At 41.5% G+C, this 46,479-nt stretch carries 37 protein-coding genes and 2 pseudogenes; 19 read left to right on the top strand and 20 right to left on the bottom strand.

Annotated features, from left to right (window positions below):
- Positions 1-197 precede the first annotated feature (197 nt).
- Positions 198-680 (bottom strand): transposase, encoded by a 483-nt coding sequence (locus tag WN50_RS25950; protein ID WP_235441133.1) that lies wholly within the window; start codon positions 678-680, stop codon positions 198-200.
- A 141-nt stretch (positions 681-821) separates the two neighbouring features.
- Here WN50_RS25950 and WN50_RS32805 point away from each other — a divergent pair.
- Positions 822-923 (top strand): annotated as a pseudogene (locus tag WN50_RS32805) (transposase); the annotation flags it as partial.
- Between the two features lie 556 nt (positions 924-1,479).
- Here the strand turns inward: WN50_RS32805 and WN50_RS25945 are convergent.
- A complete protein-coding gene (locus tag WN50_RS25945; RefSeq protein WP_046281755.1) occupies positions 1,480-2,064 on the bottom strand; it encodes a hypothetical protein in 585 nt (194 codons plus the stop codon).
- Between the two features lie 182 nt (positions 2,065-2,246).
- Positions 2,247-5,342: an adenylate/guanylate cyclase domain-containing protein gene (locus WN50_RS25940; protein ID WP_046281754.1), complete on the bottom strand. Its 3,096-nt coding sequence runs from the start codon at positions 5,340-5,342 to the stop codon at positions 2,247-2,249.
- A 731-nt stretch (positions 5,343-6,073) separates the two neighbouring features.
- Here WN50_RS25940 and WN50_RS25935 point away from each other — a divergent pair.
- From WN50_RS25935 to WN50_RS25925, 3 genes are all read left to right on the top strand, one after another.
- Positions 6,074-6,754 (top strand): Crp/Fnr family transcriptional regulator, encoded by a 681-nt coding sequence (locus WN50_RS25935; protein ID WP_046281753.1) that lies wholly within the window; start codon positions 6,074-6,076, stop codon positions 6,752-6,754.
- A 110-nt stretch (positions 6,755-6,864) separates the two neighbouring features.
- A complete protein-coding gene (locus WN50_RS25930; protein WP_046281752.1) occupies positions 6,865-8,667 on the top strand; it encodes a M61 family metallopeptidase in 1,803 nt (600 codons plus the stop codon).
- Positions 8,668-8,760: 93 nt separating this feature from the next.
- The gene (locus WN50_RS25925) at positions 8,761-9,249 is read left to right on the top strand and encodes a tellurite resistance TerB family protein (RefSeq protein WP_046281751.1); all 489 of its coding nucleotides are present in this window, start codon (positions 8,761-8,763) and stop codon (positions 9,247-9,249) included.
- Positions 9,250-9,345: 96 nt separating this feature from the next.
- Here WN50_RS25925 and WN50_RS25920 read toward each other — a convergent pair whose 3' ends face one another.
- From WN50_RS25920 to rppA, 6 genes are all read right to left on the bottom strand, one after another.
- Entirely contained in the window at positions 9,346-10,278 is a 933-nt protein-coding gene (locus WN50_RS25920) for a hypothetical protein (RefSeq protein WP_046281750.1), read from the bottom strand.
- A 247-nt stretch (positions 10,279-10,525) separates the two neighbouring features.
- On the bottom strand, positions 10,526-11,002 hold the full coding sequence (locus WN50_RS25915) for a hypothetical protein (RefSeq protein ID WP_046281749.1): 477 nt from the start codon (positions 11,000-11,002) through the stop codon (positions 10,526-10,528).
- Positions 11,003-11,102: 100 nt separating this feature from the next.
- On the bottom strand, positions 11,103-14,249 hold the full coding sequence (locus WN50_RS25910; protein WP_046281748.1) for a CusA/CzcA family heavy metal efflux RND transporter: 3,147 nt from the start codon (positions 14,247-14,249) through the stop codon (positions 11,103-11,105).
- A 29-nt stretch (positions 14,250-14,278) separates the two neighbouring features.
- Positions 14,279-16,132 (bottom strand): efflux RND transporter periplasmic adaptor subunit, encoded by a 1,854-nt coding sequence (locus WN50_RS25905; RefSeq protein WP_046281747.1) that lies wholly within the window; start codon positions 16,130-16,132, stop codon positions 14,279-14,281.
- Positions 16,133-16,590: 458 nt separating this feature from the next.
- Positions 16,591-17,964, bottom strand: coding sequence for a two-component system sensor histidine kinase RppB (gene rppB, locus WN50_RS25900; RefSeq protein ID WP_046279342.1), 1,374 nt, complete (start codon positions 17,962-17,964; stop codon positions 16,591-16,593).
- Positions 17,961-18,659 carry a two-component system response regulator RppA gene (rppA, locus tag WN50_RS25895; RefSeq protein WP_046279341.1) on the bottom strand — a complete coding sequence of 233 codons (699 nt, stop codon included), beginning with the start codon at positions 18,657-18,659 and terminating at the stop codon, positions 17,961-17,963. The genes rppB and rppA overlap by 4 nt, the downstream gene beginning before the upstream one ends.
- A gap of 131 nt (positions 18,660-18,790) precedes the next feature.
- Here rppA and WN50_RS25890 point away from each other — a divergent pair, with 131 nt between their 5' ends.
- On the top strand, positions 18,791-19,645 hold the full coding sequence (locus WN50_RS25890) for a hypothetical protein (RefSeq protein WP_046279340.1): 855 nt from the start codon (positions 18,791-18,793) through the stop codon (positions 19,643-19,645).
- Positions 19,646-19,653: 8 nt separating this feature from the next.
- Here the strand turns inward: WN50_RS25890 and pstS are convergent, their stop codons facing one another.
- Positions 19,654-20,694, bottom strand: coding sequence for a phosphate ABC transporter substrate-binding protein PstS (gene pstS / locus WN50_RS25885; protein WP_046279339.1), 1,041 nt, complete (start codon positions 20,692-20,694; stop codon positions 19,654-19,656).
- A gap of 226 nt (positions 20,695-20,920) precedes the next feature.
- On the opposite strand from pstS, the gene WN50_RS25880 reads away from it, so the two are divergent.
- From WN50_RS25880 to WN50_RS25870, 3 genes are all read left to right on the top strand, one after another.
- Positions 20,921-21,379, top strand: a complete 459-nt coding sequence (locus WN50_RS25880; protein ID WP_152964931.1) for a hypothetical protein — start codon at positions 20,921-20,923, stop codon at positions 21,377-21,379.
- Positions 21,380-21,694: 315 nt separating this feature from the next.
- Positions 21,695-24,154, top strand: a complete 2,460-nt coding sequence (locus tag WN50_RS33555) for a PQQ-dependent sugar dehydrogenase (protein ID WP_082172563.1) — start codon at positions 21,695-21,697, stop codon at positions 24,152-24,154.
- A gap of 296 nt (positions 24,155-24,450) precedes the next feature.
- Positions 24,451-24,894 (top strand): hypothetical protein, encoded by a 444-nt coding sequence (locus WN50_RS25870; protein ID WP_046282254.1) that lies wholly within the window; start codon positions 24,451-24,453, stop codon positions 24,892-24,894.
- A 156-nt stretch (positions 24,895-25,050) separates the two neighbouring features.
- Here WN50_RS25870 and WN50_RS25865 read toward each other — a convergent pair whose 3' ends face one another.
- From WN50_RS25865 to aroB, 3 genes are all read right to left on the bottom strand, one after another.
- Positions 25,051-25,872: a hypothetical protein gene (locus WN50_RS25865; RefSeq protein ID WP_046282255.1), complete on the bottom strand. Its 822-nt coding sequence runs from the start codon at positions 25,870-25,872 to the stop codon at positions 25,051-25,053.
- 6 nt (positions 25,873-25,878) lie between these two features.
- A complete protein-coding gene (locus tag WN50_RS25860; RefSeq protein WP_046282256.1) occupies positions 25,879-27,228 on the bottom strand; it encodes a DNA methyltransferase in 1,350 nt (449 codons plus the stop codon).
- A gap of 89 nt (positions 27,229-27,317) precedes the next feature.
- The gene (gene aroB, locus WN50_RS25855; protein WP_046282267.1) at positions 27,318-28,412 is read right to left on the bottom strand and encodes a 3-dehydroquinate synthase; all 1,095 of its coding nucleotides are present in this window, start codon (positions 28,410-28,412) and stop codon (positions 27,318-27,320) included.
- A gap of 92 nt (positions 28,413-28,504) precedes the next feature.
- On the opposite strand from aroB, the gene petL reads away from it, so the two are divergent.
- Positions 28,505-28,606 (top strand): cytochrome b6-f complex subunit PetL, encoded by a 102-nt coding sequence (gene petL, locus WN50_RS38045; RefSeq protein ID WP_456085754.1) that lies wholly within the window; start codon positions 28,505-28,507, stop codon positions 28,604-28,606.
- A gap of 60 nt (positions 28,607-28,666) precedes the next feature.
- Here the strand turns inward: petL and WN50_RS25850 are convergent, their stop codons facing one another.
- On the bottom strand, positions 28,667-30,949 hold the full coding sequence (locus WN50_RS25850) for a pentapeptide repeat-containing protein (protein ID WP_049561217.1): 2,283 nt from the start codon (positions 30,947-30,949) through the stop codon (positions 28,667-28,669).
- A 502-nt stretch (positions 30,950-31,451) separates the two neighbouring features.
- On the opposite strand from WN50_RS25850, the gene WN50_RS25845 reads away from it, so the two are divergent.
- Positions 31,452-31,988 (top strand): LptA/OstA family protein, encoded by a 537-nt coding sequence (locus WN50_RS25845; protein ID WP_046282268.1) that lies wholly within the window; start codon positions 31,452-31,454, stop codon positions 31,986-31,988.
- Between the two features lie 227 nt (positions 31,989-32,215).
- Positions 32,216-32,944 carry an LPS export ABC transporter ATP-binding protein gene (gene lptB, locus WN50_RS25840; protein WP_046282258.1) on the top strand — a complete coding sequence of 243 codons (729 nt, stop codon included), beginning with the start codon at positions 32,216-32,218 and terminating at the stop codon, positions 32,942-32,944.
- A 26-nt stretch (positions 32,945-32,970) separates the two neighbouring features.
- On the opposite strand, the gene WN50_RS25835 is transcribed toward lptB, so the two are convergent.
- Entirely contained in the window at positions 32,971-34,113 is a 1,143-nt protein-coding gene (locus WN50_RS25835) for an RNA-guided endonuclease InsQ/TnpB family protein (RefSeq protein ID WP_046282259.1), read from the bottom strand.
- Positions 34,114-34,218: 105 nt separating this feature from the next.
- Between WN50_RS25835 and WN50_RS25830 the strand changes: the two genes are divergently transcribed.
- Both WN50_RS25830 and WN50_RS25825 read left to right on the top strand, forming a co-directional pair.
- Complete coding sequence (locus tag WN50_RS25830) at positions 34,219-35,397, top strand: LptF/LptG family permease (RefSeq protein WP_046282260.1); 1,179 nt, start codon at positions 34,219-34,221, stop codon at positions 35,395-35,397.
- A 49-nt stretch (positions 35,398-35,446) separates the two neighbouring features.
- On the top strand, positions 35,447-37,243 hold the full coding sequence (locus WN50_RS25825) for a hypothetical protein (protein ID WP_046282261.1): 1,797 nt from the start codon (positions 35,447-35,449) through the stop codon (positions 37,241-37,243).
- On the opposite strand, the gene WN50_RS25820 is transcribed toward WN50_RS25825, so the two are convergent.
- Positions 37,240-38,487: a hypothetical protein gene (locus tag WN50_RS25820; protein WP_046282262.1), complete on the bottom strand. Its 1,248-nt coding sequence runs from the start codon at positions 38,485-38,487 to the stop codon at positions 37,240-37,242. The two genes, WN50_RS25825 and WN50_RS25820, sit on opposite strands and share 4 nt — an antisense overlap.
- A gap of 272 nt (positions 38,488-38,759) precedes the next feature.
- On the opposite strand from WN50_RS25820, the gene pgl reads away from it, so the two are divergent.
- The 5 genes from pgl (at position 38,760) to WN50_RS31550 (ending at position 42,510) form a co-directional block, all read left to right on the top strand.
- Entirely contained in the window at positions 38,760-39,479 is a 720-nt protein-coding gene (gene pgl / locus WN50_RS25815) for a 6-phosphogluconolactonase (RefSeq protein WP_046282263.1), read from the top strand.
- A gap of 158 nt (positions 39,480-39,637) precedes the next feature.
- Positions 39,638-40,393, top strand: coding sequence for a double zinc ribbon and FHA domain-containing protein (locus WN50_RS25810; protein WP_046282264.1), 756 nt, complete (start codon positions 39,638-39,640; stop codon positions 40,391-40,393).
- A 158-nt stretch (positions 40,394-40,551) separates the two neighbouring features.
- Positions 40,552-41,013 carry an FHA domain-containing protein gene (locus tag WN50_RS25805; RefSeq protein ID WP_046282269.1) on the top strand — a complete coding sequence of 154 codons (462 nt, stop codon included), beginning with the start codon at positions 40,552-40,554 and terminating at the stop codon, positions 41,011-41,013.
- 111 nt (positions 41,014-41,124) lie between these two features.
- Positions 41,125-41,895: a PRC-barrel domain-containing protein gene (locus tag WN50_RS25800; protein WP_046282265.1), complete on the top strand. Its 771-nt coding sequence runs from the start codon at positions 41,125-41,127 to the stop codon at positions 41,893-41,895.
- A gap of 123 nt (positions 41,896-42,018) precedes the next feature.
- Positions 42,019-42,510 carry an FHA domain-containing protein gene (locus WN50_RS31550; protein WP_063847420.1) on the top strand — a complete coding sequence of 164 codons (492 nt, stop codon included), beginning with the start codon at positions 42,019-42,021 and terminating at the stop codon, positions 42,508-42,510.
- Between the two features lie 16 nt (positions 42,511-42,526).
- Here WN50_RS31550 and WN50_RS25790 read toward each other — a convergent pair whose 3' ends face one another.
- The 4 genes and pseudogenes from WN50_RS25790 to WN50_RS32800 all read right to left on the bottom strand — a co-directional run.
- A complete protein-coding gene (locus WN50_RS25790) occupies positions 42,527-43,669 on the bottom strand; it encodes an ABC transporter ATP-binding protein (protein ID WP_046282266.1) in 1,143 nt (380 codons plus the stop codon).
- Between the two features lie 44 nt (positions 43,670-43,713).
- The gene (locus WN50_RS25785) at positions 43,714-43,959 is read right to left on the bottom strand and encodes a hypothetical protein (protein ID WP_053221601.1); all 246 of its coding nucleotides are present in this window, start codon (positions 43,957-43,959) and stop codon (positions 43,714-43,716) included.
- A 76-nt stretch (positions 43,960-44,035) separates the two neighbouring features.
- A complete protein-coding gene (locus tag WN50_RS25780; RefSeq protein WP_049561229.1) occupies positions 44,036-45,256 on the bottom strand; it encodes an RNA-guided endonuclease InsQ/TnpB family protein in 1,221 nt (406 codons plus the stop codon).
- An 85-nt stretch (positions 45,257-45,341) separates the two neighbouring features.
- Positions 45,342-45,509 (bottom strand): annotated as a pseudogene (locus tag WN50_RS32800) (HD domain-containing protein); the annotation flags it as partial.
- A 131-nt stretch (positions 45,510-45,640) separates the two neighbouring features.
- On the opposite strand from WN50_RS32800, the gene thyX reads away from it, so the two are divergent.
- Positions 45,641-46,363: an FAD-dependent thymidylate synthase gene (gene thyX, locus WN50_RS25775; RefSeq protein WP_046282070.1), complete on the top strand. Its 723-nt coding sequence runs from the start codon at positions 45,641-45,643 to the stop codon at positions 46,361-46,363.
- Positions 46,364-46,479 lie beyond the last annotated feature (116 nt).

Raw genomic sequence — 46,479 nt, 5'->3', positions numbered from 1 at the left:
CCCCATACCTTAAGTTTTCAAGGTTAATTGCATCGATTAGATGCTGGGTTTTTCAACTGGTTGAATACCCTGCCAGTAGAGTTATTATAGCATTAGAAAGAGCCTTATATCCCCATACCTGAAGGTAGGGGCGTGTGCGGCAATTTTTGGTAAAGAGGTTTATCTTTTTTAGAAATTAAATGAACTACACACATCCGCTATGGCTGAGATGTGTGTTTCTGACGCTTCAACTGAGAAACTTTCTTGAAGCTTCCGCACCAAGTAGAGGTTGTCTCATCCGCGTTTTTAGAGGCACGTTCCATACCCCTGTCTTGGAAAATTGCTCCACTTGGGGACACCCCAAGACCGCATTTTCCGCTTGCGTAATTAAGCATCACCATTGCTGCCGCAACATCTCTATCGCAACGAAGCCCGCATTTAACACAATGATGAACTCTATCTGCTAATGTTTTCTTTTGTTGATGACCGCAGTTAGGGCAGGTTTGTGAAGGCTTTACTTTTTGGGTTGGAATCTCAACATAAAACCCACCTGCTTCGGTGACTTTATATTTAATTAAATCCTTAAGATTCCCAATCCCAACGTCAAGCAATGAACGATTCAGTCCCGACTTTTGACGTTTGTTTTTACCTTTGGATTTGCGAGTCATCCCTTTAAGGTTTAACTTTTCAGTGGCTACCAAGCTATTACAGCTAACGATTTGTGTAGACACTTGATATTGAATTTTAGCGATAGCTTTATTCGCTTTTCTCCAACGTCGTGAAGCTTTAACCCCTCGTTTTGGAGGTCTTTTTCTTCGGGCGGTTTTGGTAATTTTGTTGATGTTGAAAAATATTACTGGGGCAAAGTTTCGTTTTGGTCTAACTCATACTATGTTGCGTCTGCTGAAGGCGAACCGATTGAGGTTCTTAAGAAATATATCCGCGCACCAAGCAAGTTCCTAGAAATCGCTATCCTTCCCCACCCCGCTTTGCGCTCGGGTGGGGACTGCCGCTCAAATCGTTCAAACTTGATCAAATTGAAACGTTTTGATGGCATCGTCATCGGGTGCCTGTGTGTTTTTTACCAAAAATTGCCGCACACGCCCCTACCTTCAGGTATGGGGATATAAGGCTCTTTCTAATGCTATAATAACTCTACTGGCAGGGTATTCAACCAGTTGAAAAACCCAGCATCTAATCGATGCAATTAACCTTGAAAACTTAAGGTATGGGGTTCTTGCAAGAAATGCTTTGGCCATATAAAACCTTAAAGCACCAAGTACAGAGAACAAAGCATTTTTTTCTCAAGTACGGTAGGGCATACCGAAACTATCTCTGAAATGGGATGAACGACTGGGGAGACTCACCCCTCTGGAGTAGGTTAGGAAACTAGCTTGCTGTAAGGGTTGTCAATGAATCAGTAATCCAAAGCCGTGAGGCTTGGAGAATCCCCTTTCTTTAGAAATGGGGAGTATGTCAATGCTATCTGTAATTCCCCTGTTAACGAGAAGTGTGATCAATTTTGCTGTAGATTTCTTGGACAATATCCAGCAGGGTTAAGACTTGTTGCCATTGGGGTAATTGGGGGTTGCTGCTGCTGGCTTGTTCGGCTTTGAGAAGGCTTTGTAATTGGTTGAGTAATTGTTCTGGAGAAGTCGGTGTTTCGTCTAGGTTCAAAGGCGGGTTGGTTGGGGGTTGGGAATCTGAGTCTTCTTCTTCCTCGTCAATGTTTTCGGGCAACTTTTCTTGAAGGTCTTGAGCGGTTTCTGCGAGCATCAATGCTCTTTGAGCGATGTTTTCCGGGGGTTTGGGATATTCGGATAAAGCGATGCGAGACAATTCAAGCAACAGTTGACGAACCTCTTCTAGCCATTGCTTTTGTTCCTGCCAGTTGAGGTGATGATTGAACTTAGCAGTATTTTGTTGAAGGATCTGTGCATTTTGTGCTAGGGGTAGTGCTTCTGTTGATACTCGCTCAGGAAGTCGAGGTAAATCAGAGAGTGAAGCTCGAGCGATTTCGATCAACAGATTGCGAACCTTCTCCAGCCATTCAACATCGGAAAAATGGGAACTCAGTTTAGTCATATCTCAAGCAGGCAGTCTCTCAAATTTTGAAGTTCATCGCCGGGATTTCATAGCGCGAAAATCTTCTAGAATTTTCTAATTCTATACCAATTTTATTCAGTTACACGCTCAAGGCGATCAAAATTGAATCGAAAATTAACATTGTTCTGGATGTCTGCACAGTCGCCATCTCCATAGTCTTTCTACTTTTCTGTCAATTTCCAGACTCCATCCCAGCTTTCATCGGGAGGTGTTGTTGTTTCGTAGAGAATACAACGGTCTACATGAAGTTTAGCGGCTTTATTTTTCGGATCGATTTTCAAAACCTCTAGGAATTCTCGTTTAGCATTTCTAAAGGCTTCTTTGGCATGAGCTGTAAATTCCTTTTTCGCCAGATCAATCAGTTTTCTTAACTGAGGCAGTGACATTTCTTGAGCTTCATCTTCTAGCATCTGTTGAGTTTTCCAATCGACGCTAAATTGTTTAAGTTTAGCCGTTAATAATTTTCTCGCATCGCGAGGGGTAATGGCCTTGACTTTTTCTGTGACTTTTAGGCTGGCTTCTTCTATGGGCATTTGCTTGAACAGGGTGAGTTCTAGGCGGTTGACTGTATTTTCGCCGAGAATGCTGGTGAGTGCTTGCAGTGATAAGTCAAAAATCATATCGGCGAGCAGTTTTTTCTCATCGTAGGAGAGCTTTTTAATTTGAGCTTCGGGTAATTCTTCTAACTGCCCTAACAACTCGACAATCTTTTGTTCAGTGAGTTTTTCTCGAGCGGGTTTGAGATAATATTCTCGGCCTTTGTGGTAGTGATCGATGATTTGTTGTTGTGCTTCGGAGAGGGGACGAGCGAGTTTTCCTTCCCGAATTCCGACTAACTCATAAATTTTGACGGGTTGACTTTTTCCTTTAACGGTGATGTAGTCAAGTTCGCGAACAATTAAGCGTTCGGCGTAGGGATGATAAGCATTGTCACTAATAATAATATCAGTGCCATATTGTTTACTGGTTCCTTCTAGACGAGAAGCCAAATTAACGCCATCTCCGATAGAGGTTAATTCCATGCGTTTGCTGGAACCAATGTTACCACTGATCACTTCATCGGAGTGTAGACCCATGCCTATACTAATCGGCATTAACCCATTAGCAACCCGCAGTTCATTAAATTTGGCTAAACGGTAGCGCATTTCAACGGCTGCTTGCATGGCCATCCAGGGATGATCTTCTAGAGGAGCGGGGGAACCGAATACAGCCATTAACGCATCGCCGATGTATTTATCGAGGGTGCCTTTGTAGCTGAGTACGGTGTCTACCATCTCTTCAAAATATTCGTTGAGCATCGTCACCACTTCTTCGGCTTGTAGCTTTTCGGTGAGGGTGGTGTAGCTTCTAATATCACTAAAGAGAACCGTGACTTGTTTGCGTTTACCGCCTAAGCCGATATCTCCACTGGCGAGTAATTGTTCGGCGACTTCTGGGGTCATGTAGCGGTAAATGAGATTTTTGACTTCTTTTTCGCCGCTAATATCTTCCATGACAACGAGAACCCCACTCACTTTGTCGGGATCATTAATATCAGACATGGAGTTGATCGAGAGGTTGATGCTTTGAGGAGCTTCAGCCGCACCGGATAATAGGGTTTGATCGGGGTAGTATTGTTGTCTATCTTTGGCGTCTTTGGGGTGAAGAGCGTTTTCAAACCATTTGGTAAAATCCCCTTCTTTGAGGTGAATCAGATCAGGGACATAACGACCTTGGGTAACATCAACTGCACTTAAGCCGAGTAAGACTTGAGCGCATTCGTTGGTCGCAATAATTTTGCCATTTTTGTCGGTGGAAATGACTCCGTTGCTCAAACTGCGAAGAATATCGCGCTGCATTTGTTCTTGCTGACGGACGGTTTCAAACAGTTTGGCATTTTGTAGGGCAATTCCAGCTTGGATGTTAAAAGCCCGCATAAAATCCAAATCATTGCGGTTGAAGCTACTTTTCCACTGTTCGGGAGCTTCCGGCCAATTGTCAGGGTCATAGGGGGGATATTCGCCTTGTTTTTTCTTGTTGATCAGTTGTGTAACGCCGATTAATTGATCATCGGAATTGAATACAGGGGTACACATGAGGCTACAAGTGCGATATCCGGTTTTTTGGTCTGTTTCTTTGGATTTGACGGAACGGGGATCATCGTAGACATCAAAGGGGATCAGCAGGGGTTCTCCGCTTTGGGCGACCATTCCAGCAAATCCGGCGGTGGCGGGAATGCGAATTTCGCTGAGTGTGCCTTCGATGGGAATTTTGGTCCAGAGTTCGCCCTTTTCAGCATCGAGGAGCCAGAGGGTACTGCGGTCGGCGTTCATCAGTTCTTTCGCCTGATCCATGACGTTTTTGAGGGTTTCTTCGAGATCCAGACTACATTTACTGAGGGAGTTGACCGCATTCATTAAGGCGCTGGCGGCGCGTTGTTTTTGAGTGGCGGCGTAGAAGGATTTGGAAGATTGAAGAATCAGGCGAATGGAGGGGGCAAATTCGTTGAACAGTTGCTCGTCTTCGTGGGTAAAGCCGATGGTATCGATTTTGTCCTCGAGGGGAACTTCCGGATCGCTTTCGAGTTTGAGTTTGTTGAGGAGTTGAACAACGGCGACTAATTCTTCTTCGTGGAGGAGGGGCATCGCCACCATGCTATAGGTACGATAGCCATTTTTGCGGTCAAATTCCTTGGCGGCATTGGAGCGGGGATCGTCGTAGAAATCGTAAGGAATATTAACGACTTCTTTGAGGGTGGCCGCTTCTCCAGCAATTCCGGCACTGCGAGGAATCCGTAGTTCTAAGGGTTTGCCATCTTCTCCTTTGGCAACAATAGACCAAAGTTCTTGTTTGTCATCATCGAGTAACCAGATGGTTGTCCGATCGGCGCTGAGGAGTTCTCCGGTTTTCAGGGTGATCGAACAGAGCATTTGATTGAGGATAGCCTCAAAGCCTTGGGAGTCCAGTAAGTTATCGAGGATGGAGAGGGTTTCATTGACGGTTTTGAGCTTTTCTTCAACGTCTTTGACAACTTCAACAAAGGTATCTTTGGTTAAAGGGGCCAACAAGGAGGAAAAGTTGCCGTTATTGTTTGACGGAACAATGGCGCTTCCACTTCCATTCGTTGTAGATTGACTGGAAGGTTTGGGGTCTGGAGTTGTAGATGATGTGACTTCCCGATGAGAATGATAACTTTTTGGGCTATCCGATTCACCAATGACATCAATGGTAGTCGAGACTGTTTGCTCTTTGGGATTGCCTGGAGATGCAGATTTCATAGACCTTTACCAAAAAGACCTTAAGTTTAAAATTATCTTTAAAATGCAGTGAACAGCAGGACTTGGAGAATCAGTCGATCTTTGTGAGTTCTGCTGACTGGCGATATTCCTCAGTTTACGTTGTCGGTAGGTCTGTTGTTAAATTGAAGAAGCTTTAAGCAATTTTTGCATTTAGAGCCAGCTCAAAGATGTGTTTATTTCTACCAACTGTTGATTTGAGTTCCAAGAGAATGATTGGATCAGCCTTGAGCGGTGGGAATCGAATTTAGACAACAGACTGAAAAAACTGAGTGATCAGAGTGTGAAGCCCAGAATACAAGTTAGTTAATAGTATAAAGGGAAAGGTTGACATCGGGAAGGAAATCTTGACCCTCTTTTGAATAGTGACCCGTCACTGGTGACTGAAAAACTGTCCCCTGTTCCCTGTCCCTTATTCCCTGTATAGTCTTTTGAGTATGGAAATCGGGAAACTGATATAATTGAGTAGCTTATTCCTGAGTGCTTCTGACGATCCCATAGGGCCATCGTGAACAACACTCTGGCTTTTGGTGATCACTGCCACCTGGCAGGATCAGCAAGTCTAGGCAATCAAAGCCTTTAGGTTCAAGGGGCTAGCTTGTCTAGCGCAGCAGGATGTCTTTGAAATGCAATTGACAATATACCCTCAGACCCCTTGCGGTTAACGCCGAACGTGTGTCAAGTTAGATTAATCTCCAACTGTAGCGAGTTCCATGCAGACTGAAGCTTTCAGTGAGCTTTTTCCCTTATTTAAAGGGGCAAATCCAGAGACATTAGAATGGCTCCTGTCCGTTGCGGTCAAACACGATTATCCGGACAATCGTGCGGTCGTAATGGAGGATGCCTGGGGAAACGCGGTTTATTTTATCGTCTCCGGATGGGTGAAAGTCCGACGATTGTCGGGGGATAATGTGGTGACATTAGCAATTTTAGGCCGGGGTGACTTTTTTGGAGAAATGGCAATTTTAGATGAATCGCCTCGCTCTAACGATGTGATCGCCCTCTCTCCAGTTCGGTTGATCAGCGTTTCTGCTCAACGATTTATTCAAACCTTGTTCAAAGATCCACAGTTGCACCATCGGATGTTGCAGTTGATGGTACGCCGTCTCCGTCAAACCAATCAACGTTATCAGATCCGTCATCGTCCTCCGGCTGTGAAGTTAGCAAATACTTTAGTGGAACTGGCTGAAAATTATGGTCAACTGACTGAAAAACGGGCGGATATCTTTAATATTCCTTACCAAGATTTAGCAGATGTGACGGATATTAGCTTGCAAGAAACTTGCAAAATTATGGAAAAATTGAACAGTAAAGGTTGGATAGAAATTGATGAAGAAAATCAGACGATGCACTTGATTAACCTCAAACACTTAAATCATCTCGCCAGTCAGTAGTTAGTTTAAACGTGAGACTATTGGAATTTCAAACTGAACTGAAGTCGAGAAATCCATAGGATTTTTAAGCCGTTTTTGAACTGAATTGTCCATCCAGAACTCAAAGTTAAATGACAGAAGCAACTCAATCTCGTCCCCGCCTCCAATCTGAACAAATGCCTACCCTGCAATATTGGGTGGCTATGTCTCAACCCCAATCTCATCTGTTTGAAGTCAGATTGAGTATCCGGGTAGATCAGGAGTTGAGGAACTTAGCGAAATCTGGGGTTCTTGATTTAAAAATGCCTGTATGGACACCCGGTTCTTATTTGGTTCGAGAATATAGCCGACACCTGCAAGATTTTCAAGTCTATGATCAGCTTGGAGAACGTCGAACTTGGCAAAAAGTTAGTAAAAATCATTGGCAAGTTGATGTTAATAACGTTCGTGAACTGTTGATTGAATATCGCATTTTTGCGAACGAATTATCAGTTCGCACGAATCACTTAGATAAAACGCATGGCTATTTTAATGGTGCGGCTCTTTTTCTGTATATTCCCGGTTGGGAAAACCATTCGATTTGGGTGACAATTGTGCCGCCAGAAAATTGGGAAGTCACAACTATTTTACCCCCAGTTTTAGATCAAGTCAATACCTTTCAAGCGGCTGATTTTGACACACTGGTTGATAGTCCGTTTGAAATTGGCAATCATCAAATTTATGAGTTTAAAGCTTGTGAAAAATCCCATAAACTCGCTATTTGGGGCGAGGGAAATGGAAAAATTGATCGCTTAATTGCTGATTTTCAAAAAATTATCGCAGAAGAGGCTGAACTGTTTGGCGGTTTACCCTATGATCACTATTTGTTTTTATTGCATTTATCGAGTCAAGGTTTTGGCGGCTTAGAACACAAAGATTGTTGTTCGTTGAATTACCCTCGGTTTGGCTTACGCGACACGGAGAAATATAATCGCTTTATTCAGTTAGTGGCTCACGAATTTTTCCACTTGTGGAACGTGAAGCGAATTCGTCCGAAAGCCTTGGAAGTGTTTGATTATGAGCAAGAAAATTATACGGAGTCTCTATGGTTTTGTGAAGGAACAACCAGTTATTATGATATTGTGATTCCTTGGCGAGCGGGAATTTTTGATGTACAAACCTTTTTTAAGGAACTCTCAAAAGATATTTCGCGCTTACAAATAATACCCGGACGTCAAGTTCAACCCTTGAGTGAATCGAGTTGGGATGCTTGGATTAAACTCTATCGCCGAGATTCTAATAGCGATAATTGTCAGATTTCTTATTATTTAAAAGGGCAAGTCGTATCATTTTTACTGGATTTATTGATTCGTGAACGTCATCGCAACCGTCGTTCTTTAGATGATGTGATGCGGCGGATGTGGGAGGAGTTTGGACGCTTAGAAATTGGCTATACTCCCGAACAACTTAAACAGGTGATTGAATCTGTCGCTGAAACGGATTTAACGGACTTTTTTGAGCGATATATTTACGGAACCGAAGAATTACCGTTTAATGAATTTTTAGAACCCTTTGGCTTGCGACTCAAAGTAGAAAAACCGGATAGCACTCCTTTTCTGGGTTTACAGGTGGCTTCCGATAGTGGACGAGAAGTGATCAAATTTGTGGAAGTGGGAAGTCCTGCACAGTTGGCTGGAATTGACGCCGAAGATGAATTATTAGCCTTAAATGGGTTCCGGGTGAATGCTCAACAATTAAGCGATCGCCTGAAAGACTATAATCCAGGGGATAGGGTGGAATTAACGATTTTTCATCAAGATCAATTGCAAACTTGTTCTGTGATATTAGCAGAGCCTCGTCCAACGAGTTACAAAATTGCTTCGGTTAAAGATCCCTCTCCGCAAAATCAAAGAAACTTTTCAGGATGGTTGGGATGTCCTTACCATAAGTTGTGAGATGATGTGATATATCGAAGCAAAGCATGAAATTAAATTTGCTTTTGTGGAGATGATTTGTTCTTTCAAAATCATACAATTATCGCTATGTCAATGCAAGCACCCCCTCCACCCCCCATTACCCCTCGTCAGATGAATTTGCTGCGAGTTGTGACTGCTATGGCTTGGGCTGATGGACATCTGGCTCAAGAAGAAGTGGCTTTGATGCTTGATGAATTCAGTCGTTTGTTTGCGGTAGGAACTGAACAAGAGAAACTTCAACAAGAATTAACAGAATATTTGATGCAAAATATTCCGTTAGAGGAATTAATTCCGAAGTTGAAAACTCAAGAAGAACGGGAATTAGTGTTGCGGTTAGGTTATGAAGTAATTGGAGCGAGCGCTCGGACTCCTGATGAACCGAATATTAATGAGGATGAAGCTGCTGCTTATCAAAAGCTGGTAAAATTGCTCGATTTACCGGAAGATGTCGTCAAGACTATCGAAGCGGAAGTCGAAGCTAAACCGACAAATGATCCGAATGTAGTTGCGAGGATAACGAAGGAGTTGGGAGCGTTTGTTAAGGGTGAGGAACAAGGTTAGGTTAATCTCACTTTGTGAAAGTTCGCCAGGAATGAAAGAAAAAATATCACTCTTTTTCAGGAATTGACATGAAAACTGGCGAACTTTGCTTTAATTTCAGGAAACTTTTAACCAAAAACTGGATGTAACAATTTTACCATCACGGTTGAATTGTCCCCAAACTTTATAAGTTCCGGGTTGGGGAAATTTTGTCATAAAATGAACTTCATTCGATGGCGTATTTTGCAGTGCGTGAGCATGAATATAATCTGCTTTTGTTAAGGGAGCAGATTGTTTAAAGATGACTAAATGACCTCGTTCACCTAAGTAGGGCTTTAAATCATTAATGGGTTGATTGGTTTTAGTATCTTTTAGGTTAAACTTCAAGGTAACATCTTCACCTGATTTTATCACAGCTTGGGAAGGCGTTAGGCTAACTTCTGTATTTTCTAACGTTTGAATCATATTTTGATCAATTTTAATGGATGAAGAAAGCTGAATTCCAGGAACTTGAGCATTTAAAACGGAAACTTGTTCATTTTCTCCAAGGGGTTTGTAGTCACTGACTAAGCTATAATTTCCGGCTTTAGGAAAGGTGATTTTAGCTTCAAATACACCTTCACCTTGATATTCAGGATGAAGATGATCAAAGACTTCTAAATCATCACTGACAACAATCAGGTGCATTAGTTTTTCTTGAAAAGTCTCAAATTCTGTGATGGGTTTTCCAGTTTTATCTTGAATTGCTATCAAGAAAGTTTGAGGCTGATTAACAATAATTTCAGCAGGTTTTGTCAATTGAGCTTTCGTGACACTCAATGAATCTGAATGCGGTGTCGAATGTTGCTGGTGATGTTGATGATTTGTAGAATCGGAATGTTGAGTAGAATGAGCAGGTTGAGTGTTGTTATTGTCAGAATAATTTTGATGACTTTGATGAGTTTGTTCAGCTTGAGCAGAAGCATTTTTTGAAGGGAAGTTGAGTGAACAACTTTGGAGCAAGCTAAACAGTGATGGAATCGCAAGAGCAGTAATCAAAAAACGATTCATAATGTTAAACACTCTGACTAAACTTTACTGTACTGATAATATTTAAAGTAACATGGCTTTATGAAATCAGAATGAAATTGAGATCATCAGATTACCAGACTTTAGGAAATCCTCAGAGCGTTTTTCCCGAGTCGGAGATTTTTATAACCTCTCCCCCAACCCCTCTCCTACAAAGTGAGGGGAGGAAAATTCTGAATATTATATCAGGATAATATTTGAGGAAAGGGTAGGGTGAGGTTATTAGAGTTCATCGTGTGAAGTTAAACCTTCCATTCACTTTTTCACCGTTTATATCACTTAAGATAGCAACTTTATATTCTCCTTGTTGTTCTCCAGGAAAAAACACTGCATAATGTTTTCCAGCTTCATCATATTCTAAATCTAAGACTTCCTGTTCACCATTCGGGAACTGAACTTGAGCCATGACTTTTGCACCGGGAACCGCTTCATGAGTATCACCACTTTGTAAGTAGAAATCAAGGTGAGTTCCACCGGATTCAGGTAGAGCAACAAACTCTAAATGATAAGCGCCTGCTTCTACAACTTGACCCCCTTTTTGGGGTGCTGAATGGTCTTTTGCTACAGTTTCAGTTGGGGCTGTTTCTACGGAAGTAGGTGCTAAAGTTTCAGTCGTGTTTTGAGTGGTTTGACTGGGGGTACAAGCAGCTAAAAAAATTAATCCAATGCTACTGCTAATAACAAGCTTTGAGAGAAAACGTTTCATTTTTTAAACTCCTAGAATGGTTTTGCAAGCTAGAAATAATTCAAGATTTACCAACTTATTTTAGCTTTTTTTTGAGAATAAAACATTAAAAAATAATATTTTATTTGATGAATACGGAAGTTTCCTCCGTGTTTGAGAAGTCTTGAATCAGGACTGTATTTGTTTTTGATTTGGGGATTAAGTATCGTCCAAATTGAGAATATAAAGCGGGAACAACTAATAGAGTGAGTAGAGTTGAACTAAATAATCCCCCCAATACAACGACAGCTAACGGTTGCAAAATTTCCTTTCCGGTTCCCGTTCCAAAAGCGAGAGGAACCATCCCTAAAGCTGAGGTAAAAGCGGTCATTAAAATTGCTACTAGACGTTCAGTTGAACCGTCAAAAATGACCTGTTTAATGGGGATTCCTTCGGCAATTTTTTGATTGTAGTTATCAACCAATAATAAACCATTCCGAGTAGCGACACCAAACAACGTAATAAAGCCAACCATCGACGCCACAGAAAGAACTCCTCCTCCCAATGCAACAGAAAATATTCCTCCTGTTATGGCTAAAGGTAAATTGAGCATAATCATCACCATTGCAGAAAAAGATTTAACCGCAAAATACATTAAAACAGCAATAACAATTAACGCTAAACTTCCAAAAACCAGTAAGTTTTGACTGGCTCGTTCTTCTGATTCAAATTGACCTCCATATTGAATAAAGTAACCCGTTGGAGGATGAACATCTTGATTGATTTTTTCTTGAATTTCATCGACAACGCTGCCTAAATCTCGACCGGAAACATTCGCAGAAACAACAATTAGACGGGAAACATTTTCTCGGTTGATGGTATTGGGGCCAGTTCCATAGTTAATATTTGCAACTTGCGCCAGAGGAATTTTAGAACCTGTTGGGGTATCAACCCATAAATTCCGAATGGTGTCTAAATTATTGCGATATTCTTCTTTTAACCAGACAATTAAATCAAATAATTGTTGATTTTCTAACACTTGTGAAACCACACGACCATTGAGGGCTGTTTCGACAATTTCTGATAAGTTTCCAATGGTTAAACCATATCGAGCGGCTGCGGAACGGTCAAACTTTATTTGAATTTGTTTAATCGGAACTTGTGGTTCTAGCTGTAAATCAACAATTCCAGAAACCTCACTCATCGCATCTCGAACCTGAGCGCCTAAATTGCGAAGTTCTTGCAAATCTGAGCCAAATATTTTCACGGCGATGGCACTTCTAACGCCTGATAAAACCTCATCCATCCGATGAGAAATAAATCCGCCAATACTGGGGGCAACTCCAGGTAATTTTGCAAATTCTTCTCGCAGTATTTCTATACTTTCTTCCCGATTTTTTAGTCCTAAATCACTGAGTTCTACATCTAAATGTCCTAACGTTACGCCTCCGGCATCTGCATCTCCGGGCGCTCGTCCTGAACGCAGTTGAATTAAGTCAAAATGAGGGTCATCTATTAGTGCATCTTGAATGGCTAAACCCGCTCGATTTGTCATTTCTAAAGAAACACCCGGATAGAGTACCATTGCATTCACTAAAGAGCGTTCTTGAAACTCTGGTAAAAACACTCGTCCGAGTGCAGGAAAGATAGCTAAGGACGCAACAAAAGCAGCAATTGCTGTGAAAATAATCACTTTAGGAAAATTGATGGAAAACTTTAATAACGGTTGATAAAGTTTTTGAGAAAATCGAGAAATCCAAGTATCATCTTCGGGGAGTTGTTGGGAAGCCAGTAAGAACGCACACAAAGCAGGAGAAAGGGTTAACGCAACAAAAGTAGAAGCAAAAATCGAAATTAAATAAGCGACTCCCATCGGTGCAAAAATTCTGCCTTCTACGCCTGTTAAAGTAAAAATAGGCGCAAACACAACCCCAATAATAACGGTTGAAAATATTACACTAACTCGAACTTCAACTGACGTATCATAAACGACTTGAAAGGGATGTTTAGGGTTTGCTAATTGTTGATTTTTTCGCAAGCCTCGATAACAGTTCTCCATATCAACAATGGAGTCATCGACGACGGAACCAATGGCAACCGCTAACCCGCCTAATGTCATGGTATTAATCCCCTGACCCAATAAATTCATAATCATTAATCCGATTAATAAAGACAGGGGAATTGCGCTTAAGGTAATGATAGCCGTTCGCCAGTTCATTAAAAATAAGAGCAAAATAATTGAAACAATAATAATCCCATCTCGCAGGGAATCTCTAACATTTTCTATCGACGCATCAATGAAGTCTGATTGACGAAAAGTAACCGTTACTCTCACGTCAGAGGGTAAGCTGGCTTGTACTTCTTCCATTGCCAATTCTACCGCTTTTGTAACGCTTGGAGTGTCTGCTAAAGGCTGTTTATTCACCATGACAACAACTGCTCTTTCTCCGTTTAAACTACCATCTCCCCGCTTCAAAGCTTCGCCTATTTTGACATCAGCAACATCCCGCAATAAAACAGGTGTACCCTGACGAGCCGTTATCACAGATTGTTCTAAATCTTGAATTGATTCTATTCGTCCAATTCCCCGAATTATTAACTCTTTATCGGGACTAATTAAAAAGCCTCCGGCTGCGTTGGTATTGGCGGCTTCTGCTGCGGTTGTCACGTCTTCTAAAGAAACGTCAAAGGCTTGTAGTTTTGCCGGATTAACTAATACTTGATATTCCCGAACATCTCCCCCGTAAGCAATCACTTGAGTCACACCAGGAACGGCTAATAAACGGTTTGTAATGTCTCTATCTACTAACCGTCGCACATCCATTAAGGTTGTTTTTCCACCGGGTTCGACGGTAAAAGCATATTGAATAATCGTGCCAATGGGTGAAGAAATGGGAGAAATTTGAGGCGTTTCTGCACTGTCAGGTAATTTTTCTGCGGCTTGTTGTAAACGTTCAGTAATCAGTTGTCGAGCGAGATAAATATCGGTTCCCCAATTAAAAGTCACTTTTACCACTGAAAGTCCCACCGCAGAAGCGGAACGAACTGTTTCTAAACCGGGTGTTCCATTGACTGCACTTTCTATTGGTAAAGTCACCAAAGATTCGACTTCTTCCGGCGCTAATCCTGGTGCTTCGGTTTGTATTTCTACTTGCGGGGGTGCAAAGTTGGGAAACACATCTAAAGGCATATTAGAAACGGTATGAATGCCCCAAATGGTAACAATAATTGCACCAATAACGACTAACCAACGTTGAGTTATTGACCATTTTAAAATATTATCTAGCATAAGTCAAGTATCAGAAATCTCATCATTACTTAATCTAAATTCACCAGAGAATCAATAACTTCTCCTGAAACTTCTGTCTGTTTTTCTGATGAGTTTTGACTGCGCCGCCCCAACCAAAATGCCGTTGAAGCAATTAACCCAAACGCCGGAAACACTAACCATCCGGGTACTGTTTGAGGCATTTCTATTCCCATAAGTTGGGGTTTAACTGGGGTGCTGCTATGAGTTTCATCCTCCTGTTTTTCTGCGGTTTTAGTTCCTCCCCGCAATGATTGGGCATAGAGCTGAATTGATCCTTCGGTAACGATTTTATCGCCTTCAAATAAACCCTGGGTAATCTCAACTTGGTTGGCAAATTGCTGTCCGACTGTTACTTCTACGGGTGTAAAATCTTGACCATTTTGTACATAAACCAAGGCTTTTCCGTTGGCTTCTACAATCGCATTTTCAGGAATCGAGATTACAGAATTTGCTGTTTTTTCTGTCATTAATTCCAACTCAGCAAACATTCCAGGTTTGAGCAAATTGTCTTTATTTTCGAGTTCTGCGCGGACTGAAATCACCCGTGTTTCTCCCTCAACAAACGGCGAAATTTGAGCCACACGTCCCTGAAAAACTTGATCGGGTAAACTGGCTACTTTCAGCCTGACGTTCTGCCCTAAACGCACTTGAGCGATATCTTTTTCATAAAGATTTGCAGTTGCCCAAACCTGACTATTATCTTGAATTTTCATTAACGGTAAACCTGCATCATCAACCGATTGACCTAAGGTAATTTCGCGATGACTAACAACTCCCGAAATAGGAGCAGTAATGATGACTTTTCCTTCAGTATTTCCGCCTGTTCCTAACTGTTGAAGTCTAGTTTCATAGGTCGTTTTGCTCAAATTTAGATTAGATTTTGCGGCTTCAAGTTCGGCTGCGGCGCGTTTAAGTTCGGCTTCAGCTTCCAAAACTTCTCGTTTTTGGTTCGCTCGAATTAATTGCGCTTCCGCTTCGGCGAGTAACGTTTCTGACTCCCGCAAGTCACGCACAGGTAAGTCTATTTCTGCTTGTTTAACTTCGGTATCTGCACTCAAAACATCCCGACGACTTTGAGCGCGAGCGAGATCAGTTTTTGCGTTGGCTAACCGTTCTTTTGACTCTAAAAAATTACGTCTGGGTAAAGCACCCGCATTCGTTAATTCTTCATCTCGTTGATAGTTTTCTAAGGCGACTTCTAAAGTAGTTTCTGCTTGTTCAATTTCGGCTTTAGCGATTTCAATTTGACGCTGATAATTTTCTCGCGTGACTCCAACAACTGCACCTCTTTCAACAATGGCTTTATCTCGTTCGTAGCGCAGTTGAGCCGCTTTTAATTGCTCATTTGCTTGTTCAATTTCGGCGGCGGCGATATTTTTTTGACGTTGATAATTTTGTTGGGCGAGTTCTAAATTAGCTTCAGCTTGTTTGAGGTGGGCTTCGGCTTCGCCTTGATTTTGTTGGGCTTCAACTCGCAATGAAACTAACTCTGGACTGGATAATACAGCAACGACTTGTCCTTGAGAAACGGTATCTCCGGGTTCAACTAATAATTCAATCACTTTTCCGGCTAAGGGGGAGGTGATTTCAACCGTTTTTCGGGGTAAAGTTTCGATTTGTCCTGTGGTTTTTATCCCGATATTCATAAAGTCTCGTGTTACAGGTTCGATGCGAATTCCTAAACGTTGAAGGGTTTGAGCATCCACTGTAATTCCACTGGGCGTAGTCGCTTCAGACTCACTATGAAATTCATCTCCATGTCCAGCGTGTGCGAAAACAGGTATCGGACTCATCAAGAAAATCAGGCTGAGAAGCACTCCAGAAGATTTCAAAAATGATAGGAGATAAAAGGGCTGGTTCATAATATCTGTCTAGCTCATAAGGGTAAAATATTAACAGTAAAATCTGCTTTGGCAATGCTGACACTGGCAGAATTTAAAAATATAGCTTGAGTATTGCACAGAAAAATGAAATGAGGATGAAATTTATATTTTCTGTACAAATATATATTTCCCGTCAATAAATTATATAAACCCTTTGTAGGGGCGGGTTCCGAACAAATGTATGTTTCCCATCAATAAATTATATAAACCCGCCCCTTTCTTCGCCGTTCCCTTTTTTCGATTTTATATATAGCGGTGTGCGCTCGTATGAGGTACAAACCAGAAACCCGGTTTCTACCCCATTTTTTCGGGGCGGGTTTATTGAGGTTTTTTGTAACTCACATACATGAATGGGGAACCCGCAGACGGGGCGGGTTTATTGAGGTTTTTTGTAAGTCACATACATCAATGAGGAACCCGCCCCTACAAGGTAAATATCAATTTTTTAAAGGTAATTTAACGGTAAAAATACTTCCTTTTCCTTTGTCACTTTCTACTTCTATTGTACCCTGATGAGCGTGAATAATTGCTCGAACAATGGCGAGTCCTAATCCTGATCCTCCTGTACTCCGAGAGCGATCGCTATTTATGCGATAAAATCGGTCAAAAATTTTGCTTTGTTCTTCTTGAGGAATGCCGATTCCTGTATCTTGAACTTGAATAATTCCATAATGCAAACTATTATCTAAAATAATTGTAACTTTGCCACCGGGTAATGTATATTGTATTCCATTGGTAGCTAAATTAAAAATCACTCGATAAAGTTGAGCTTCGTTTCCCTGAACATAAACTGATTTTTTAACCCGATTTTGGGTTTGCAGTGTCACTTTAAATTCAATTGCTAAGGCGGCGAGTTCTTCTGAGGTATCGCTGATTAAATCATTAAGACAACAGAGATTTTGAGAGGATAATATTGTTTTTTGTTCCAGGCGAGACAGCCATAATAAATCCTGAACCAATTGAGAAAGACGATGATTTTGTCGTTCAATCACTTCTAAGGTTTCTCGGGCTTGATTTTGACTCAAAGGTTGCAGATTTAAAGTCGATTCTACTGTGGCTCGAATGGCGGCTAAAGGGGTGCGTAATTCATGGGCAGCATCGGCTGTAAATTGTTGAATTTGTTGGTAAGATTGATAGATAGGCTGCATGGCAATTCCGGCTAATTTCCAACTGGCAACTGCAACACCTATAAGAGTTAAAGGCAACCCTAACCCCATAATTAAACGAACGTTCGTTAAATATTCATCAAAATCTTGTAGCGATCGCCCTAATTCTAACATCCCCCAGATTTGATTATTGCGAGTATGGAGTGGAGTAGAATAAAATAAGTAACGATTGCCTGGATTATCTTCTAAAGTTTGCCAAGGTTCTGAAGTCGATTTTAACGGTAATATGGGAAATTGTGAACCCGATACAGCGACTAAGTTTCCCGCCGTATTAAACAGGCGAACCGAGTAAGAATTACCACTGATAATTTTATATTGATGGAGAGGAGAAGAATGAGAATTTAGGGGAGAAAGCTGATTTTGATTATTTTTGGTACAATCAATTTCAGCTTCTATTACACATAACTCGGGTAATATTCGCCAAACATCCGGCTCAAATTGTTCAGGGGCTTTCAAAACAGTTTCCAGGCTATCATGTAACGTTCCAGCGACGGCAGCAATTTCTCGCTCAACGGTGATTTGATGAGCATGAAAAATCGCTTCATAAACGCCAAAACCAGATAAACTTAAAATAATTCCCATGACTCCCGCATACCAACTGGCAATTCGCCAGCGAGTTTGTTGAAAGAGTTGATTTTGGTTCATGTTTTAGGGAGTGAAAAACGATATCCAAGTCCATAAACGGTTTCAATATAATCATCACATCCAATTTCTGCAAGCTTGCGGCGAAGTAAGCGAATTTGAGCGGCGACAACATTACTTTCGGGTTCCGATCCCACTTCCCAGAGTTGATTTAACAGGCGATCGCGCGTTATAATTTGTTGAGGATGTCGCATAAAATGATCAAGCAGTTGAAATTCTTTATTCGTTAGGGCGAGGGTTTGAAATTCACCATTAAGCTGTTGACAAGATAGGGTAAATAGGCGATAATCAAGAATAAGATTTCCGAGTTTTAATTGTTCAGATTGAAACTGAGGCGATCGCCGTAATAATGCTCTCAATCTGGCGAGTAACTCCCCCATTCCAAAGGGTTTTACGAGATAATCATCAGCTCCCGCATCTAACCCTAAAATTTTATCGGCTTCTGTATCTTTGGCGGTGAGCATCAAAATGGGAATTGAACAGCCTTGTTGTCGCAATTTCTGACAAAGTTTCAGTCCAGACAGTCCAGGGAGTAACCAATCAAAGATGGTCAAAGTATAATCCGTCCATTGACTTTCGAGATAATCCCAGGCTTGTTCACCATTCATTACCCAGTCAACAATATAACTGTTTTGAGTCAAGGTTCGTTTAATCGCTTCTCCTAAATCGGGTTCGTCTTCCACCAATAAAATTTTCATAGCTAGGTGAATTGCCTTAAATTCTCTGATTCGCTAATATTATTCTAGTGTAATGTTTCCTACCGAACAGTCTATCAAAACGATAAGATCATCTTGTTCAACTCCTCGTTTGTGAGTAATGACCAACGAAAATGTCTAATTTAACTGATGATATTACTAAACAAGCTCACCCCCAAAATATTGTTGCGATTATTCAAATTCTTAAGCAGCAATTAAGTGAAATGGGAATTCAAACCCGAGCTATTTTTGTAGATGGAGTTTTGCAACTGTTGTGTGAAGCTCCACGACCGGAACAACTCGAACCCTCGATCATTATAACCAGAGTCCGAGCAATTTTAGAATCGATTTCACCCCGTTATATTCGTCGAGTCCGAATTAATAGCCGCATTCTTCAAGCACAACAACTCCTGTGGTTTGAAGAGATTAACCGCAACCCGAATCGTCAACTGTTGTGGTACGAAGATATTATCCTCAAAAAGCCTTCCCTTGGGCAACAACTCATGGGAATGATTCAAGACTGTCAACTGTACAGCCAGACTTGGACTGTTCCCAGACAAAATTCTACAGATAATATTCAACAAAATCAACAATTTAACCGAGGCTTAGTCGGCGGAATGGTTGTGAGTATTGCTGCATTATTGGTGGGTTTTGCTATTTATCAATGGCTCAATACCCAAACCTCAAACCCCGTACAAACCCCACCTACTCCTGTTGCTACACCTTCACCTGTTCCTGAAAACTCACTCTCGAACTCAGAAATATTTGCCCAAGCGGTTCGACTCGCTCAAGAAGCGGTAACAGCAGGAGAAGTGGCTCAAACCGCTCAAGAATGGTCAGAAATTGCCGAGAAATGGCAGAAAGCCGCAGAGTTAATGGAAGCAGTTTCCCCTGAATTTTCCCGCTATGCTACCGCTCAAAATCGAGCCGCTCTTTATCGTCGAAATCAAGAAGTTGCCCAGGATGAAGCATTCAAACTGAGAGATTAATTCACCTACTAATTCGCGGCAACAACTTTTTGTTGTATCATCTCAACAACACTGGTGGCTACAGGTTGAGGAATGCGAGTATATTCTAAGCTTTGATTTAAGCCTTGACCTTCGCTCATTACCCAATTAACCATATTTTTGACCGCATTTGCTTTGTCTGGGCTATCATAATTTTGCTTAACCAATATCCAAGTAATCCCGACAATTGGATAACCTTGTTCTGGGTCTTGAAGGTTAGAGGCGCGAAAATCGTTCAAAAACCGTACACTTTGCAAAGCTTTGGTTGTTTCTTCAAAAGTCGGTGCGACAAACTGACCTGCTAAATTTTCCAGTTGAGCGGTTGGAAGATTATTTTGACGGGCGAAAGTATCCTGAACATAACCAATCGCCCCTTGAGTTTGTTTGACTTGGTTGGCAACTCCGGCATTTTGAGGGCCTTTGAGGGGGCTTCCTGGCCAGTTCGGGAGCTGAGAGACGTTAACCGTTTTTTGAAATAGGGGACTGGTTGCGCTGAGGTGGCGAGTAAAAATATAGGTCGTACCGCTCCCATCTTCGCGCACAACGGGCTTAATCGGTAAATTTGGCAAATTCACTCCCGGATTGGCTTTGGCGATTTTGGGGTCATTCCATTGGGTGATTTTTCCCATGAAGATTTCGGCTACCGCAGATCGAGGGAGTTTCAAGTTAGAGACACCCGGTAAATTAAAGACAACAGCGACAGCGCCGCCTGCGGTGGGAACTTGCACGACTCCTTTTGACATTTTATCAATCTCGGACTGACTCGGAGGGGCATCTGTTCCACCAAAATCAACGGTATTAGCGATAAATTGTTCAATTCCGGCGCCGCTTCCGACTGCATCATAACTGACGGTAATCCCTGTACTTTTTTTAAATTCCTCAAAATAACGTTTGTACAAGGGTGCGGGAAAAGATGCGCCTGCGCCTTTGAGAGAAACGGCGACGGCTTGGCCAATTGTACCGAATGAAAGGGCGACAACTGCAACTGAAGCGGTTAGGGTTCGTTGCCAAGCTGAATTTACAGTGATCATGTTTTGAACCTCAACTTTAAAATAGAAATTTCTAGAAAGATAGCGTAACTATATCAAAGTTTTTGAGAGTATTTTTATAGTGTTTAAATTTTTTAAACTTCTCCGGTCAATGCTTGTCTCTGCGTACCTGAGCTGGTAAAATTAACCTGATGTTAAACTTATTTTAATTTAAGTTAAACTCTTAAACAAAGCTTAATCAATGATTGATTTTTTTGAGTTGCTCCGAGTGAAACAATTATTCATAATTCCTAAAACGGTCTGGTTTTATTTCTTCGCGTTATTATTGGGCTATACTCTTTTGGGCTGGCTATTAACGGCGTTTGGGGCAAATCGCTTCGTTTGGTTGGGAACATTAGCTGTTACCTTCCATTTAGCTTTATCAGGAACAGAAGCGATTTTACTGGCGAATGCTTGGGTGTTAATGGTTGTCTTTACAGCCGTTTTGCGAAAAACTTGGCCGCTATTTTTAGGGGGTTATCTTCCCTACAAAAATGCTCCTTTGTGGGCTATTATTATGATGGTATTTTGGTTTTTTGCCATTTTATTGATCGTTTTTCTGGCTTGGACTCGTCAAAAGTTACAGACAATGGGTTGGAATGAAAGACAAGCTTGTTTGAGTTTAGTTGCTGTAACGGGAACAGCTTTAAGCCTGGGATGGATGGTTTTTCAACTCTCTTTTCCCTAGTCAATCTCCCCAAATTCGCCCGAGAAAAGGCCGAGTTAATGGATGAGCGGTGGATGATTGACCCTGTACGCCATTTTACATCTGCACAAATAGTCCCGGTTTTTAGGAAAAGTTTAAAGATTTATTAAAAACAGATAAAATCTGTTGTCTTCTCCCCCCAAAATTAGCTATATCTAAATACAGAAAAAAAAGTTTAAACTTCCCTCAATTAGATGAAACGAAATATTCAGGGCAAGTTGTCACTCAAAAATGAGAACTATCATTGAGTTCGCCCCTCAAATTTTTGAAGCCGTAGAAAATGACAAAATCTGCCCTATGAAAAAGTCAAGCCTGATTAAGAAATCTAGCTTTCTTTATTGGATTTGTAGTGTTTTTTTTGCGGCGATCGCATTTGCTAGTATTTCCGAGGCTCAGATTACCCAAAATCCAATTCCCGAACCGATTGAAAAGTCAAAACTCTCTATCGGATTAGAAGAAGTAGTAAAGATTCCTGATAGCGGGAGTGAGAAAAATAAGAACAAGGCGGCTCGATTGAATCTGCTTCTTTCCCCTGGCGACGGTAGCGGACGGTTATTTGTTAATGATATGCGCGGCAAACTCTATGTGATTGTTGACCGTACTGCCACCGTTTACATGGATGTTAAAAGTTTAGTCGGTCAAGGGTTTCACGACCAATCGGGACAGCAAGGATTTTCCTATTTTGCCTTTCACCCAGAATTTGCTAAAAATGGAATTTTTTATACTGTTACCAGCGAAGATAAACACACTGGAACACCGGATTTTCCGGTTTCTAAACCCATTATTAATAGCAAAGGTGAGAGGGTAGAAAGTTCTCACCATGACGTCATTCGGGAGTGGAAAACGACAAACCCTTCGGCTAATACATTTTCTGGAACAGTGCGAGAAATCCTTGGCATCGAAGAACCCTACGCCGATCACAATACAGGACAATTGGCCTTTAATCCCAACGCCAAACCCGGTGAAGCCGATTATGGAATGCTTTACATCGCCGTAGCCGATGGCGGTAGTGACGGTTTTCCGGTGAGCAAAACAGACCCCCTCGATAATGGACAGGATTTGAGTACACCCTTAGGAAAAATTCTACGCATCGATCCCTTTGGAAATAATAGCGCCAATGGCAAATATGGCATTCCTGATGATCATCCATTTGTAAACGATAACAACCCGAAAACACTGGGGGAAATCTGGGCCTATGGATTGCGTAATCCTCATCGTTTTAGCTGGGATACCGGTGGCGAAGGTAAGATGTTAATCGTCGATACGGGTCAAACTTTTATCGAAGAAGTAAATCTCGGGAAAAAAGGCGGCAATTACGGTTGGGGAGAGCGTGAAGGGACTTGGGTTGTCGATCAAAATAACGAAAATGTCGTTTATGAATTACCCGAAAATGATGCCGATTTTAATTACATCTACCCCGTTGCCCAATATGACCATGATAGACCGCCCGGGCTGACTGAGTTTTATGGAATTGCAATTACAGGAGGTTTTGTTTACCGGGGAAGCGCCATTCCTGAATTGGTGGGTCAGTATATTTTTGCAGACTTTGGCAGTGACGGGCGATTTTTCCACGTTCCTGTCGATGAACTGGTTGAGGGGAAACAGGCGACGATTAAAGAACTCAGACTCTTTGAAGGAGAAAAAGAACGCTCGTTTCTGGAAATGGTGGGTCAAAACCGAACCGACGTCCGATTTGGGATAGACGAAGCCGGAGAACTCTATGTAACATCCAAACAAGATGGGAAGGTTAGAAAAATTGTCCCCTCACCGGAGTCTGGCAACTATCAAAGCCAACAACAGTCGGAAATATCTACTGCTGTCGGCACGATTACACCTACAGTTTACAATGGGCGTAGCGGCCTTCGCCTCAGCGATGGTCGCACTGAGGCGGTTATCGTCCCGGAAATTGGGCGAGTTATGGGTTATGGTTTTGTGGGGGGTTCTAACTTGTTGTGGAATTCACCCCGGAAAACCTACGGTAAAAATCAATGGAAAAACTGGGGCGGCGATAAAACTTGGCCCGCACCTCAGCTATGGTGGCCGGCGATCGCCGGGCGGAAATGGCCTCCCGAGCAGGCTTGGGATGGTAACGCCCACACCGCAAAGATTCTAGCCAATAATCACTTACAGATGACCAGTGAAGTAGCAAAAGGCTTTGGTGCGCGGGTGGTGCGTGAGTTTTGGTTTGAGGATAATGGGGATTTTGCGATCGCGCAAACTGTGGAAAAAGTCAAGGGAGAACCGTTGCTTCTATCGATTTGGAACGTTACTCAACTTCAACCCCCAGATGCTATGTTTATACCACTCAATTCCCAAAGTGTATATAAACAAAATTTTCATTGGATCAATCCTCCGAAGAATGAGTCACCCATTGTCAAAATTACACCGACTTTATTACAGGTGCGTCCCTCTGTGGGAGTCTCTACGAAAAACAGCTATAAGATTGGGGCTGATAGCCCGGTTATTGCCCTAGCTGCCGTTTTTGACGGCGTGGCTATGATAGAAAAAGCAACTCGCTCTGATGGCGAATACCCAGATGGGGCGGTAGGCGGTGCTGGTTTTCCTGTAGAAGTGTATAACAATGGGGATGCTCTAGAAAATTATATTGAATTAGAACTGCTTTCTCCACTGCATCTTTTTAAAAACGGCGATCGCTATCAGCATACTGTCCGTTGGAGTCTTCATCATCTGCTTTCCAGTGATGTTAATGCCATGACGACACGGGAGGCTATTGAAAAGCTTTTCAACGGGAACTGATGTCGGGTACTCTCAGCTTTGCTATCTTTACGCCGATCAACTCCAACCCTTTTTTCCGATCCATGAAACCGCCCTGGATTTCATATGAAATACTTAAATATTTGCGTGACTATGATGAATGGGGAGGTGGGGAGTTCACAAGTCAGAAGTCGTGATCTCAGTCGTCAGAACTTGTGTAGGGGCGGGTTCTTCCTAAGTGTCTGTTTTCCCAGAAATCAGTTAAATAAACCCGCCCCGGAGATGGGGAGAAAGATGTGTAGCATTATTTGTCGTATTTGATATCACGATTTCATCTAATGAATCAACCGAAATTTCAACCCAAAAATCAAACTTCCGTACCTTATCAGAATCGCACGCCAGAATATTATCTGAACAAAATTCAACCTCATATTTTATCGAGTTTTAATTCTGAACAAATTACGGCTATTCAAGATATTTTAGAAGAAGCTATTCCCAAACATTCTCCGAAAATTGTAGACTTGAGGTTAACTGTTGATCTGATTTTATCTCGTTTTTATCTCGTTTTATTGGTTGGTAAAGAACGACGGCGCGGACAGCGTGAATATCCCGTTAGAGGAATCACTCGGATCGGAAATCTGATCGCTGCAACTTTATTATTAATTGCGATTAACTTGCTGATTAGTGCGTTTATTTTTTTGTTCCTTTATTTGATAAAATCAGCATTAGGAATTGACTTGTTTTCAGGAGAACACCTCAGCGATCAACTCAAAAAGTTTTAAAACATTCCTTGCAAAACCTCTCGAATCACCTCAGATGAAACTTGATCGGTAATCGTCACAACACCAATTTCTTTCGGTAAAATCAACCGAGTTTTGTTCAGAGAAAAACTTGATTTTTTTGAGTCATTAATTTAGTTAGATAATGCTGATTTTTTCTCATCCAGCGTTTAAATTAGGAGGAGGATCAAACAAGCTGATAGAATCAGTGGAGAGAAAAGCTTCAGTTAAGTCATCCATGTTTAAAAAGGAGATAGCATTAGTAACCTCGGAAAATTCATATCTTTTTATCTCACCTAGATTTGAATGGATTTCAACAGATACTTTATTAACTTCTCGAGTTAGAGCATTATCTAAAATTTTTAAAACCGTCTGTTCAAGATTATTTTTGATAGAACTAACCATTTCTTCTCCTATTTCAGCTTTTTCATCTGGACTTAGACTGCAATATTGACTCCAAGCTTGAGAAGCTATCTCTCTATCTTTTTCTCTCCAATTAAATTCTATATTGTGTTGACTTAGCAATTCACAGATCAATTGGAAGGGTATCATAAAAATATTAATATCATAACTTGTCATCATCGCCAAAGAAGTGGTTGTCCAGTTTCCTGCTAATACAGCAATTGAACTTCTGATACTGGAATATCTTCTTCTTAAAGCCGAGTGAGTATTACAAATCCAACTCCCTTTATCCCGATTATGTTTGGTATAGCGAAGATACTTAGATTCAAATAGTATAATAGGCTGCATTGCATGATTAGCAATAACAGCATCAATTTTATACTGTGTTCCAAATTGATCATACATCACTAATATTTTTCTGGGCTTTCCCTGCTTTGTGTTTCCTGCTCCTTCACTAATAAAGTGATATCCTTCTTGATCTGCAATCTGTTCAAGAAAAGTATTAAGTGCTTTTTCGAGTTCAGATCCAATTGCTTCCCCCAAAGCACTGCCAGGGTTTTGTATATTCATATTATTCATAGCTTTCTATTCCTTGGTCAAGGTGACAATGGATTCTCTTAATTTTTCTGTATGTCGTTGAGGATTCTTTTGCCACTTGTCACCTCTTTGCCTCAAAATATCAATTTTGTAGCTGGAAAAGCCCACCACAACTCCTAACTCTCCAATCAATTCATCCGTAGGTATATGGACTCCATAGGGAGCCGAATCTCCTAATACAAAAATAGCTTTTTTCCCGGGCTTTAAAACACGATAGCAATCTTTTAAAACTTCAAAAATATCATTAAAGTATCCGGCAACCACTAAATCATAATTCTTTTTTCCTCCTTTAGTTAAACGGATTGTTCCGAGTTTTTCTATTGCTGATTCAAGAAAATTGTAGATATTAGGTGCATGATCTTGTATTTCTTGTGAAAGAATATAGCGAGAATCTCCCCGAGATGTTTGCGTAGTAGCAGAAGTCATTAATTTTCTTCTAACTTGTTGAGTTAGATCTGCCCAATTTTTGGCATCACCCCAAAAATACATTTCTAATCGGGTTCTATCTGCATAGTCATAGTTGTTTAAATAAGGAGGCGAAGTAAATATGTGATCTATACTATTTCCTTGAATAAAGCGTTCAGTGTTTTTGGAATCTATATTCAACAAATGATGTTCAGACAAAAGAAAGTTTTTATCAACTTCTCTTAGCATTATTTCTATATCTTTAACCATTTTAAAGCTATTGATTTTAAATTCTGAAAACACATCTTTATTCTGAGATGTTACTTTGATTTTACTAGGAGCGATATAAGGCCAACCTGTTGCAGCAGTGGAAACCTGTCTGAGTACATGAGTTAAAGATACCAGTAAAAATTCTTTGATTTCAGAGCTTATATCAGAATTTAACAATGAATCTCGAATTAACAATAAATCAAACAAGCTACTTTTATGATAGCATTTTATAACTAATTCTGGAAAAATTTCGTCTAAAATTGTTGTGTCTTTAATTTTTTCTTTGTTTTCATCAATTAATAAAAAAAGTTGTTTAATCGCTTTTGTAACTTCTTTTATTTCCAAATCCCAGTTTAATTTAGCTTGTGCTATTCTAAAAACAAAAGGATGAGCATCACATCCATAGGAACTAACACCAAACTTTTTAGCAACGACATTAGTTGTACCAGAACCCATAAAGGGATCATATATAACTTCTAAGGGTTGAATTGTACATTGCTTAATGCTGAATTCAACAGCTTTATATGAAAAACCGGCTGGGTAGGTAAACCAGCTATGAATAGGAGCTTTTAAGCTATCTTTAAATGTTCCCCAAGCGGATGTATCTAAGCTATCAGTGCCAACCTGATCTTGTTCTTCTGGAAATAAGGAAAGCTGTTTCATGTAATTTAATCTTTGCCTGAGCATTAATAATACCATATAATTGCTATAGTGTTATCAGCTTAACAAATATTTAGTAATCAAGCCAAATTTTAAAACATTCCTTGCAAAACCTCTCGAATCACCTCAGATGAAACTTGATCGGTAATCGTCACAACACCAATTTCTGTCGGTAAAATAAACCGCACTTTTTTATTTTCTACCTTTTTATCCAGTTGCAACGAGGCTAAGATTTCATCAATATTAATTCCGGTGGGTAAGGTTGTCGGTAAACCTGCTTTTTGAATTAACGCCCATTGACGGCGATCGCAATCTTCATCCCAAAGCCCTAATTTTACTGCAATTCTACTCGCGGCAACCATGCCAATTCCGACGGCTTCCCCATGCAAAACGGTTGTATATCCCGTTAAACTTTCTACCGCATGACCAATCGTATGACCATAGTTTAAAATTGCCCTGAGTCCTAACTCTTTTTCATCTTTACTGACAACTTCAGCTTTACTTTGACAAGAGCGTTGGAGAATTTCTTGTAATAATGAAACGTCAATAAACTGCATTTGATCGAGGCGTTGGGCTTGTTCTAAATGGGTAAACAATTCAGCATCCCAAATCACCCCATATTTAATCACTTCCGCCATTCCCGCCCTAAATTCTCGTTCCGGTAATGTCTTTAAGACAAGCGGATCAATAATCACCTTTCGAGGTTGATGAAACGCCCCAATTAAATTTTTCCCTTGAGGATGATTAACCCCGGTTTTCCCGCCGATAGACGCATCCACCATCGCCAACAGTGTTGTCGGAACTTGAACAACATTAATCCCCCGTAACCACGTCGCCGCAGCAAACCCCGTCATATCCCCAATGATACCCCCACCTAAAGCAATCATCGTTGAAGATCGTTCGAGGCGGTGTTCTAAGGCGATATCATAGATCTTTTGCAGGGTTTCTAGGGTTTTGTATTGTTCCCCCGCCGGAAGGGTGCTACAAGCGATCTCAAAGCCGAAGCTTTCCAAAGCGGTGATCACCTGTTGTCCATAATGGTGAAAGATCTCGGGGTTTGACACAATCAAAACCTTTTGACCTAATTTGAGAGGCGTGATCAATTCTCCCAACTTCTCTAAACTTCCCGGCGCGATCGCAATATCGTAGGAAAGTTGTTCTAAATTCACCCGAATCACAGATTCCATTGTGTCTCCCTCATCAATTTGCCCCAGCACAGATGTATTCTAGCTCACCTCATGTTTCAATAGGTATGATGATGTTTTATGGAGTCAAAAGAATGACTGTAGGTGCAGTGATCGCTTATGCCGGAATTTACGTCGCTGCTTTAGCGGTTGCCTTTGGGTTTCTGTTTGCGTTTCGTTTGATTAAGCTGATCTAGTTAACCCTAATAGCTTGACAATAGAAGAGACGTTCTCAAGAGCGTCTCTTTTTAGATTTCCTACTGTCTCAATTTTAAATACCGAAGAACATCATCCGACAGCCCCGAATTGTTGCCAAACTTAGCCCCTTTAACGATCGCATCAGTCACGTTACTCCCGAACAAGTTAGCGCCCAGCAGATTGGTTTTGAACAGTTTCGCCTTGCTGAGATTGGCATGGCGAATTTGAGCATAAGTGAGATTAGCATTACTCAGATCAACTTCAATCAGTTTAGACCGTGTTAAATCTGCATGGCAAATTTGCGCGCCCGTCATTACGGCTCGGGTGAAGTTAACCTGACGTAAAATGGCAAAATTCAAATTAGCCTCGCTGAGATTGGCGTTTCTCAAGTTGGCTTCGCTGAGATTGGCGTTTCTCAAGTTAGCGCCGCTGAGATTGGCTTGAGTTAAATCAACCCGAGAAAGATTTGCGGCTTCTAAATTGGCTTGCTGAAAATTGGCTTGACGTAAATGGGTATTCGAGAGGTTAACGCCACTGAGGTTAGCACCTGTCAAGTTGGCATCTTGGAGGTTAGCACCTTTGAGGTTGGCGTAACTGAGGTTAACTCCGGTTAAATTGGCTCCCCTGAAATTAACATTTTGCAAATCGGCACCGCACAAGTCAGCATAACTCAGGTCAGCAGCATTTAAGCTAGCATTGACGAGATTAGCGTGAGTTAATTTAGCTTGTCGGAGATTTGCCAAATCTAGGGTCGCTTTTGTAAGATTAGCGTTAGTGAGATTAGTCTTGTTTAAATCAGCCCGTCGTAGGTCAGTTCCCACAAGACTAGCATGGCTTAAGTCTGCTTCTGTGAGATTTGCGACTAATAATCGGGACTGATCAAGAATTGCACCACTGAGGTTTGTACCGCTAAGGTTAGCCAGACGTAAGTCTAGTTTAACGAGTGAGATTTCGCTGAGATCACTGTCTCTGAGATCGGCACCCCGCAGTTCGAGACTACTGAGGTTAACACCTTTAAGATTGGTTCCTCGCAAATCCAGCCCTTTAGATTGACAGAAAAGCCGACAAGAATCGAGGTTGGCGATTAGGGTTGTTGATTCTTCTTCTTTGACTCTAACGAGGTGAAACTGGAGGTTTTCCGTAAAAATTGTGAAGACTAAATTCAAGACTTCTAGAAAGTTAATCAGACGCTGACATTGTTCTTCTTCGTGATCTTGATATTGCTGAATCAGTTTGGAGATGCACAGTTCTAAGTAGGTGCGAGCCGAACTACAAATCAAGACAATTTTTAGAAGTATAATCACCAGGGTTAGGGGATTTCCCTGGGAATTTAACAATGTAAAAATGGCAGAGGGGGTTTTATTATCTTCGGTTGTCAGGGTTTCAATTAGACGGTTACAGGTGCGGATGATTAAGCCTTTATTGATCATCCGGGGTTCATAGTGGGTATAGAGGGTATCGAGTTTTTTGTTCAATTTTTCCCGAACTTTATTAATGGGGAATTGATCGCTACCCGAAAGCATTAAATATTGCGGTAAGGTCTTTTTAAATTCGGCATAATTTAGGTTTTGAGTGTCTCGGAGAAAGAGTTTTGCTTGTTGGGTATAGCTGGAGACTCTCTGGGCTGATATGGTTTTTTTGATCAGTTGAACGACATCATCTCCCAACTGGGTGGGGTTAGAGCGTTTTTCACTCAAAATAGTTGTCGTCGAGTTTGATCGCGCCACATACATGGCTAAATCGAACTTATATTTGTCTTTAAGCTGTTTTGATAAATTTCGAGCAAATTCTTTTTGTTCTTTGGAGTTTTGTTCGTTGTTGATATATTCGGGAACGAGGAGATAGGAAGTATAGCGATGACTCCAATCTTGTTTAGATTTTAACGCACAGTTTTTGATGGCTTCATATTCTGAACTTTTAAAGAAATTCCGCAACCAATTTCCTAAGCGATGCAAATTGGGAGAAATGGCAATGCTATCATCTTCTTTCCTGTCTTCTAATAGAGCGATCAGTTTTTGGACAAATAGATGTTTTCTATTGATATACCAGTTGTTGATCAGAATATAGCAAACCCGTTTGAGAGTATTTTTAAAGATGACTTCCTGTTTGGAATCAACTATCCGATTAATCCCTTGTTCGACACTCTGGCTTTCGGGACAGCATAGATGAATAAAAATATTTTCAAATTCATCTAAAACTTTTTCGGGTTCCCACTGATGAATATGCTGGATAAAAAACTGATAAATAACCTCTTGATCAATTTCCGGATCGGCTATGCTGAGATAACCATCGGAATAAGATTCCGTTTTACAATTGTTAGTAGAAGTACATCCGTTTGTCATGCTGTCCTGTTGTCTAATGAAACAACCCTCTCACTTGAAAAACAAACTCTAAGCACCCAATTAAAACCTCTGTTCAAAACAGTACAGAAAACCCGATCTCCAGCCTTAATCACGACTTTAGTTGATCCGATAAGTTTGAAGATACTGTAAAACCAAGCCCCACTCGACAAGAATAGGCCTTGTATGTTGAGACTTTGGTGTTAAACCGAACTTTAGTTAACTTAATGATAACTTCCTAGAACATTATACCTACTAGATCTACACTTAGAATAATATTTTTCAAATCTGCATAGGAAAAAAGTTAGCCGTACACAGTTATAGCGCTACGCTCCGGCAAGCGCTGGTGACTGGTGACTGTAAACTGTCTCCTGCCGGATCGCACGATGACGGTGTTGTATCGAGTACAATAGGCAACACAGGTCTGTCTATAAATTCCACACCGTCAGAACCTTAAATGGGTCTGTTGTCGTGTCCTTTGTGTTCTGCCAATACATTATTAATAATGCCTCTTGCTAAATTACTCAACTTAAAAATACTACGTTTAGCCGTTGCGCTGTTACTGCCTGGTGCTTTGAGCGGTGCGATTCTGACTGAAAATTTTTTCAATCCAGCCATCAGTAAAGCTCAACCTGCTCCGGCGGCTAAACAAGACCCCTCGACGGCGATGACTGTTCGCTCTGATGTTCAAGAAGCTGATGCGAACACAGGAATAGTCACAGCACGGGGTAATGTTCAAATTAACTATCCCGCTCGTAATCTGCAAGCAACCGCCGCTCAAGCCCAATATTTCAGTCGAGAACGACGAATTATATTGAGTGGAAATGTTTTCATTTTGCAAGAAGGGAGTAGTATTCGAGGAGAAACCGTAACCTACCTGATTGATGAAGGTCGGTTTATTGCACTTCCGGCTGGAGGTCAACAGGTCGAATCAATTTATATTGTTCCTGACGACGGAACAGAGACAAAAAATGCTGCGGTTGAACCGTTCAACCCCAAACCCGCCTTTAAAAATCCATTTAGCGCTCCGGCTGCTCCCTAAGTACAAATTGAGTCATCAAACTCGGAGGTTTGAGTGGCGGGTTGCTTCTCAGGTGAGAGCAGAAAACTGCCGAAATTGTCTTGAGTCAGGCAGTAGATATTTGGTGAGGGGCGAATTGATCCCAGAGTTGATCCGGAGTGCGACTTTTCAAGTCTAGATCTTCTACTGGGCTTACGCCTCTGTTTGTCTCAATTAACCGACATCGGCGGTTGAAAGGTTCGTCAGTTATGAAGATTGTACTGGAGAATATTCACAAGTCCTACGGAAAACGCACAGTGGTCAGTCGAGTCAACTTGTCGGTTTCTCAAGGGGAAATTGTCGGCTTACTTGGCCCGAATGGGGCGGGGAAGACAACTACATTCTATATCGCTACCGGACTAGAAAAGCCCGATCAAGGTAGTGTCTATCTCAACGAACAAGACATTACGGCTTTACCCCTTCACAAACGAGCGCGACTGGGGATTGGTTATCTGACACAAGAAGCGAGCATTTTTCGTCATTTAACTGTCCAAGACAATATTCTATTAATTTTGCAACAAACCCAAGTTCCTCGTCATTTGTGGCATTCTAGACTGAATACTCTCTTACGGGAGTTTCGCTTAGACAAGATTGCTCATACGATGGGAAATCAAGTCTCAGGAGGGGAACGACGACGCACAGAATTGGCTCGGGCCTTGGCTTCGGGGGTGAGACTGCCGAACTTTCTACTGCTGGATGAACCTTTTGCTGGAGTTGATCCGATAGCAGTTTCTGAAATTCAGCAAATTGTCGCCCGACTACGCGATCGCCAAATGGGGATTTTGATCACCGATCACAATGTTCGCGAAACGCTCAAAATCACAGATCGAGCCTATATTATGCGAGATGGACAAATTTTTGCCTCGGGTTCGACCGAAGAACTCTACAATAATCCTCTAGTACGACAATATTACCTTGGTGATAGCTTTCAATTGTAAACTACCCAGGACCAACGTGAAAGCACTTATGGCAAAGGCTCTATCCCTAACCCATTCCCATCCTCTAACTGACAGAAATAGGTCGAGATTTCAGGCAGGTTTACAACTGCCCCAAGTTGAGCAATATTCAATGCTCCATTAAGATCAGCGTCATGTTCAAAACCGCAAAAACCACACTTAAACACTTTTCCCTGACGGTAAGACTTTCCCGGTTCGGGGTGGATGTGGTGGCATCTCGAACAAGTTTGGCTGGTGTATCGAGGGTCAACCCAAATTACTTCGATTCCGGCAATACGGGCTTTGTATTCGGTGAACAATCTCAACTGATAGAAAGCCCACCTATTGATTTCTGTTCGGGTTTTCCTTCTAACTTTCGTTCTCAGCCGAATGCCCGACAAATCTTCAAAAGCAATTGCCGAATTCAGTTTTTGAGCAACTTCAATGAGTTGCTTGCTGATGTTGTGATTAACCCATTTTTGAAATCTCGATTCTTTCCCGGAGAGCCTTCTGAGGAGCCGTTTGGCAGACTTAGTGCGTTTGGATTGAATCGAAGCGCGAACCTTGACAAATCTGTTTCGGACTTGCCTCAACTGCGTTCCATCCCAAGACTTTCCCGTAGATGTGGTTGCAATATCTCTCAGTCCCAAATCAACTCCCAAAACTTTCGGGGTTTTCCTTTTGGGTTGAGTCGGAACTTGAACGACAACATTGATATAATAGTTGCCATTTCTGCTTTGAGAAAGTGTGGTACTGGTGGGAGATTGACCCCGAAGCAGGGCGATTTGATAGCCGCCAATTTTCAAGTCAAAATTCACACGTCCCGACTTCAGTGTTACGCCTACTTTTTGCTCGGATTCAATATATTTGAACGTCCGAGCATCAAGACTGATGCTAGTGGGTCGAAACTTGTGAATTTGTTTAGTGGCTTTGCGCTGGTTCACCACGCGGCGAATTGCCTGACAGACGTGATTGGCTTTCAGTCCCGTTGCCTCTCTAACCCGCTTGTAAGTCAGGTGATGCAGTTTGGTGGTGTTCCAACAGTTGTTTTCTTTAGCTGTTTGCAATATGCGGTTACAAGCGTCGGAAAAACCCGCCAAAGTCTCGTTGACCCGTTCGGTCAACTTTGGTGGGACTATCAGCTTGCATTTTACCGTGATTGCTTGATTCATCCCCCTATGGTAACTCATCTGGGGAAATGTACACAACATGGAGCGGCATTCCTCCCAACGCCAACGTGCAAACACTTATGGCGTGGGTCTCAGGCCGAAATTTAGATGAAAACATCAATTTCCAAGTCTATTAGTTCTTTCAAATTTCCCAGTGTTTATCTATCGATTTTAGATCGCTATATCATCACTGAACTGATCGCGCCTTTTTTATTCGGCGTGGGATTATTTACTTCAGTAGCCCTTTCTATTGATACGGTTTTTGACTTAGTTCGTCAAGTCGCTGAATCGGGCTTGGATGTGGGAATTGCCATCCAAATCTTTTTGTTAAAAATGCCTGAGTTTCTCGTCTTGTCCTTTCCCATGTCAATGGTGCTGACGACGTTAATTGTTTATGGGCGAATGTCAAGCGATAGTGAAGTTACTGCTTTACGAAGTTGTGGAATTAGCATTTATCGGTTGGTGATCCCGACGCTAATTTTTAGCTTGTTTATTACCGCCTCTATGTTTGTGTTTAATGAGTTAATTGTTCCGGCGACGAACTATCGGGCTTCAATTACTCTCGAACAAGCCTTGCATCAAGATCGGCTTCCGGTTCAAGAAGATAATATTTTCTATCCTGAGTATCGTCGTATTCCTATCGAAGACTCGGATGAAGAAATAACGATTCTTGTGCGTTTGTTCTATGCTCAAGAATTTGATGGAAAATACATGAATGAAGTGACGATTTTGGATAAATCTCAACAAGGTATCACTCAAATTATCTCCTCTAAATCAGCCGTTTGGAATGGCAAACAACAGAGTTGGGACTTTTTTGATGGTACGGTTTATGTGATTGATCCTCAAGGCTCTTATCGTAATATTGTACGTTTTGATCACAAAGAGTTAAAATTGCCTCGTGTTCCCTTGGACTTAGCGAGTCGTAAACGACGCTACGATGAGATGAATATTGTTCAAGCTCATGAATATTTAGAACTGATGAAAAATAGTGGCAATGAAAAGATTGTTCAGAAAACTAAAGTTAGAATTCAGCAAAAATATTCCCTTCCTTTTGTTTGTGTGGTATTTGGATTGTTGGGTGCGGCACTCGGTTCTCGCCCTCAACGAACAAACAGAACCACCAGTTTCGGCATCAGTATTATCATTATTTTCTCTTATTATCTCCTAGCATTTATCTCGGGTGCTATGGGGCAGAAAGCGATTATCAGCCCTTTTCTTGCGGGTTGGCTACCCATCGCTATTGGTTTAGGAATATCTGGATTCTTCTTGTATAAAACATCTCGTTAACAAGATTTACCAATCGCTCAAAAAAATCAGGAGTGTGTGTCGGTTAGGTATGTTAAAAATAAAACGTTTCAATCCTTTTTTTCGTCAATGTATTACGGCTTTACATCAATCTTTAACTACCCGCATAACTTCTCTTTCTCATCCTCATGTGAGATTCTGCTTCATCCTAAGTCTGGGAATTGCCGTTTTCTATGGGTTGTTATCGATGCAACAGGCTTTTAGCGGTGAATATGTGATTCAGGATGATGCCAGACAACACGTTTTTTGGATGCAAAGATTTATCACTCCTGATCTTTTTCCTGAAGATTTAATTGCGGATTATTTACAATCTCTTGCGCCTTGGGGTTACACAATCTTTTATAAAAGTCTAGCCTTTTTAGGAATTAATCCTCTAATTGCGAGTAAAGTTTTACCGTTAATTTTAGCCTTAATTACGACAGTTTATTGTTTTGGAGTCAGTTTACAATTCCTCCCGATTCCGGCTGTTGGTTTAATCACAACATTAATTTTAAATCAAGGATTATGGATAGAAGATGATCTCGTTTCTGCGACACCCAGAGCGTTTGTCTATCCTATCTTTTTTGCGTTTTTATATTATTTATTGGGGAAATCCTTATTTCCTCTCCTAATTACGATTGCTTTATCCGGGTTATTTTACCCACAAATCACGTTACTTTTTTTAGCTATTCTGACGTTACGATTGTTTGAAAAGCGAAATAATAAAATACTACTTTCTCCCCTAATATTTAACCGTTTGGCTTGGTTAACAGGAGGATTTATCGCAGTTTTTGTTTTGCTTCCCTACAAACTCAACACGACTGAATTTGGAGAGATGATAACAGTTTCTCAAGCAAAATTAAGACCCGAATTTTACCCTTTAGACGGGCTGTTTGGACGGGCTTTTTTCTTTCACGAAAATCCGTTTATTTACTGGTTAGTCGCGCCTCAGACGGGTTTACTGTTTATTGGTCTTGTCACCCCATTAGCTTTGTTTGGCTTCGCATTACCGTTTTTACTCAAACAAACTCAACGCTTTCCGTTGACTCAACAAATTTCTTCAGAAGTTAAAATTTTAGGACAAGTGCTTTTAGCGTCTTTAGCGTTATATTTTTTAGCCCATGCTGTTTTATTCCAACTTTATTTTCCAACTCGCTACACTTATCACAGCTTCAAAATTGTGTTAATCTTAGCCGCAGGTTTAGCCGTAACGTTAATATTAGAGACGCAACTGAGAACCTTAATTCAACTGATGGAAAACGGTTTTACGCGCTATCAGTTGATGCTATCGGGATTAACACTTTGTTTAGGAATTTTGCTGGTAACTATTCCTTTTTTACCCGGAGTCACACTACCTAACCAACTGTATCGCACAGGTAAAGAACCGCTAATCTATGAATTTCTCCAGAAACAACCGAAAGAAACGTTAGTCGCTACCCTATCAGAAGAAGCCGATTTTATCCCCACTTTAGCGCAACGTTCAACTTTAATTGCACTTGAATATGACTACCCTTATCATAGCCGATATTACACTCAATTTCAGCAACGTTTACTCGACTTAGTGAATGCTCAATATAGTTCAGATTTGCGTGAAGTTCAAGACTTTATCCGTAAATATGGAGTTGATTTTTGGTTGATAGATGGAGAAAGTACATTCAAAGCGGATTATATTTCAACTCGGGTTTTAATTCGACAAGTGGAGTTAGTAAAGCCAATTGTAGAAAAGATTGAACAAGGACAAGTGTTTGTCCTGTCAACATTAGTTGAAGGTTGTGCAGTCGTCAAAAGCGAACATCGACAATTACTCGATGCTCAATGTATTTTACAACAAGGTCAAAACAAAGCTTAGGGATTGGCAAAGGTGTTAATTTCACCGCCTCCAATTCGGCGTCCGGGAACGGGACGAGGGGCTGAAAAAGGACGCTGATTCATTTGATTAAATTGATCAGCTTGAGTATTTTGAAGGAGAGTATTTTGATTAACTTGATAATTTTGGGGATTGACTAAACTGTTGTTTAAAGATCCTGTCGTGGGAGTAGAAGAAGCATTATTCGGAAACGGAGTCCCAAAAGAACCGTTAGCGTTAGGAACTCCATAGGAATTATAAATGCTGCGGATATCAGGCGTTACTGCGGCACCTGTTCGTGTTGGCGTGGGGGGAATAATCGGTTGAGAGGGAATAACAGGTTGAGTGATAGAAATATTAGTTTGATAGGGGTTAATTGTCGGTGTAGGAATTGTTGGGCTTGTTGGAGTTGTGGGGGTACGGGGAACAATCCAAGTGGCTTGGGGAACGGAAACCGACGGCTGAGTGACAATACTTGTCGGAGTTGCGGGTAAACCCGGACTGTTGGTAATGTTGATTTGAGACGAGTTTGAGTTCAAAATCGGAGTCGTGGGATCAGTGGTAGTGGAAGATGAATTAGAACTTTCAGGTTGAACTTGTTCTTGAGTGTATTCATCCATCGCCGCTTGTAGAGGACTCTGGGCCGATGTCTCTCCCTCAGCCCCAGCAGCACTGGGATAATTAGCCTCGAAGATCACGGGAGGCGTTACGTTAGGACTGCCTTGAGGATATGCTGTCGTAGAAGATGGAGTTTGTGAAGTGGGATTGAAATTCAGGGGATTATTCAGGTCAGAAGAGGTTGGTGCAATCGGAAAATCAGGTAAAGTGTTAGGGGATGATTCGGGTTGCAACAGGGGATTAGAGGAAGTTGTTGGCGTCGCAGATGTATTCAAACGAGATTTACGAAGCTGATCAATAGCCCCGTCACCTGCGGTAATCGGAGTATCAATCGGATAGGGTAACAGTTGTGGGCCTTCTAATTGTTTAATCAGAACGGCGGAACTGTCAATATCGGCGGCGATCGCTTTTTCTTCTTCAGAAAGTCGATCATCGAAATTAGCGGAATTGGAAATGGCTTGCTTGAGATCATCTAACTCAAACCATTCAGGATGTTCTGAAACTTGCCAGATAAAACCAACAACCACTGCGGTAATGCCGACAGGCCCCCAAAATCGCACTTGGGTGAGTGGCTTTAGTTTGCTGGTGAGAGCGCCTATAGATTCAAAAATTTGCAAAAAGATAGACATCGGTTTAGTTTGTGTTACAGCAGGATTGAAGAAAATATTAGAGTTCTCGTGCAGCTAGCCCTAAGCTGATAACCTCAATTTATAACCTAGTCTTGACTTTATTGATTTGCTATCGTCACTCCAATCGGCTAGCGAATTGAACCCCAACAGTCCTATTTTAACCGTTTGTTTTGTTGAGGGCGAGGTTCGATCAAATGCAGGGGTGAAATCCTTGAGTGATCAACAATTCCTGCTAACCCATTTCTGTTATTGTCGAACTTGATGTAAGGACTATGCAAAAAAACATTGAAGTTTTTCCCAGCCGTGATCAACTGGTTGAGCGGGCATTAGAGATTATTTTGTCCAAAATCGAACCTGCAATTCAGCAGCGAGGACAGTTTACTCTAGTATTAGCGGGGGGAAGTACGCCAAAACCTCTGTATGAAGCGTTGGCGGCTCAAAATTTACCCCTAGATAAGATTCATATTTTCTGGGGAGATGAACGCTACGTTCCGGCAGATCACCCGGATAGTAACGAAGGTATGGCACGTCAGGCTTGGCTAGATCGAGTTGAGTTTCCGGCGAGTAATATTCACCCGATGCCGACTTTGGGAAATGATCCCCAGGCGGATGCTCGTCAGTATGATGCGGAGTTGCAGCAATTTTTTCAAGTCTCAGAGGGAGAATTTCCGGCTTTTGATGTGATTCTCTTAGGAATGGGCGATGATGCTCATACGGCGTCTCTATTTCCCCACACGGAAGCTTTAAAGGTTCGCGATCGCTTAATTGCGGTGGGTGAGAAAGCGGGTCAACCGCGTCTGACATTTACGGTGCCGTTAATTAATCAAGCTGAATGTGTGATGTTTTTGGTAACAGGGGCGAATAAACAACCTGCATTAACTCAGATTTTTGCTGAAACGGCTGATGAAATGGCTTATCCCTGTCGCGCTATTCAACCCCAAGGTGAACTTTGGTGGTTATTAGATGAAGCCGCAGGTCAAGTGCTTCAGTAAACAGTCACCAGTCTTGTAGGGGCAATTGATCAATTAGCCCCTACCAATTTACAGTTATCAGCCCTCAAGCCTCTTCCCTGTTCGCTGTTTTTAACAATTTCATCACTGATAGTGTCTTGAGGTGTCAAAATTGTAAGTAGCTGACTACAGAGGAAGTGATGATTGTTTGTCCGAATTGCAATCACCAGAACCCGGAGGGAGCGACTCAGTGCGAAGCCTGCTACACTCCTTTACCGACAACAACGGCTTGTCCAAACTGTGGTGCTGCTGTTCAAACTGATGCGACCTTCTGCGGTCAGTGTGGCTATAATTTGCAGCCCGCAGCAGTACCCTTGGAGGAGCCAGAAGCCGCTTTACCGACTGTGGTTTCCCCACCACCTGCTCCTGTGACACCTGAGCCGTTGGTTACACCCCAACCGAATATCTCAATTATCCCATCGGTCAGTTTAGAAAAATCCAATCCCAATCTGGATCAGGCTGTGGTTTTACCGGAGGCTACAACCAGTGAACTGACCAGTCCTGTGAGTTCGGCGATTTCTGGGACGGCTGTTGAAACAGTGGCAAGTTCAAATACTCAACTGCAAACCCAGTCTGCTCGCTTACTTCACATCCAAACGAATGTGAGTTTAGAACTGCCTTCAAATTTGCCTGTGATTCATTTGGGTAAGCCCAATGATTTGGTTCCACCTGATATTGATGTTTCCGGTTTCCCCAACTCCGAAGTCGTATCTCGTACCCATGCGGATATTCGCACAGAGGGGGATGCTTATTATATCGAAGATGTTGGGAGTTCCAATGGGACTTATATCAATAATATTCCTCTGACGAAGGGAAATCGACATCGGTTGCGACCGGGCGATCGCATTTCTCTCGGAAAAGGTGACTTAGTTTCGTTTATCTTTCAACTCTCCTGAGTCGATTTTGAAGGGGAAATGCCTGATTTTGAACGACACCGGAAGAGAGGGGACTGTGAACACTAACCCGATCAATCAGTAACCGTAAGGGTTCAAAATCTGGGCTAAACCTTTTAAAATTAGGCTTGGGTGCTTTACTTAAACTGAAACCTTTCAATGTGATTACCTTAACTTTGCTTCATCCCAACCAATCTATCCCTGTTCGTGTTTGGACTTTTGAACAGGAAGAGGTGATTCGGATTGGTCGTTCTGTGAAAAATGACGTCGTTTTGTATAGTGCCGTAGTCTCCCGTTATCATGTTGAGTTAAGACATCAAGGGAAGTCTTGGACTGTTGTTAACTTGGGGACAAATGGCACCTATCTAGATGGCCAACTGATTCAAGAATCGCCGATTTTCGATGGACAAATCATTCATTTAGCGATTTCTGGGCCAAAAATCAAGCTGAATATTCCCTCTGATAAAGCTCAACATTTATTGAGTCGAGTCGGAATTATGCAAAGACAAATACAAACAGTTGATCATTCAGAAGCAGGAGTTAAAATTAATCAAATTCCATCCTCAACTTCATCAGAAGTAATATCCTCGCAGCCCGGTGAAGATATCACCCAGACTGAGTAAGACATAATTTAGGTTTTTTATGTCTTCCCAACCCCGCTATTGATCTATATCAAAAAATTTAAGAATGTTGTGGAAATTGAGTTGTCAAAAAGTAGTATGAGGGCTGGCTCTATGAGTACCGAAATCAAGGTGATTAAACGCAGTGAGTTAATCAATCGATTAGTGCTAGAACGTAAGACGGTTGAAGATTTAGGTCGGGTTGAACAACTTTGGATTAATCCTCTGTTCCATCAAATTGTTGCTTTCACCTGTAAATCAGGACTGATCGGAGGTCAAAAACGAGTCTTTACTTGGGAGAATATTACCCAGATTGGTGAAGATGCGGTTCTCGTCAATCGGAGTCCCTCAGAAGCGCCTGAGAAAGCCAAGAAACCGGAACAAGCGATTCATGGGATGGGTCACGAAGTTTTGACGGATGCGGGCAATAGATTAGGAACGATTGTCGATTATATTTTTGATCTGCAAACAGGTTTTGTTAAGTGTTATCTCTACACTTCTCAAGGTTTACGAGGCGTGTTAGATGGAGTTTATATTCTGCCCTCAACGGCTATTTCTAGTGTAGGAAATAAGCGGATTATTGTCTTAGAAGCTGCTCTCAAAACACCTCAACAATATTCAGAAGGTTTAGGTCAAAAAATGGGTCAAGCCGCTGAGTTCTTCCAAGATGACTTTGATAAAACTCGAGAACATCTTGAGGGATTGAAACGGACTGCTCAAAAAATAACGAAAGGAAAACCGGAAGAAATGCAACAGATCCAAGCAGAAATCATCTCTGAAGACATGGTTTCAGAAGATGCACAACCTAAAATTCTTCCGGCGATGTCTGAGGAGACTCCTACTGATCAAAAGAATTCCGAACATTCTTCCTCAAATGAAGTTTAAGTTTTGGAAAAATTAACAGGAATGTTCTTTAATCAACTTAGATCGATTTTGAAGCCGACAAAAGGAGTAACCATTCTACTTGAACAATTTGTATATACTTGTATTCCCGTTTTAAACCTATAAGTGATTACTCTGATTCTCATTCACCCTACTCAACCTATACCAGTCAATCGATGGACTTTTAAGGAAAAGTCAATTATTCGGATTGGCCGTGCAAAAGATAATGATATTGTGATTTACAATGCTGTTGTTTCTCGTCATCATTTAGAACTCTGGAATCGAGAATCGACTTGGGAAGTGGTGAGTTTTGGTACAAACGGAACTTATCTGAACAATCAGCCTCTAAATCAATTTTTTATTAAAGATGGAATGGTGATTCGTCTCGGACATTCAGGGCCTAGATTGATGGTGAAATTGAGTTCAATCGGAGTGAATGAAAGGGTTCAATCTCAGATAGAAGAACCGACGGTGATTTCTCATGTGAATCCCGAGGTGTTGGTCGTTCAAAACCCTCCTGAGATTCAACAGCAAGAAGTTTTAGAAGATGAAGAATTAAACCTAGAAGACGATGATGACGAAGATAACTCAACCACAACGATAGAATTTTTAGAATAGTATTTCCCAAGCTGAGTTAAGCGTACAATGTTTCTCCGGTATCGGGAGCGAAAATAATCCCCTGATTTAAGTCAAGTTTAACAGAAATAAGATCCCCGGGTTTTAAACGGATTTCGACTGGAGTGATCAATTGAATTAACGTTTTAGAAAACTCGGAATTGCTAGATACAGGTAAACTGGCTCGAACTAATGTTTCTCTTCCTAAAGGTTCGATCACATCAACTTCAACGGACAGCAAAGCTTGATTGCTTTTCCGGCTTACTGATTGAATTTCTTCTTCGCGAGGATTAGATGTCGCCAGTTCAATATGTTCGGGACGAATTCCTAAGTTAAAATTTTGTCGCTCTGTTGGATGGAGTTTCTCTTGGATTTCTACAGGACAGTTGAAAGACTGATTTCCAATCCAAAAGATGCTATTTCCATAGGTTACGGGTAAAATATTCATGGGTGGATTGCCTAAAAATGTGGCAACCATTTGATTAATCGGTTTAGCATAAACGGCTTGAGGTTCGCCAATTTGTTTAATTTTTCCTTGATCTAAAACAACGATTTTATCGGCGAGTGTCATCGCTTCGGTTTGATCATGGGTGACATAAATTGTGGTAATCTTTAACCGTTGATGTAACTTTTTGAGTTCGGCTCGGGTATCATCTCGCAGTTGAGCATCCAGGTTAGAAAGGGGTTCATCAAGTAGAAAAACCTGCGGTTCTCGAACAATCGCTCTCCCTAATGCGACTCGTTGTTGTTGTCCCCCTGAGAGTTGTTTGGGCTTGCGGTTGAGTAAGTGATCAATGGATAGCGATCGCGCAACTTTGTGAATTCTATCCTGGATCATTTGAGATTCAACCTGGCGCATTTTTAAACCAAAAGCCAAGTTTTCAGCCACCGTCATATGAGGATACAACGCATAATTTTGAAACACCATTGCGACATCTCGTTGACGAGCGGGAATTTCATTAACCAAACGATTATTAATATAAAGATTCCCGCTTGTTGCTGTTTCTAAACCCGCTATCGTCCGCAAAATTGTAGATTTACCACAACCGGAAGGCCCTAAAAGTACCCAAAATTCACCATCGGGGATTTCCAAACTAATATCCTCAATAGCGGTAACATTATTATAGACTCGGTTGATTTTTTCTAAGCGAACATTTGCCATCTTTTTCTTGAAACTTAGGGATATAAACTGATACAATAGAGAAATTAAAGAGTAAGTTTATCAGCTAGATTTGATGAACTTGCTAACTGTTCAAGTTGAGAGACTGTCCGTTCTAATTCTTCAATGAGAGGTGTTGTTTCTCCCTTTTGAAAGGCTACAACTATCGCTCGATAATACCAAAGGGTTCCGGCTTTTCCGCCTGTAAATCGCTGCCAAATCGCTTCCCCAACTTGGCGATAATCTTGTACAATAGAACGGGCGTTATAAAGTTGATCGGAAGCCGAAACCAAACGAACTGAAGGCGAAGCTGTCGGAAGATGGTCAAGTTGACATCCTCTCCGCCCTCAAGGACGGAGATTCCAAACATCACTGTCTGGGTTTCCTCTTTCGACGAGTTGACTTACTTGATTGGGTTTCCCCGCCCAAGCAGAGATCAGTCTCTCGGGAGGCGTTGATTTCCGTCTGCCCGACGGTATTTGATAGTTGTTTAAGTGCAGATTTTAGAATATTTTTGGCGGCATTTTCGTCTCGGTCTGCTACATACCCACAGTGAGGACATTTATGAGTTCTCGTACTGAGAGTTTTGACAACCTTTTCACCGCAATTTGAGCAGTTTTGAGATGTGTATGCGGGTTCAACTGCTACAACCGGAACCCCATAAATTCTCCCAAAATACTCCAGCCATTCTCTAAATCTGTACCAAGCAGCATCATTAATTGATTTAGCTAAATGATGATTTTTAACTAAATTGCGTATCCGTAGGTTTTCAATCGCTACCAAGTCGTTAGACTGTATGACGTGTTGGGCCTGTTTACAAACCCAATCATTACGTCTGCGTGAAACTCTTAGATGCGCCCTACCCAAACGATTCCTTGCTCTTTTGCGGTTTTGACTTCCCTTGTTTTTTCGAGATAATCGACGTTGCAGCTTTTTAATTCGTCGCTCATCTTTTCTTAAAAAGCGGGGGTTGTCTATCTGTGAGCCAAAAGAATCGGTGTAGAAATGGTTTAAACCGACATCCAAACCTGTTTGTTTGTTACTGAGTTCTTTGTTTTCCTCTCTGGTATGATCGATTAAAAATTGAGCATAATACCCATCGTGTCTTCTAATCACTCTAACCCGTTTAATTTGTTGGAGTTGATAGAAGTGTAAATCTCGGCTACCCCAAAGTTTAAATGTACCCGCTTGAAACTTATCTAAAAACGTTAAATAACGTCTATCTTCTGAAAGTTTCCATCCCGATGTTTTGTATTCAACAGATGCTCGGACTTGGTACTTTTTAAACTTTGGAAATCCTTTTTTCCCCGGTATTTTTTGCCGACATTTTTGATAAAATCGTTCAATGGATGCCCATGCTCTTTCCGCCTGTGCTTGTCGAGCCATAGAATTGAGTTGGTTTACCCAGGGAAAACTCGGGTTGTCTGACAGCAGTTTGCAGTAGGCATAAGCGTCGTTACGACTTTTGATTTGACCGTCTATCCATGCTTTAATGATGCTATTACGGACGAATCGACCTGTACGGATAGCTTCGTCTAGCCTTCTGTACTGGGCAACAGTTCCTTGTAGCTTCATTTCGTAGACAATCATGTTTATCATTGTCGAGCCACGATAAACTATTGTAGCATAAAACAATCCGTCGTGAACGACCTTGCTCTAAACCTGCTTCTCTTGGTAACAATGCTGCGATCGCTTCCGACTCGTTAGCTCCGTATTCTAAGGCAATGCTGGCGACTCCCAACAAATGCGCCACATAAGGAACCCCCGAACCTTTACGAACTTGATCGGCGTGGAGTTCACAGGCGTAGACGAGTGCTTGACGAAAACGAGAGGATAGGATCATCTTTTCTGCTCAATCTCCTCTTAAAATAACATAAAAGATTTTACTAAAAATCATTTTCCTGATATTGTTAAACATGGTTTTATTTTTTAGATAAAATTTTAGAAAATTTAACGATTTTTGGGATAAACAATATGGATAAATTTCGAGTCGAAGTCATCGCCCAAACCCCGAACCCCCAGACCGTCATTTATGCAGCGATGCACCAAGATTATTCTGATCAATTTATCATTGATGAACGGGATCAATGGCCGTCAGAAACAAAATGCGGTGAGATTATTGTCAAGCGATTGTTAGCGGGAGATAGAGGACATTACGGCCCTTTAGAACACGTTCAAATCGTGTTGAATTGCGGCTATTTTCCCCATAGCGTGATGCAGCAAGCGCGTACACATCGGGTAGGAATTTCCTTTGATGTTCAGAGTTTTCGGTACACGGGACAACAGTTTCTAGAAGTTTTAGAAGGTAAAAAAGATCTCGAAGACGTTTTTTATCTGCGTCCGGTTGGCGACTATACAAACCGACAAGGCAAAAAATATTACTACTCTCTAGAACAACGTCAAGCTGATTTAGACTGGTGTTTAGAAGCTGTAAAACGCTATCAAATTGACTTTGAAAACGGAATGTCTGAAGAACACGCTAGAGGGAAACTTCCCTTTGATTATCGTCAACATTTTGTGGTCAGTTTAAACTTGCGAACCTTGCTACATTTTCTGGATTTACGCTATAAAAAAGATGCTCAACTGGAAATTCAAAAACTTTGTGAACTGATGTGGCCTCATCTGGAAACCTGGGTGCCAGAAGTTGCAGCATGGTACAAAACAACTCGCATGGGAAAAGCCAGACTTTCGCCCTAAATTCCTGATAGAATAAAGGTTAATCGTGTTGATAGTGGGAAAACATAAATAATTGCTGAACCCGCCCCTACATGACTGGTCACTGATAACTGTAAACTGTAAACTGTGTAAGAGGG

This window comes from Limnoraphis robusta CS-951 (assembly GCF_000972705.2).
Note: the sequence above shows the minus strand (reverse complement) of the source record. Positions and strands in the feature narration are given on the sequence as shown.

Coding starts and splice junctions, on each gene's coding strand:
- WN50_RS25945 (WP_046281755.1), bottom strand. CDS start 2,064: ATGACTAAACTGAGTTCCCATTTTTCCGATGTTGAATGGCTGGAGAAG.
- WN50_RS25940 (WP_046281754.1), bottom strand. CDS start 5,342: ATGAAATCTGCATCTCCAGGCAATCCCAAAGAGCAAACAGTCTCGACT.
- WN50_RS25935 (WP_046281753.1), top strand. CDS start 6,074: ATGCAGACTGAAGCTTTCAGTGAGCTTTTTCCCTTATTTAAAGGGGCA.
- WN50_RS25930 (WP_046281752.1), top strand. CDS start 6,865: ATGACAGAAGCAACTCAATCTCGTCCCCGCCTCCAATCTGAACAAATG.
- WN50_RS25925 (WP_046281751.1), top strand. CDS start 8,761: ATGCAAGCACCCCCTCCACCCCCCATTACCCCTCGTCAGATGAATTTG.
- WN50_RS25920 (WP_046281750.1), bottom strand. CDS start 10,278: ATGAATCGTTTTTTGATTACTGCTCTTGCGATTCCATCACTGTTTAGC.
- WN50_RS25915 (WP_046281749.1), bottom strand. CDS start 11,002: ATGAAACGTTTTCTCTCAAAGCTTGTTATTAGCAGTAGCATTGGATTA.
- WN50_RS25910 (WP_046281748.1), bottom strand. CDS start 14,249: ATGCTAGATAATATTTTAAAATGGTCAATAACTCAACGTTGGTTAGTC.
- WN50_RS25905 (WP_046281747.1), bottom strand. CDS start 16,132: ATGAACCAGCCCTTTTATCTCCTATCATTTTTGAAATCTTCTGGAGTG.
- rppB (WP_046279342.1), bottom strand. CDS start 17,964: ATGAACCAAAATCAACTCTTTCAACAAACTCGCTGGCGAATTGCCAGT.
- rppA (WP_046279341.1), bottom strand. CDS start 18,659: ATGAAAATTTTATTGGTGGAAGACGAACCCGATTTAGGAGAAGCGATT.
- WN50_RS25890 (WP_046279340.1), top strand. CDS start 18,791: ATGTCTAATTTAACTGATGATATTACTAAACAAGCTCACCCCCAAAAT.
- pstS (WP_046279339.1), bottom strand. CDS start 20,694: ATGATCACTGTAAATTCAGCTTGGCAACGAACCCTAACCGCTTCAGTT.
- WN50_RS33555 (WP_082172563.1), top strand. CDS start 21,695: ATGAAAAAGTCAAGCCTGATTAAGAAATCTAGCTTTCTTTATTGGATT.
- WN50_RS25870 (WP_046282254.1), top strand. CDS start 24,451: ATGAATCAACCGAAATTTCAACCCAAAAATCAAACTTCCGTACCTTAT.
- WN50_RS25865 (WP_046282255.1), bottom strand. CDS start 25,872: ATGAATAATATGAATATACAAAACCCTGGCAGTGCTTTGGGGGAAGCA.
- WN50_RS25860 (WP_046282256.1), bottom strand. CDS start 27,228: ATGAAACAGCTTTCCTTATTTCCAGAAGAACAAGATCAGGTTGGCACT.
- aroB (WP_046282267.1), bottom strand. CDS start 28,412: ATGGAATCTGTGATTCGGGTGAATTTAGAACAACTTTCCTACGATATT.
- petL (WP_456085754.1), top strand. CDS start 28,505: ATGACTGTAGGTGCAGTGATCGCTTATGCCGGAATTTACGTCGCTGCT.
- WN50_RS25850 (WP_049561217.1), bottom strand. CDS start 30,949: ATGACAAACGGATGTACTTCTACTAACAATTGTAAAACGGAATCTTAT.
- WN50_RS25845 (WP_046282268.1), top strand. CDS start 31,452: ATGCCTCTTGCTAAATTACTCAACTTAAAAATACTACGTTTAGCCGTT.
- lptB (WP_046282258.1), top strand. CDS start 32,216: ATGAAGATTGTACTGGAGAATATTCACAAGTCCTACGGAAAACGCACA.
- WN50_RS25835 (WP_046282259.1), bottom strand. CDS start 34,113: ATGAATCAAGCAATCACGGTAAAATGCAAGCTGATAGTCCCACCAAAG.
- WN50_RS25830 (WP_046282260.1), top strand. CDS start 34,219: ATGAAAACATCAATTTCCAAGTCTATTAGTTCTTTCAAATTTCCCAGT.
- WN50_RS25825 (WP_046282261.1), top strand. CDS start 35,447: ATGTTAAAAATAAAACGTTTCAATCCTTTTTTTCGTCAATGTATTACG.
- WN50_RS25820 (WP_046282262.1), bottom strand. CDS start 38,487: ATGTCTATCTTTTTGCAAATTTTTGAATCTATAGGCGCTCTCACCAGC.
- pgl (WP_046282263.1), top strand. CDS start 38,760: ATGCAAAAAAACATTGAAGTTTTTCCCAGCCGTGATCAACTGGTTGAG.
- WN50_RS25810 (WP_046282264.1), top strand. CDS start 39,638: ATGATTGTTTGTCCGAATTGCAATCACCAGAACCCGGAGGGAGCGACT.
- WN50_RS25800 (WP_046282265.1), top strand. CDS start 41,125: ATGAGTACCGAAATCAAGGTGATTAAACGCAGTGAGTTAATCAATCGA.
- WN50_RS25790 (WP_046282266.1), bottom strand. CDS start 43,669: ATGGCAAATGTTCGCTTAGAAAAAATCAACCGAGTCTATAATAATGTT.
- WN50_RS25780 (WP_049561229.1), bottom strand. CDS start 45,256: ATGATTGTCTACGAAATGAAGCTACAAGGAACTGTTGCCCAGTACAGA.
- thyX (WP_046282070.1), top strand. CDS start 45,641: ATGGATAAATTTCGAGTCGAAGTCATCGCCCAAACCCCGAACCCCCAG.